The organism is Streptomyces sp. NPDC004051 (assembly GCF_053604275.1).
Genome location: NZ_JBSGHG010000052.1, coordinates 1 through 41,063, shown reverse-complemented (window position 1 = coordinate 41,063; position 41,063 = coordinate 1). Strand labels below are relative to the sequence as shown.

The 41,063-nt window shown below is 73.1% G+C and carries 35 protein-coding genes and 1 pseudogene; 30 read left to right on the top strand and 6 right to left on the bottom strand.

Going from position 1 to position 41,063, the window contains the following annotated elements; translation table 11 throughout:
* From ACWEQO_RS32395 to ACWEQO_RS32315, 17 genes and pseudogenes are all read left to right on the top strand, one after another.
* Positions 1 to 859, top strand: a pseudogene (locus tag ACWEQO_RS32395) (ATP-binding protein); the annotation flags it as partial.
* A complete protein-coding gene (locus tag ACWEQO_RS32390; protein WP_452986179.1) occupies positions 838 to 1,155 on the top strand; it encodes an acetyl-CoA carboxylase biotin carboxyl carrier protein subunit in 318 nt (105 codons plus the stop codon). The pseudogene ACWEQO_RS32395 and the gene ACWEQO_RS32390, both read left to right, overlap by 22 nt.
* A 6-nt stretch (positions 1,156 to 1,161) precedes the next feature.
* Positions 1,162 to 2,124, top strand: a complete 963-nt coding sequence (locus ACWEQO_RS32385; RefSeq protein WP_361460801.1) for a hypothetical protein — start codon at positions 1,162 to 1,164, stop codon at positions 2,122 to 2,124.
* 71 nt (positions 2,125 to 2,195) lie between these two features.
* The gene (locus ACWEQO_RS32380) at positions 2,196 to 3,662 is read left to right on the top strand and encodes an FAD-dependent monooxygenase (protein WP_361460803.1); all 1,467 of its coding nucleotides are present in this window, start codon (positions 2,196 to 2,198) and stop codon (positions 3,660 to 3,662) included.
* 46 nt (positions 3,663 to 3,708) lie between these two features.
* A complete protein-coding gene (locus ACWEQO_RS32375) occupies positions 3,709 to 4,038 on the top strand; it encodes a TcmI family type II polyketide cyclase (protein WP_452986176.1) in 330 nt (109 codons plus the stop codon).
* Positions 4,035 to 5,306 (top strand): beta-ketoacyl-[acyl-carrier-protein] synthase family protein, encoded by a 1,272-nt coding sequence (locus ACWEQO_RS32370; RefSeq protein WP_452986175.1) that lies wholly within the window; start codon positions 4,035 to 4,037, stop codon positions 5,304 to 5,306. The genes ACWEQO_RS32375 and ACWEQO_RS32370 overlap by 4 nt, the downstream gene beginning before the upstream one ends.
* The gene (locus ACWEQO_RS32365; RefSeq protein ID WP_361460808.1) at positions 5,303 to 6,523 is read left to right on the top strand and encodes a ketosynthase chain-length factor; all 1,221 of its coding nucleotides are present in this window, start codon (positions 5,303 to 5,305) and stop codon (positions 6,521 to 6,523) included. The genes ACWEQO_RS32370 and ACWEQO_RS32365 overlap by 4 nt, the downstream gene beginning before the upstream one ends.
* Before the next feature lie 40 nt (positions 6,524 to 6,563).
* The gene (locus ACWEQO_RS32360) at positions 6,564 to 6,833 is read left to right on the top strand and encodes an acyl carrier protein (RefSeq protein ID WP_361460810.1); all 270 of its coding nucleotides are present in this window, start codon (positions 6,564 to 6,566) and stop codon (positions 6,831 to 6,833) included.
* 86 nt (positions 6,834 to 6,919) lie between these two features.
* Complete coding sequence (gene fabG / locus ACWEQO_RS32355; protein ID WP_361460812.1) at positions 6,920 to 7,705, top strand: 3-oxoacyl-ACP reductase FabG; 786 nt, start codon at positions 6,920 to 6,922, stop codon at positions 7,703 to 7,705.
* 44 nt (positions 7,706 to 7,749) lie between these two features.
* Entirely contained in the window at positions 7,750 to 8,694 is a 945-nt protein-coding gene (locus tag ACWEQO_RS32350; protein WP_361460814.1) for an aromatase/cyclase, read from the top strand.
* A gap of 46 nt (positions 8,695 to 8,740) precedes the next feature.
* Entirely contained in the window at positions 8,741 to 11,218 is a 2,478-nt protein-coding gene (locus ACWEQO_RS32345) for an SDR family oxidoreductase (protein ID WP_361460816.1), read from the top strand.
* A gap of 61 nt (positions 11,219 to 11,279) precedes the next feature.
* Positions 11,280 to 12,764: an MFS transporter gene (locus ACWEQO_RS32340; protein ID WP_452986174.1), complete on the top strand. Its 1,485-nt coding sequence runs from the start codon at positions 11,280 to 11,282 to the stop codon at positions 12,762 to 12,764.
* Between the two features lie 542 nt (positions 12,765 to 13,306).
* Positions 13,307 to 13,696 carry a 4'-phosphopantetheinyl transferase superfamily protein gene (locus ACWEQO_RS32335; protein WP_361460820.1) on the top strand — a complete coding sequence of 130 codons (390 nt, stop codon included), beginning with the start codon at positions 13,307 to 13,309 and terminating at the stop codon, positions 13,694 to 13,696.
* Positions 13,697 to 13,805: 109 nt separating this feature from the next.
* Positions 13,806 to 15,347, top strand: coding sequence for an acyl-CoA carboxylase subunit beta (locus ACWEQO_RS32330; protein ID WP_452986178.1), 1,542 nt, complete (start codon positions 13,806 to 13,808; stop codon positions 15,345 to 15,347).
* The gene (locus ACWEQO_RS32325; RefSeq protein WP_361460821.1) at positions 15,344 to 15,574 is read left to right on the top strand and encodes an acyl-CoA carboxylase epsilon subunit; all 231 of its coding nucleotides are present in this window, start codon (positions 15,344 to 15,346) and stop codon (positions 15,572 to 15,574) included. The genes ACWEQO_RS32330 and ACWEQO_RS32325 overlap by 4 nt, the downstream gene beginning before the upstream one ends.
* A gap of 52 nt (positions 15,575 to 15,626) precedes the next feature.
* Positions 15,627 to 16,538, top strand: coding sequence for an alpha/beta hydrolase (locus ACWEQO_RS32320; protein WP_452986173.1), 912 nt, complete (start codon positions 15,627 to 15,629; stop codon positions 16,536 to 16,538).
* Between the two features lie 14 nt (positions 16,539 to 16,552).
* Entirely contained in the window at positions 16,553 to 16,729 is a 177-nt protein-coding gene (locus tag ACWEQO_RS32315; RefSeq protein WP_361460825.1) for a hypothetical protein, read from the top strand.
* Positions 16,730 to 17,031: 302 nt separating this feature from the next.
* On the opposite strand, the gene ACWEQO_RS32310 is transcribed toward ACWEQO_RS32315, so the two are convergent.
* Positions 17,032 to 18,288 (bottom strand): FAD-binding protein, encoded by a 1,257-nt coding sequence (locus ACWEQO_RS32310; RefSeq protein WP_452986172.1) that lies wholly within the window; start codon positions 18,286 to 18,288, stop codon positions 17,032 to 17,034.
* Between the two features lie 189 nt (positions 18,289 to 18,477).
* Between ACWEQO_RS32310 and ACWEQO_RS32305 the strand changes: the two genes are divergently transcribed.
* From ACWEQO_RS32305 to ACWEQO_RS32285, 5 genes are all read left to right on the top strand, one after another.
* Positions 18,478 to 19,803 (top strand): radical SAM protein, encoded by a 1,326-nt coding sequence (locus tag ACWEQO_RS32305; protein ID WP_361460829.1) that lies wholly within the window; start codon positions 18,478 to 18,480, stop codon positions 19,801 to 19,803.
* A gap of 288 nt (positions 19,804 to 20,091) precedes the next feature.
* Positions 20,092 to 21,618 carry a cellulose binding domain-containing protein gene (locus ACWEQO_RS32300; RefSeq protein ID WP_452986171.1) on the top strand — a complete coding sequence of 509 codons (1,527 nt, stop codon included), beginning with the start codon at positions 20,092 to 20,094 and terminating at the stop codon, positions 21,616 to 21,618.
* A gap of 308 nt (positions 21,619 to 21,926) precedes the next feature.
* On the top strand, positions 21,927 to 23,054 hold the full coding sequence (rsgA, locus tag ACWEQO_RS32295) for a ribosome small subunit-dependent GTPase A (RefSeq protein WP_361460833.1): 1,128 nt from the start codon (positions 21,927 to 21,929) through the stop codon (positions 23,052 to 23,054).
* A gap of 80 nt (positions 23,055 to 23,134) precedes the next feature.
* Positions 23,135 to 24,538, top strand: a complete 1,404-nt coding sequence (locus ACWEQO_RS32290; RefSeq protein ID WP_452986177.1) for a DNA-3-methyladenine glycosylase 2 family protein — start codon at positions 23,135 to 23,137, stop codon at positions 24,536 to 24,538.
* Entirely contained in the window at positions 24,535 to 25,125 is a 591-nt protein-coding gene (locus ACWEQO_RS32285) for a methylated-DNA--[protein]-cysteine S-methyltransferase (protein WP_452986170.1), read from the top strand. Before ACWEQO_RS32290 ends, ACWEQO_RS32285 begins: the two co-directional genes overlap by 4 nt.
* A 30-nt stretch (positions 25,126 to 25,155) precedes the next feature.
* On the opposite strand, the gene ACWEQO_RS32280 is transcribed toward ACWEQO_RS32285, so the two are convergent.
* The gene (locus ACWEQO_RS32280) at positions 25,156 to 25,638 is read right to left on the bottom strand and encodes a DUF456 domain-containing protein (RefSeq protein ID WP_452986169.1); all 483 of its coding nucleotides are present in this window, start codon (positions 25,636 to 25,638) and stop codon (positions 25,156 to 25,158) included.
* 130 nt (positions 25,639 to 25,768) lie between these two features.
* On the opposite strand from ACWEQO_RS32280, the gene ACWEQO_RS32275 reads away from it, so the two are divergent.
* The 3 genes from ACWEQO_RS32275 to ACWEQO_RS32265 all read left to right on the top strand — a co-directional run bounded on the left by ACWEQO_RS32275 (position 25,769) and on the right by ACWEQO_RS32265 (position 29,861).
* Positions 25,769 to 26,989: a protein phosphatase 2C domain-containing protein gene (locus ACWEQO_RS32275; protein WP_452986168.1), complete on the top strand. Its 1,221-nt coding sequence runs from the start codon at positions 25,769 to 25,771 to the stop codon at positions 26,987 to 26,989.
* 93 nt (positions 26,990 to 27,082) lie between these two features.
* On the top strand, positions 27,083 to 28,825 hold the full coding sequence (locus tag ACWEQO_RS32270; protein WP_361460841.1) for a pyruvate dehydrogenase: 1,743 nt from the start codon (positions 27,083 to 27,085) through the stop codon (positions 28,823 to 28,825).
* 586 nt (positions 28,826 to 29,411) lie between these two features.
* Complete coding sequence (locus tag ACWEQO_RS32265) at positions 29,412 to 29,861, top strand: ATP-binding protein (protein ID WP_361460843.1); 450 nt, start codon at positions 29,412 to 29,414, stop codon at positions 29,859 to 29,861.
* 14 nt (positions 29,862 to 29,875) lie between these two features.
* On the opposite strand, the gene ACWEQO_RS32260 is transcribed toward ACWEQO_RS32265, so the two are convergent.
* Together ACWEQO_RS32260 and ACWEQO_RS32255 are read right to left on the bottom strand one after the other, a co-directional pair.
* Positions 29,876 to 30,919: a DUF2637 domain-containing protein gene (locus tag ACWEQO_RS32260; RefSeq protein WP_361460845.1), complete on the bottom strand. Its 1,044-nt coding sequence runs from the start codon at positions 30,917 to 30,919 to the stop codon at positions 29,876 to 29,878.
* 248 nt (positions 30,920 to 31,167) lie between these two features.
* Positions 31,168 to 32,022 (bottom strand): (2Fe-2S)-binding protein, encoded by an 855-nt coding sequence (locus ACWEQO_RS32255; RefSeq protein WP_452986167.1) that lies wholly within the window; start codon positions 32,020 to 32,022, stop codon positions 31,168 to 31,170.
* Between the two features lie 191 nt (positions 32,023 to 32,213).
* On the opposite strand from ACWEQO_RS32255, the gene ACWEQO_RS32250 reads away from it, so the two are divergent.
* A complete protein-coding gene (locus tag ACWEQO_RS32250; RefSeq protein WP_452986166.1) occupies positions 32,214 to 33,071 on the top strand; it encodes a GntR family transcriptional regulator in 858 nt (285 codons plus the stop codon).
* Positions 33,072 to 33,087: 16 nt separating this feature from the next.
* On the opposite strand, the gene ACWEQO_RS32245 is transcribed toward ACWEQO_RS32250, so the two are convergent.
* Both ACWEQO_RS32245 and ACWEQO_RS32240 read right to left on the bottom strand, forming a co-directional pair.
* Positions 33,088 to 33,855: a hypothetical protein gene (locus tag ACWEQO_RS32245; protein WP_361460850.1), complete on the bottom strand. Its 768-nt coding sequence runs from the start codon at positions 33,853 to 33,855 to the stop codon at positions 33,088 to 33,090.
* Positions 33,856 to 34,121: 266 nt separating this feature from the next.
* Positions 34,122 to 35,864 (bottom strand): PucR family transcriptional regulator, encoded by a 1,743-nt coding sequence (locus ACWEQO_RS32240; protein ID WP_452986165.1) that lies wholly within the window; start codon positions 35,862 to 35,864, stop codon positions 34,122 to 34,124.
* Between the two features lie 490 nt (positions 35,865 to 36,354).
* Between ACWEQO_RS32240 and ACWEQO_RS32235 the strand changes: the two genes are divergently transcribed.
* The 4 genes from ACWEQO_RS32235 to ACWEQO_RS32220 all read left to right on the top strand — a co-directional run.
* Positions 36,355 to 37,245 carry an FAD binding domain-containing protein gene (locus tag ACWEQO_RS32235; RefSeq protein WP_452986164.1) on the top strand — a complete coding sequence of 297 codons (891 nt, stop codon included), beginning with the start codon at positions 36,355 to 36,357 and terminating at the stop codon, positions 37,243 to 37,245.
* Positions 37,245 to 37,769, top strand: coding sequence for a (2Fe-2S)-binding protein (locus tag ACWEQO_RS32230; RefSeq protein ID WP_452986163.1), 525 nt, complete (start codon positions 37,245 to 37,247; stop codon positions 37,767 to 37,769). The genes ACWEQO_RS32235 and ACWEQO_RS32230 overlap by 1 nt, the downstream gene beginning before the upstream one ends.
* Positions 37,766 to 40,234, top strand: a complete 2,469-nt coding sequence (locus ACWEQO_RS32225) for a xanthine dehydrogenase family protein molybdopterin-binding subunit (RefSeq protein ID WP_452986161.1) — start codon at positions 37,766 to 37,768, stop codon at positions 40,232 to 40,234. Before ACWEQO_RS32230 ends, ACWEQO_RS32225 begins: the two co-directional genes overlap by 4 nt.
* A gap of 72 nt (positions 40,235 to 40,306) precedes the next feature.
* Positions 40,307 to 41,063, top strand: a 757-nt coding sequence (locus tag ACWEQO_RS32220; RefSeq protein WP_452986160.1) for an XdhC family protein, incomplete at its 3' end; no start/stop codon positions are given.

The window sequence follows — 41,063 nt, the reverse complement described above, 5'->3', positions numbered from 1 at the left end:
TACCTGGACCGGCCGCGGCACGTGGAGACCCAGTGCCTGGCCGACACCCACGGCCACGTGGTGGTGGTCTCCACCCGGGACTGCTCGCTGCAGCGGCGCCACCAAAAACTGGTCGAGGAGGCCCCCGCCCCCTTCCTGTCCGAGGCGCAGACCGCGCAGCTGTACGCGGCGTCGAAGGCGATCCTCAAGGAGGCCGGCTACGTCGGCGCCGGCACCGTGGAGTTTTTGGTCGGCGCGGACGGCACCATCTCCTTTTTGGAGGTCAACACCCGGCTGCAGGTCGAGCACCCGGTCACCGAGGAGGTGGCCGGCCTGGACCTGGTGCGCGAGATGTTCCGCATCGCCGACGGCGAGGCGCTGGGCTACGACGACCCGCCGCTGCGCGGGCACTCCTTCGAGTTCCGGATCAACGGCGAGGACCCGGGCCGCAACTTCCTGCCCGCGCCGGGCACCGTCACCGCCTTCGCCCCGCCGTCCGGGCCCGGGGTGCGGCTGGACGCCGGGGTGGAGTCGGGCTCGGTGATCGGCCCGGCCTGGGACTCGCTGCTGGCCAAGCTGATCGTCACCGGCCGCACCCGGGCCGAGGCGCTGCAGCGCGCCGCCCGGGCGCTGGACGAGTTCCAGGTCGAAGGCATGGCCACCGCCATCCCCTTCCACCGCGCCGTCGTCACCGACCCCGCCTTCACTGCCGCCCCCTTCACCGTCCACACCCGCTGGATCGAGACCGGTTTCGCCAACACCATCGAGCCGTTCGTCCCGCCCGCTGAAGGACCCGGCATCGACGCGGAGTCCATTCGCGAACGGGTCGTCGTCGAAGTCGGCAGGCAGCGCCTCGAAGTGGTCCTCCCGTCCTTCCTCGCGCCGGCCCGGACCGCTCCCGCACCGGCCGGCCCCGCCAGGTCCCGCCCGCGCGGCGGAGGAACACGCACGACAGCGGTCTCCGGCGACACGCTCGCCTCCCCGATGCAGGGCACCGTCGTCAAGGCGGCCGTCGAGGAGGGCCAGCGGGTGGAGGAAGGCGACCTGATCGTCGTCCTGGAGGCCATGAAGATGGAACAGCCCCTCAACGCCCACCGCTCCGGCACCGTCAAGGGGCTGCTCGCCACCGGGTCCACCGTGAGCACGGGCGCCACCATCTGCGACATCAAGGACTGATGGCCCGTGGCCCCACTGACCTACACCGATGCCGTGAGCGGAGCGCTGGAGCGGCTGCGCGGAGTCGGCTTCGAGCACGGCCCCCGGTTCGTCAACCACGCGCCGATGGCGGCCGAGGCGTTGGCGTACATGGGATACGCGGACGACGTACCGCGCTGGGTCGACCACAACCTCCGCACGCACACGTACCACGACGTCCCCGAGGCCCGGTGGACGATCGAGGCGGCGGATGCGGATGACTGGCGGTCCGCGCTCGGCGAGTTCAGCCGGGTGGCCGACTGGACCGCGCTCTTCGAGCGTGAACTGGACCTCGCGCCCTGGCCGGAGGTGCTGGCCCGGTGGTGGCCGCGGCTGCTGCCCGGCATGTCGGGTGTCCTCACCCACGGGGTCATCCGGACGGCCCACGCGGTCCGGGCCATCTCCCGGGCGGTCCGGGGCGAGGACGACCGGCTGCTCCGCAACGAGCTCGCCCAGGGCCTGGGTTACTGGGCCGCGCGGTACGCGAGCCACGCGCACGGCATCCGGCCGGGCGACGCGGACCCGCGTACGGGCGACGGAGAAGGGGCGGCCGCCGCGCTCGACGGGCTGGTGGCCGAGTACTCCGGCATCTACGCCTCCGTACCGCAGCGCCACCCGGTCCCGTTGATCCACTCCATCACTGGCCCGGCGGCGGTTCGCCTGGTCGTCGAGCACCTGCCGGCCGACCAGCGCCACGCCTCGTACCTGGTCGCCCGGGACGTCAGCGCCTCGATGCTCGGCTGGTTCTCCGTACCCGCTCCACAGACCTTCGCCGACCACGAAGGGGTCCCGGACCTCGCGGAGGTCTTCGCCACCGCCGCCGCCATCGGTGACGAGCACGCCATCAAGCTGGCCGAGGTGGCCGTACGCCATCAGGAGCTCGCCCCCGATCCCCGTCACGCGGCGGCCGCCCATGCGGCGAACCGGGGGCTGGCCCGCTTCCGCAGGTGAACCGGACACCCCTGCACGCGCACCTCAGGACCCGTTCCCCGCCCATCAGCGGGATTTCACGAGGAGGACCGATGGACGCACAAGTGATCGTCGCGGGCGCGGGACCGGCCGGCATGATGCTGGCCGGTGAACTGCGCCTCGCGGGCGCCGATGTCATCGTGCTGGAGAAGCTGACGGCGCGCACCGGTGAGTCCCGCGGTCTGGGCTTCACCGCCCGGACCATGGAGATCTTCGACCAGCGCGGCCTGCTCTCCCGCTTCGGCGAGATCGAGCTGAGCAACGTGGGCCACTTCGGCGGTCTGCCCGTCGACTTCGGGGTCCTGAAGGGCGCGCACCAGGCGGCCAAGACGATCCCGCAGTCCGCCACCGAGACGGTGCTGGAGGAGTGGGCCACGCAGCTCGGCGCCGACATCCGGCGCAGCCACGAACTCCTCTCCGTCACCGACAAGGAGGACTGTGTCGAGGTCGAGGTGCGCGGTCCGTCGGGTGTCCACACCCTGCGCGCCGACTACCTGGTCGGCTGCGACGGCGGCCGGTCCACCGTGCGCAAGGCGGCCGGGTTCGACTTCCCCGGCACCGCCGCGACCATGGAGATGTTCCTCGCCGACGTCAAGGGCATCACCCTCGAACCGCGCATGATCGGCGAGACCCTGTCCGGCGGCATGGTGATGGTCGGCCCGCTGCCCGGCGGCACGACGCGCCTGATCGTCTGCGAGCGCGGCACCCCGCCGCAGCGCCGTGAGACGCCGCCGAGCTGGCAGGAGGTCGCGGCCGCCTGGCAGCGGCTCACCGGCGACGACATCTCGCACGCCGAGCCGGTCTGGGTCTCCTCGTTCGGCAACGCCACCCGGCACGCCACCGAGTACCGGCGCGGCCGGATCTTCCTCTCCGGCGACTCCGCGCACATCCACCTGCCGGCCGGCGGCCAGGGCATGAACACCAGCATCCAGGACTCGGTGAACCTCGGCTGGAAGCTGGCCGCGGTGGTCCGGGGCCGGGCCCCGGAGTCGCTGCTGGACACCTACCACGCCGAGCGCCACCCGGTCGGTAAGCGGCTGCTCATGAACACCCAGGCCCAGGGGCTGCTGTTCCTCAGCGGTGCGGAGATGCAGCCGCTGCGCGACGTCCTGCACGAGCTGATCCGCTATCCCGAGGTCAGCAAGCACTTCGCGGCCATGGTCGGCGGCCTGGACATCCGCTACGAACTCGACGGCGGCTCACACCCGTTGCTCGGCCTGCGGCTGCCGCACGTGCCGCTCGAAGGGGCCGGTCAGCCGGCGTCGAGCACCGAGGCGCTGCGCGCGGGCCGCGGCGTGCTGCTGGACCTTCAGGACAACGCCGAGCTGCGCCGCCGCGCCGCTCCCTGGACCGATCGCGTCGACCTCTTCACCGCCACCGTCCCCGGCCCCACCGCCGACTGCCTGGGCAACACCAGCGCTCTGCTGCTGCGCCCCGACGGCCATGTGGCGTGGGCCGCGCCGGGCAGCTTCGCCGATCTGCCGATGGCGCTGGACCGCTGGTTCGGCCCGGCACGCTGAACCGTCCATGGCCCTTCCCGGCCGCCCGATACCTTACGGAGACCCCATGCACAGCACGTTGATCGTGGCCCGGATGAACCCCGGCTCCAGCGAGGAGGTCGCCCGGCTCTTCCGTGACTTCGACAAAACCGAGATGCCGCATCTGATGGGCACCCGCCGCCGTCGGCTCTTCTCCTACCGGAACCTCTACTTCCACCTCCAGGACTTCGACACCGACAACGGCGGCGAGCTGATCGAGGCGGCCAAGACCGATCCGCGCTTCCAGCGGATCAGTGACGACCTCAAGCCGTTCATCGAGGCGTACGACCCGGCGACCTGGCGGTCCCCGGCCGACGCCCTCGCCACCCGTTTCTACGACTGGGAGGCCCGGGGATGAGCGCCAGACGCGTCGTCATCACCGGGGTCGGCGTCACTGCCCCCGACGGCATCGGAGCCAAGAACTTCTGGAGCCTGCTGAGCGAGGGCCGCACCGCGACCCGCGGCATCACCTTCTTCGACCCCTCCGCGTTCCGCTCCCGGGTCGCGGCCGAGATCGACTTCGATCCGGAGGCGCACGGGCTGAGCCCGCAGGAGATCCGCCGGATGGACCGGGCCGCGCAGCTGGCGGTCGTCACGGCGCGGGAGGCGGTCGCCGACAGCGGCCTGGACCTGAGCGCGCTGGACCCGTACCGCATGGGCGTCACCATCGGCAGCGCGGTCGGCGCGACGATGGGCCTGGACGAGGAGTACCGAGTGGTCAGCGACGGCGGCCGGCTCTCACACGTGGACCACACCTACGCGGTCCCGCACCTGTACAACTACCTGGTGCCCAGCTCGTTCGCCGCCGAGGTCGCCTGGACGGTCGGGGCGGAGGGCGCCGCCACCGTCGTATCGACCGGCTGCACCTCGGGCATCGACGCGGTGGGCCACGCGGTGGAGCTGATCCGCGAGGGCTCCGCCGATGTGATGGTGGCCGGAGCGACAGACGCGCCGATCTCGCCGATCACGTTGGCCTGCTTCGACGCCATCAAGGCCACTACTCCCCGCAACGACGACGCCGAGCACGCCTCCCGGCCCTTCGACGGCACCCGAAACGGGTTCGTGCTGGGCGAGGGGTCGGCGGTCTTCGTCCTGGAGGAGCTGGAGAGCGCACACAGGCGCGGGGCGCACATCTACGCGGAGATCGCCGGGTACGCCTCGCGCTGCAACGCCTTCCACATGACGGGGCTGCGCGCGGACGGGGCCGAGATGGCCGAGGCGATCACCAACGCGCTGCACGAGGCCCGGCTGAACGCCGAGTCCATCGACTACGTCAACGCGCACGGCTCCGGCACCAAGCAGAACGACCGCCACGAGACCGCCGCGCTGAAGAAGAGCCTCGGCGACCACGCGTACCGCACACCGGTCTCGTCCATCAAGTCGATGGTCGGGCACTCGCTGGGCGCGATCGGCTCGATCGAGATCGCCGCATCGGTCCTCGCCATGGAGCACAACGTGGTGCCTCCGACGGCCAACCTGCACACGCCGGACCCCGAATGCGACCTGGACTATGTGCCCCTGACGGCGCGTGAGCACCGTACGGACACGGTCCTGACCGTCGGCAGCGGCTTCGGCGGCTTCCAGAGCGCCATGGTGCTCGCCCGGCCGGAACGGAGAGAGGCATGAGCGCGACCACCCCGCGCGCGGTGGTGACGGGGATCGGCGTCACCGCCCCCAACGGGCTCGGGAACGACGCCTACTGGGCCGCGACCCGGGCCGGCAAGAGCGGCATCGGCCGGATCACCCGCTTCGACCCCTCGCAGTATCCGGCGCGGCTGGCCGGTGAGGTGCCCGGGTTCACCGCGTCCGAGCATCTGCCGAGCCGGCTGATGGCCCAGACCGACCACATGACCCGCCTCGCTCTCGTCGCCACCGACTGGGCGCTCGCGGACGCCGGGGTCGTGCCGGCCGAACTGCCCGCATACTCCATGGGCGTGGTCACCGCCAGCTCCTCCGGCGGCTTCGAGTTCGGCCAGGGCGAGCTGCAGAAGCTGTGGAGCGAAGGCAGCCAGTACGTCTCCGCGTACCAGTCCTTCGCCTGGTTCTACGCGGTCAACAGCGGCCAGATCTCGATCCGCAACGGCATGAAGGGCCCCAGCGGCGTCGTCGTGTCGGACCAGGCCGGAGGGCTCGACGCACTGGCCCAGGCCCGCCGGCAGATCCGCAAGGGCACCAGGCTGGTCGTCTCCGGTTCGGTGGACGCCTCGATCTGCCCGTGGGGCTGGGTTGCGCAGCTCGCCGGCGGCCGGCTGGCCACCGGCGACGACCCGGGCACCGCGTACGTCCCGTTCGACGCGGCCGCTGCCGGACATGTGCCCGGAGAGGGCGGCGCCATCCTCGTCATGGAGGACGAGGCGGCTGCCGCGGAGCGCGGTGCCGCGGTCTACGGACACATCGCCGGATACGGCTCCACCTTCGACCCCGCACCGGGCGGCGGCCGCCCGCCGGGTCTCCGCAAGGCCATCGAAATCGCGCTGGCCGACGCCGAGCTGAAGCCGGGCGACATCGACGTGGTGTTCGCCGACGCGGCGGCGGTCCCGGAGCTGGACCGGGCCGAGGCACAGGCGCTGAACGTCGTCTTCGGGCCGCGCGGAGTGCCGGTCACCGCGCCGAAGACGATGACCGGGCGCCTCTGCTCGGGTGCCGCTCCCCTCGACGTCGCGACCGCCTTCCTCGCCATGCGGGAGGGCCTCGTCCCGGCCACCGTCAACGTCGACCCGGACCCCGGTCACGATCTGGACCTGGTCACCGGGCAGCCCCGGATGCTCCCGGTCCGCAACGCCCTGGTGCTCGCCCGGGGCCACGGCGGCTTCAACTCGGCGGTCGTCGTCGGTGCGTTGTAGTTCACCTCCCCGCAGCTGAGAGAGAAGGACGGAAGAAGACATGGACACCCAGGCCTTCACCCTGGAGAACCTCAAGCGCATCCTGCGCGAAGGAGCCGGTGCCGACGAGAGCGTCGACTTCGACGGCGACATCCTCGACATGGACTTCGAGGAGCTGGGCTACGAGTCGCTGGCGCTCCTGGAGACGTGCGGCCGGATCGAGCGCGAGTACGGCATCACGCTCGACGACTCGGTGGTCGGCGAGGTGCGCACGCCACGCCGCATGGTCGAGGTCGTCAACGAGCACCTCGGTCAGACGACGCCCGCCTGAGTGCCGCCTCCCACCACCTCTTCGGCATCCGCATCCCGTAACCCGCGAGCCACTCCCGCACCCCTCGTACCTCCGAAGGAGCAGTCATGCCCGGAAACGACCGACCCGTCGCCCTCATCTCCGGCGCCACCAGCGGTATCGGCCTGGCGGTGGCCCGGTTGCTGGCCGCGCAGGGGCACCGCGTCTTCATCGGCGCCCGTGACGCCGAGAACGTCGCCGCCACGATCAAGACCCTGCACGAAGAGGGACTGGAGGCCGACGGCACGGTGCTCGACGTGCGTTCCCCGGACTCCGTCGACGCCTTCGTCCAGGCGGCCGTCGAGCGGTTCGGCACGGTCGACGTCCTCGTCAACAACGCGGGCCGAAGCGGCGGCGGGGTCACGGCCGACCTCGACGACGAGCTGTGGAACGACGTCATGGAAACCAACCTCACCAGCGTCTTCCGCCTCACCCGCGCAGTACTGAACACCGGCGGCATGCGCACCAAGGACCGCGGTCGGATCATCAACATCGCCTCCACGGCAGGGAAGCAGGGTGTGGTGCTCGGAGCGCCCTACTCCGCCTCCAAGCACGGCGTCGTCGGTTTCACCAAGGCCCTCGGCAATGAGCTGGCGCCGACCGGAATCACCGTGAACGCGGTCTGCCCCGGGTACGTCGAGACGCCGATGGCCCAGCGCGTACGGGCCGGCTACGCGGCCGCGTACGACACCTCCGAGGACGCGATCATGCAGAAGTTCACCGCGAAGATCCCGCTCGGCCGCTACTCCACCCCCGAGGAGGTGGCCGGCCTGGTGGGCTACCTCGCCTCCGACACGGCGGCCTCCATCACCGCGCAGGCCCTCAACGTCTGCGGCGGCCTCGGCAACTTCTGAGCCGTGCCCGCTTCCTGAGCTGACGACCCGAGGAGATGAAGAGCATGTCCGACTCCCGACCACGCGAGGTGGAACACGAGATCACGGTCTCGGCCCCGGCCGCGGAGGTGTACCGGCTGATCGCCGAGGTGGAGAACTGGCCGCGGATCTTCCCGCCCACCATCTACGTCGACCACGTCGAGCGCTCCGACGACGAGGAGCTGATCCGGATCTGGGCCACGGCCAACGGCGAGGCGAAGAACTGGACGTCGCGCCGCTTCCTGGACCGCGAGGCGATGCGGATCACCTTCCGCCAGCAGGTCTCGACCCCGCCCGTCGCGACGATGGGCGGCACCTGGATCATCGAGCCGCTCTCGGCCACCGAGTCCCGCATCCGGCTCCGGCACGACTACACCGCCGTCGACGACGACCCGGCCGGGCTCGCCTGGATCGAGGAGGCCGTCGACCGCAACTCGCGCTCCGAGCTGGCCGCGTTGAAGGCCAACGTCGAACTGGTCACCGTCTCCGAGGAGTTGACCTTCTCCTTCGAGGACACCATCGAGATCGAGGGCGCCGTCAAGGACGTCTACGACTTCATCAACGAGGCCGGGCTCTGGTCGGAGCGGCTGCCGCACGTGGCGGTCGTCCGGCTCACCGAGGACAGCCCCGGCCTCCAGACCCTGGAGATGGACACCCGCGCCAAGGACGGCTCCGTGCACACCACGAAGTCGTACCGGGTCTGCCTGAACGGCGAGAGGATCGCGTACAAGCAGACCACCCTGCCGGCCCTGATGGACCTGCACACCGGCCTCTGGACCTTCCGGGAGACCGACACCGGGGTCGCCGCCATCTCGCAGCACACCGTGGTCATCCGCGCCGAGAACATCGGGAAGATCCTCGGGCCGGAGGCGGACGTGGCACAGGCGAAGGAGTACGTGCGGTCGGCGCTCAGCACCAACAGCCGCGCGACTCTCGGCCACGCCAAGGACTACGCCGAAGCCCGGCGCTGACGCCGTGCGGGCCCCCGTCACCACGGATGTCGTCGTGGAAACGGCCATGGACAGGGACGTCGTCGTCGTGGGCGCGGGCCCCGTCGGGCTGATGCTCGCCGGGGAGCTGCGGCTCGGCGGCGCGGACGTGATCGTGCTGGATCGGCTGGACGCGCCGACGACCGAGTCCCGCGCCTCCACCCTGCACGCCCGCACCATGGAGATCCTCGACCAGCGAGGGCTGCTGGACGAGATCGGCACTCCGCCGGACGAGCCCATGGGCCACTTCGGCGGCCTTCCGATGGACCTGCGGCTGCCCGGCCCGTACCCGGGCCAGTGGAAGGTCCCGCAGACCCGCACCGAAGAGGTCCTCGGCGCCCGGGCCGTACGGCTCGGCGCCGAGGTGCGGCGCGGCCACCGGGTCACCGGTCTGGAGCAGCACCCGAACCGGGTCGTGGTCGAGGCGGCGGGGCCCGGCGGTGCTCCGGTACGGGTCACGGCCCTGTACGTCGTCGGATGTGACGGCGAAGAGTCCACCGTGCGCCGCCTCGCCGCCATCGCCTTCCCCGGCACCGACGCCCGACGCGAGCTGATCCGCGCCGACATCGACGGCATCGACATCCGCGGCCGCCGCTTCGAACGGCTGCCGCGCGGACTGGCGATCGCGGCCCGCCGGGCCGACGGCGTCACCCGCGTGATGGTCCACGAGTTCGGCCGGACACCACGTGCCGCACAGGCGTCCTTCGCCGACATCGTGGACGCCTGGCACAACGTCACCGGCGAGGACCTCTCGACCGGAACTCCTTTGTGGGTCAACGCGTTCGGCGATGTCTCCCGGCAGGCCGAGCGCTACCGGCACGGCCGGGTGCTGCTGGCCGGCGACGCCGCCCACGCCCAGATGCCGATCGGCGGCCAGGCCCTCAACCTGGGCCTCCAGGACGCGGTCAACCTGGGCTGGAAGCTGGCGGCGGTGGTCGGCGGCCGGGGCCCGGACCGGCTGCTGGACTCGTACCACGAGGAGCGCCACGAGGTGGGCCGCCAGGTCCTCGCCAACATTCGCGCGCAGGCCCGGTTGCTGCTCGGCGGACCGGAGGTCACGGGGCTGCGGCAGGTGATCGGCGAACTGCTCCCGTACGAGGCGGTGCGGGCCCGGCTGGCGGGGACGGTCAGCGGTCTGGACATCCGGTACGGCGGTACGCCCGCGGACGCGGGCCGTCCGGGCGGCGGGCCGCACGCCCTGGCAGGCCGGAGGTTGCCGCCGGTCTCGCTGGAACTCCGCCCGTCCCGGGGCCGTGCGGTGCTCCGGGGCGGGGCGGCGGGCTCGACGCCGTACGGCGTCGGGGCCGACGGCCCCGACAGCGGCGGTTCCGAGACGGACGGCTCGTCCGTGCGTACGACGGACCTGCTGCGAGGCGCGCGCGGAGTGCTGCTGGTGACGGCGGACGAGGAGGAGCGGCGGCTACTGCTCACGGGGGCCGCCGGGCCGTTCGGCCGGAGCGTGGACGTCGTGACGGTGTTCCGGCCGGTGGACGATCCGGCCGGGGCGCCGCTGGACGGTGCGGATGCTGTCCTGGTCCGGCCGGACGGGTACGTCGCCTGGGCCGGCACGTCGGCCGCGGGCCTCGAAGCGGCGCTCGCCACGTGGTTCGCGCGGGACACCCGGATCGCGCGGGCCTCCCGGGTCACCTCGGCCTCCCCGGCCACCTCGAAGACCGGGCCCACCGAACGACACCCGTCACCCACGGGCCCGTACATCGGTTCACACATCGGCAGGAGAGAGAACATGGGCAAGCTCACCGGAAAGACGGCACTGGTCACCGGCGCGAGCCGGGGCATGGGGCGGGCCACCGCCGAACGGCTGGCGCGGGAAGGGGCGCTCGTCGCCGTCCACTACGCGACCGGCGCGGACGCGGCGACCGAGGTCGTGGAGCGCATCGAGAAGGACGGCGGACGCGGCTTCGCCGTCCAGGCCGAGCTGGGCGCGGCCGGCGGCGTCCACGAACTCTTCCTCGGGCTCGAAGAGGGCCTCAAGGAGCGCACCGGCTCCACGGAGCTGAACATCCTGGTCAACAACGCCGGGGTGATGGGCGGGGTCGCGGCCGAGGACACGACCCCGGAGCAGTTCGACCGCATCTTCGCGGTCAACGCGAAGGCGCCGTTCTTCATCATCCAGCGGGCCCTGGCCAGCATTCCGGACGGCGGCCGGATCGTGAACGTCTCCTCCGGCCTCACGCGCTTCTCCAATCCGGACGAGATCGCCTACGCGATGAGCAAGGGCGCCGTCGAGATGCTCGCCCTGCACTTCGCCAAGCTGCTCGGCCCGCGCAACATCACCATCAACTCCGTCGCGCCCGGCATCACCCGCAACAGCAATCCGGTCTTCGACATCCCGGAAGCCGTCACGTCCATGGCGGGGCTGTCCACCTTCAACCGGGTGGGCGAACCCGAGGACGTCGCCGACGTCATCGCCTTCCTGGTCTCCGACGACGCCCGCTGGGTCACCGGCTCGTTCGTCGACGCGAGCGGCGGCACGCTGCTCGGCTGACCGCCGTCCCCGACGTGAGCGGCGGAGCCCCGCCCTCCCCGACCCGCTGGAGCGCCGGACCATGACCAGTTCCTTCGTACCCCCGCACACCGCACCCGCCCCGGCACACGCACCGTGGAGCCCCCGGATGTGGGGGCTGCTGGTCGTGCTCGCCGGCAACATGCTCATCGACGCGCTCGAAGTGTCCATGGCGCTCGTGGCGCTGCCCACGATCGGCACGGACCTCGGCGCGTCGCTCACCACGACGCAGTGGACGATCACCGGATTCGCCGTCGGCTTCGGCGGCCTGATGCTGTTCGGCGCCCGTGTCGTGGCGCTGCTGGGACGCCGCCGGGTCTACCTCGCCGCCCTCCTCGGCTTCGCCGTCGCCTCGCTGATCGGCGCGCTCGCCGAGGACCCCTCGCTCCTCACCGCCACCCGGGTGGTGAAGGGCTTCTGCGCGGCGCTGACCGCACCCACCGGGCTCGCGATCATCGCCACCACCTTCCCGGAAGGCACGCCGCGGAACCGGGCCCTGTCCGTCTACACCCTCTTCGGTGCCGGAGGATTCACCACCGGGCTGCTGCTCTCCGGCTGGCTGACCGGCTTCAGCTGGCGCCTGACCTTCGCCTTTCCGGCCCCGGCGGTCCTGGTGCTGTTCGTTCTGGGCCTGCGGCTGATCCCGGGCTCGACACAGGGTGGTGCGGAGCGGCCGGGCGGTGGGACGGCACAGCCGCCGTCCGGCGCGGCGCGGCGGCGTTACGGCTTCGCGAGCGCGGTCGCGTTCCTCGTCGCCCTGCTCGCTCTGGTCCAGGGCATCACCTCGGTGCCCGCGCACGGCTGGGTCGACCTCCGCTCCACCGGCCTGCTGGTCCTGACCGGAGTGCTGCTCAGCCTCTTCGTCGTCCTCGAACGCGCCTCGGCGGAGCCACTCGTACGGTTCGCCGCACTCCGCAGCGGCGCGATGATTCGCTCGGCGCTCGGCGCGACCTGTCTCAACGGCTCTTATCTGGGGCTGTTGTTCATCGCCGGTCACCAGCTCCAGAGTCTGGCGGGCTGGTCTCCACTGCGGACCGCGGCCGCCTTCCTGCCGGCCGCGGCTCCGCTGGTGGTGGCCGCGCCGTACTCCGGACGGATCGTCGCCCGCTTCGGCGCACCGCGCCTGATCGCGGCCGGTGCGCTGCTCCCGTTCGCGGGCTACCTGCTGTACCTGCGCACGCCCTGGCCACTGGCGTACGCCACCGGAATCCTGCCGACGATGCTGCTGGTGGGGGCCGGTTTCGTGCTCTCCTTCGCCGCGCTGAACAGCCAGGCGACCTCTCAACTGCCCCCCGCCGAACGGGGAGCGGCCAGCGGCCTCTACCAGACCGGCGTCCAGGTCGGCGCCACACTCTCGGTGGCCCTGGTGGCCGCGCTGCTCACGGCGTGGACTCCACCGGCCGGAGCGGTCCCGGCGGAGATCGCGGCGGCCTGTCGCCCGGCGCTGACCGTGGTGACCGCGATCGGCGGCCTCGGCCTGCTCACCGCACTCACCGGCCTGCGCTTTCGGCGTATGGGACCGCACTGACGGTCCGTGTGTGGCGCGGACGGACCGTCAGTGCGGTGGGTCCGGGCCCCACTGAACGCACCGGACCACAACCCCGGCTCCAGGCCGCAGGCCGGCGCCCCCAGGCCCTGGCCCTCGGTACCGGGTCCCTCGGCCCTCCGGGACGTCCAAGGACACCGCGCACGCCTCCGCCCCCACCCCCACCGGCCCACCGCCCGCGTCCCACCGTCGCCCCGCCCGGGCCACGTGGACGTCCGGCTCGTGCGCCCGCCTCTTCCCGGACTGCCGGACCAGACCGCCGGAAGACTCGGCGCCGAACTCCGGCGCGCGGCCTCCTTCGTGCGTCCCGCCGATTGGGCCGCGTACACCGTGCTGCCGCGGCGGCTGCTCGGCGGCCACCTCGACCGGCCGCCCGTTCGTACGGGAGCCCTGTCCCGGCTGCGCGGAGCCGCACGGCCGGCCCGCCCCGGTCCCCGGCCTGCGGACCGCCGCCGCACATCTCCCTGGCGTACCGCCGGGGCCTGATCGCCGTCGCGGTCGCTCCGCGCGTCATCGGCGTCGACGTGAAACGGCTGCCGTCACCGGTGACCGTGGAGGCGTGCGCCCGCGCACCGCATCCGGGAGAGCAGGCGGAGCCGGAGGCCGCGCCGCCGGGCGAGCGCCGGGCGCGCTTCGGCCGGTCGTGGACCCGTGAGGAGGCGTACCTCAAGGCACTCGGCACCGGCCTCTCCCGCCGGCCGCGCACCGACTCCCCGGGGTCCGACCTGCGGCGCGGGCCGGCCAGTCGGGCAGCCCTGGACCTTCCCGCCGGGCCGGAGCACGCGGCGGCGATCGCGGTGCCCGGCGACCGTCCGGAACGCGGCTCCCTCCGGTGGCTGCCCGAGGAGTCCCCGTACAGCGACGGCGCCCCGGGCCCGAACTCCGGCAGCACGATCACCCGAAGCTCACGTTGAGGAGCGTGCACCCATGTCGACCGACGAGAAGACCACCGCACAAACCACTTCCCGGCTCACGTCACGGGCCACCGTCACCCGGCTCGCCGCGCGCGGCCACTGGACGGCCATGGAGCGCCTGGAGGAACTCGGCCTGATCAAGGAGGAGGCTCACAAGGGGTCCGACCCGCGAGCCACCGAACGCCAGCACGCCAAGGGCAAGCTGACCGCCCGTGAACGAATCGACCTGCTCCTGGACGAGGGCACGTTCACCGAGGTCGAGCCGTTGCGCCGGCACCGGGCCACCGGCTTCGGCCTGGAGGACAAGCGACCGTACACGGACGGGGTCATCACCGGCTGGGGCACGGTCCACGGCCGGACCGTCTTCCTGTACGCGCACGACTTCCGAATCTTCGGAGGGGCGCTGGGCGAGGCGCACGCGGCCAAGATCCACAAGATCATGGACATGGCCCTGTCGGCGGGCGCGCCGCTGGTCTCGCTCAACGACGGCGCGGGCGCCCGCATCCAGGAGGGAGTCTCCGCGCTCGCCGGGTACGGCGGCATCTTCCTCCGCAACACCAAGGCGTCCGGTGTGATCCCGCAGATCTCCGTCATGCTCGGCCCGTGCGCGGGCGGCGCCGCCTACTCACCGGCGCTGACCGACTTCGTCTTCATGGTCCGCGGGATCGCCCAGATGTTCATCACCGGCCCGGACGTCGTGAAGTCCGTGACCGGCGAGGAGATCAGCCAGAACGGACTGGGCGGAGCCGATGTGCACGGCTCGACCTCCGGCGTGGCGCACTTCACGTACGACGACGTCCGCACCTGCATGGAGGACGTCCGCCACCTGCTGTCGCTGCTGCCCGCCAACAACCGGGACCTGCCCCCGGGCGCTCCGGTGACCGACCCGGTGGACCGGCCCACCGACCGGCTGCTGGAGCTGGTGCCCGACGATCCGCAGCGGGTCTACGACATCCGGACCGTGATCGAGGAGATCGTCGACGACGGCGACTACTTCGAGGTGCATCCGGCCTGGGCCACCAACATCGTCTGCGCCCTGTCGCGGATGGGCGGTGAGGTCGTGGGCATCGTCGCCAACCAGCCCGCCTCCTCTGCGGGCGTCCTGGACATCAACGCCTCCGAGAAGGCGGCGCGTTTCGTCCAATTCTGCGACGCCTTCAACATCCCCCTGGTCACGCTGATCGACGTACCGGGCTTCCTGCCGGGCGTGGACCAGGAGCACAACGGCATCATCCGGCGGGGCGCGAAGCTGCTCTACGCGTACTGCAACGCCACCGTCCCGCGGATCTCGCTCGTCCTGCGCAAGGCGTACGGCGGCGCGTACATCGTCATGGACTCCCGCTCCATCGGAACCGACCTCGCGCTCGCCTGGCCCTCGAACGAGATCGCCGTGATGGGTGCGGAGGGCGCGGCCAACATCATCTTCCGCCGCGAGATCAACGAGGCGGAGGACCCGGAGGCGGTGCGGCAGCAGAAGATCAAGGAGTACCAGGTGGAGTTGATGCACCCGTACTACGCGGCCGAACGCGGCCTGGTGGACGATGTGATCGACCCGCGCCAGACCCGGCGGATCATCATCCGGTCGCTGGCGATGCTGCGCCGCAAACACGCCGACCTGCCGTCGCGCAAGCACGGCAACCCGCCGCAGTGACCGCGCCCGGTCGCGAGACCACCACCTTCCGGATCGTCAGCGGACAGCCCACCGCCGCCGACCTCGCGGCCCTGACCGCCGTCCTGCTGAGCCGGCTCGCGGCGACCGGAACCCACGCGGACGACGGCGCCGGGACCCCGCGCACGGCCGGCTGGCGCCGCCCGGAACGAGCGGTCCCGCACCGCGATCCGCGCGACTGGCGCGTGTCGGGGAGCCGTGTGTCCTGAGCGGGCCCGCAGCTTCTGGTCCATCCTTCCGAGCGAAAGGAGTTCCGATCCGATGCCCCAGCTGTCACCCGTCGCCGTCGCGGCACCGCAGGTCCGCGCGACGACCCTGCACGCCGACGGCCTCACCCTGTCCGCGCTGCTCGCCGAGCCGGTGGACGCGGCGCCGCGCGCGGTCCTCGTCGCCCTGCACGGTGGAGGCATGCGCGCCGGCTACTTCGACAACCGTGCCCGCCCCGGCCTCTCCCTCCTCGCGCTGGGAGCCCAGCTCGGCTACACCGTGCTCGCCGTCGACCGGCCCGGTTACGGACTCTCCGCCGCGCGGCTGCCCCGCGGTCTGACCCTGGCGGACTCGGCCCCGGTCCTGCACGCCGCGCTGGCCGACTTCTCGGCGCGGTACGCCACCGGGGCCGGCCTGTTCCTCGTCGCCCACAGCTACGGAGGCAAACTCGCGCTGGCGGCCGCCAGCGCGTTCGGGGACGTACTGATCGGCATGGACATCTCCGGGCTCGGCAACCGCCTCGCCGTCGCCCCGCACCAACTCCCCGGACCCGGCGGCCAGGGCGAGTGGCGCAGGCACTGGGGCGCCCTGCGCCTCTACCCGCCGAACGCCTTCCGGCTCGGGCAGGCGCTCCTCTCGCAGGTCCCGGAGATCGAGGCGGCGCAGGGACGGTCGTGGCCGGAACTGTATCCGGAGCTGGCCGCACGGGTCCGGGCCCCCGTCCGCTTCACGTTCGCCGAGCAGGAGCAGTGGTGGCGGTACGACGAGGAGGCGGTGGCGGACCTGACCCGGCCGTTCGTGTCGGCCCCGGTGCGCGTCGACCACCAGCCCGACGCGGGTCACAACATCAGCCTCGGCTGGGCGGCCCGCACCTACCACCTGCGGGTCTGCGGATTCTTGGAGGAGTGCCTCCTCGCACGCGACGCGGCGGTCCCGCAGCGTCGGCCTGTGGGGGCGGCCCTATGAACGCGGGAGGCACCATGCCGAACCTCATGCTCGACCACGACAACGCCCCGGGCCCGACGGCGTACACGTGCCCGCTCCTGCTCGCGCGCCCGGCCGAACCGCGGCGCCCGTTACGGCCCGTGCGCCCGGCCCTCCTGGCCGGTGAGGAGCCGGACGCCTTCGACCAGCACATATTCCGGGGCACCGACTGAGCCACGCCGACGAGGCGACCCGGACCCGCCGGCCCTCACCGTCGGAGGGGAAGGCCGCCGTCTGGGTGGCCCGCGTCCCGAGCCCCCACCGTGCCCTGACCTGCTGGTGGGTGTGTTCGCGCAGGGCCAGGGGTTTCATCGCCTTCTCGGTGAAGGCGACCGTGGGATCGTCGAACGGTTCGGTGATGGAGCCCCACCGGATGTCGGGCGGGAAGGACATCCACTCCTCGCCGGTGATCTCGGGGTCGGCGGGCGGGGTTCGGAAAGGGGCTTCATGAAGTCGGTTCCAGTCGCTCGGTCGCTCACTCGCCCAGGACGTCCCGGACGAACGTGTTGGTGAACTTCCCTCCGGGGTCCAGGGTCCGGGCCAGGGTCCGGAAGTCGTCCAGCCGCGGGTAGCGGGCGCGCAGGTCGGCCGCTGGCGTGGTGAACACCTTCCCCCAGTGCGGTCGCGCCTCGAAGGGCGCCAGCGCCTCCTCCAGCCGCCGCACCACGGGCAGCACGGCCGGGGTGTCCTCCACCCAGGTGAAGTGGGCGGCCACGGTGTCCCGGCCGTAGCAGGGGCTGAGCCACTGGCTGTCGGCGGCCACCGTCCGCACCTCGCAGGTCTGCAGCACGGGGGCGACGGTCTCCCGGATCCCGTCGATCGCGTGCAGCATGTCGAGGGCGAACCGGCGCGGCAGCAGGTACTCCGACTGCAGTTCCGCCCCGCTGCTCGGGGTGAACTCCGCGCGGAAGTGCGGCAGCCGCTCGTGCCAGGGCCCCGGCACCCCGAACTGCTCCGTGCAGTTGACCGCCGGCATGCCGGGCACGGGGTGCAGTTTCTCGGTCGCGGGCACAGCCCAGGGGAAGTCCGGCAGCAGCTGGTCCGTACGCCGCTTCACCCACACCTGCCGGAAGCCCGGCGCGACCCAGTCGGTGAACAGGCTCACGCTGTACGCGGCCGACATCACTTCCTCGAAGGTGGCGGTGTCCAGCCCGGCCAGCGGGAACTCGGTGAACAGATGCTGCTCGACGTCGTAGGCGGGCGTCAGGTCCAGGGTGAGCGCGGTGACCACACCGAGCGCCCCGAGCGAGGTGACCGCCCCGCCGAACCGGGCCTCGTCCCCGCGGTCGATCCGTACCGTCGAGCCGTCCGCCGTGACCAGCTCCACCGTGCGCACGGACGAGGCGAGCGGGCCGTTGCCGACACCGGAGCCGTGCGTGCCGGTGGCGACCGAGCCGGCCACCGAGATGTGCGGGAGCGACGCCATGTTCGCCAGCGCCAGCCCGTGCCGGTGCACCTGCCGGGCCAGCTCGGCGTACCGCACGCCACCGCCGACCCGGACCGTCCTGGCGGTCGTGTCCACGTCGATCTGCGGGGGCAGCGCGTCCAGGGAGAGCAGGACGCCGTCCGCACCGGCCTCGGCGATCTCGTTGAAGGAGTGCCCGCTGCCCAGGACCCGCACCCGGGAGCCGCCGGCGACCAGCGCGCGCAGCGCGTCCAGGGTGGGCGGGCGGTGCAGTTCCTCGGCGGCGTACGTGATGTTGCCGGCCCAGTTGGTCACGGTCCCGGTCATGCGGCGGCCCCTCCCCGAGTCGTCGAGCGTGTCGGGGACATCACATCACCGCGCCGACCGGCGCCGATGCCGGGGGCCGCCGGTCCGTTCGCCGGACCCGGTTGCACACCCGAGGGGGGCGGGGGCATACCGTGAGGAGTCGTACGTCCGAGCCGGGAGTCGTACGTCCGAGCCGGAAGGAGACACGGGATGGGCAGCGGCAGCCGTACCGCGCTGGTCGAGGATCTGATGGAGCGGTTCCCGCATGTGCCGCGCGAGGCCGTCTTCAAGGAGGACCTGCTCCGGGGCGGTATCGCCTTCGATCCGTCCGCCCTCAGCGACAACGAGAAGGGCGAGGTCAAGCCGAAGTCGTACTTCATCTTCTCCTTCGACCACGGCACGCTGCCCGAGCTGGGCGAGGCCGCGCTGCGGCGCCCGCCCGAGGAGATCATCCTCACCGGCGGCCCCTACGACCTGCGCCGCACGGTCGTCTCCGTCCGGGTGAACCCGGCCTCCCCGTACCGGGTCGCCGCGAACGAGGACGGCGTGCTCGGCCTCTACCTCGACGGGAAGCGCATCGCCGACGTCGGCGTGCCGCCGATGCCCGAGTACTACCGGCACACCCTCTCCAACGGGAAGTCCGTCATGGAGGTGGCCCCGACCATCCAGTGGGGCTACCTGATCTACCTGACCGTCTTCCGGGTCTGCCAGTACTTCGGCGCCAAGGAGGAGTGCCAGTACTGCGACATCAACCACAACTGGCGCCAGCACAAGGCGGCCGGCCGCCCCTACACCGGGGTCAAGGACGTCGAGGAGGTCCTCGAGGCCCTGGAGATCATCGACCGGTACGACACGGCGAAGGCGTCCACCGCCTACACCCTCACCGGCGGCGCGATCACCAAGACGGTCGCCGGCCGTGACGAGGCCGACTTCTACGGGCACTACGCCAAGGCCATCGAGGAGCGCTTCCCCGGCCGCTGGATCGGCAAGGTCGTCGCCCAGGCGCTGCCCAAGGACGACGTGCAGCGCTTCAAGGACTACGGCGTGCAGATCTACCACCCCAACTACGAGGTGTGGGACGAGTACCTGTTCAAGATGTACTGCCCGGGCAAGGAGCGCTACGTCGGCCGCGACGAGTGGCACAAGCGCATCCTGGACTCCGCGGACGTCTTCGGCGCGCGCAACGTCATCCCCAACTTCGTGGCGGGCGTGGAGATGTCCGAGCCGTTCGGCTTCACCACCGTCGACGAGGCCATCGCCTCGACCACCGAGGGCCTGCGCTTCTTCATGTCGCACGGCATCACGCCCCGCTTCACCACCTGGTGCCCCGAGCCGACGACCCCGCTCGGCAAGGCCAACCCGCAGGGAGCGCCGCTGGAGTACCACATCCGGCTGCTCGAGGCGTACCGCGCCACGATGGACGAGTTCGGCCTCGCCTCGCCCCCCGGCTACGGCCCGCCCGGACCCGGCCGCGCGGTGTTCTCCGTCAGCTCCTTCATGGACAGCCTCCCGGAGCAGACGCCCGTCGAGGGGTGAGCCCTTCCGGGCACGAGGACCCCAGGGTCCCTGAGCCCGAGGATCCTCGATCCCGAGGACCTTTTGAGCAAGGCCGAGAGGGCCGGAACCGAGACGGTTCCGGCCCTTCTTGCGTAGGGTGCCCGAGGGGGCGTGCGCGGGCGTGAACGGGCGCCGTGGCGCACTAAGCGGAGACAGCGCTTGTCAGTTGTGGCGGCAGCGTGAAAAGCTCGTCCATCGCCCCCGCGGTTTCCCCCAACTGCTTTGCCAATGTCCCTAGTTGACCTAGTTCGTTGATGCAGGAGAGTCATGCCCGACCTGCCGGCCCCCCAGGACGCCACCGAGGCGGCACTGTTCTCCGAGTGCTGGGACGCGGTGCTCTCCTACGCCGACCTGTGCACGGCCGGCTCCACCGCCGCCGCGCAACTGGCGCGCGAGGCGTTCGCCCAGGGCATACGCGAGGTGCGCGAAGCGGAGGCGACCACCGTACGCGCGGCCGGCCGCCGCTCGTCCAGGCTGCCCCGAATACCCCTGCTGCTGACCGCCGTTCGCACCACCGCGGCGGCCTGGGAGGAGGGCGGACAGGGACACCGGCTCGATCCCGACCTGCGGCTGTGGCTCCACTCCGAGAACGCCGCCCGCTTCACCGGCCCGCCACTGTCGCGCCCGGTCGCCCTGCGCGGACTGCGCGATCTGCAGCAGGCCGACGCCGAACTGCTGTGGCTGGCCGAGGCGGAGTCCCTCCCGCTGCCCCTGGTGGCCCGCCGGCTGGGTCTCGACGCCGCCACCGCCGCCGACGAACTCGCCCAGGTCCGCGGCTTCTTCCGGGACCGGTGCCACCGCAACCACCTGGACTCCCCGATGGACGCGGAGTGCCGCAGCTACGCCCGGCTGCTGGACGCCGTCACCCGCTCACCCGCCGCCGACACCCCCGATGACCTCTCCAAACACCTCGCCACCTGCGTACGCTGCGCCGAGGCCGCGGCCTGCCTCCGGCTGCACGGCGGCGGGCTGCCCGGCGCCCTCACCGGCGGGGTCCTCGGCTGGGGCGGCCTGGCCTACCTGGAGCGCCGCCGCCGCGCGGCCGAGGCGCGGCTCGGCCCCGGCCGCCCCGACGGCCCCGACGCGGGCGGCGACCCGGCCGACGCGACCGGCCGGGCGCGCGCCACCCGCAACGGGCTGCTGGTCGCCGCCGTCCTGGTGTCCGGCCTCGCCCTCGCCGTCTCCCTGATGCCGTTCGGCGGCACGGACGCCGACAGCGCGATCCGCACCGGCACCGACCCCGGACCGGTGGCCGACCCGGGCCCGTACCCGCCCGCGGCCCCCGCTCCCTCCGCCTCCGCTTCCGCCTCTTCCTCCGCCACCGGCTCCGGCCCCGCCCCCTCCGGCACCCTGCAGCCGTCCTCCGAAGGCCCTCAGGACCCGGCGAAGCCCGACCCCGACCCCGAACCCCAGGGCAGCACCACCGCCACCGCCCCCGCCGCCCCCACCGCGCCCCGCACCACCGCGTCCAGTCGGCCGGCCGTCTGTCACGCCGCGTACGACCTGGTCAACCAGTGGCCCGCCGGCTTCCAGGCCACCGTCACCGTCGCCACGACGGAACCCCTCGACTCCTGGCGCGTGGCCTTCACCTTCGAGGACGGCCAGCACGTCACCCAGATGTGGGACGCCGACGTCAGCCAGAACGGTCCCCGCGTCACCGCCACCGCCGCCGACTACAACAAGACCGTCCCCGCCGGCGGGAAGCTCGCCTTCGGCTTCATCGCCTCCTGGAACGGCACGAACTCCCCGCCCTCCGACATCACCCTCAACGGCCACTCCTGCACGACCGGGTGACGCGACCCGGCCCGAAGCCCCGGGTGTCCGGGGCGCCCGTCGAAGGCGCCCGTCAAATAGGTGGCGCCCCGGGCCGGTGGTTCCCTACAGTGAGGGCCGCAGCACACCAGCGGCGCGCGCACGCGCCGCGGTCCGCTGCCGCCGGATCGAGCGAGGGACAGGAGGTGTGACCGATGGCTGTCTTTGCGACGGGCGCCGCCCGCATCCAGGAATCCATCCGTTTCATCTCCGTGGCCACCGGCTGACCTCACCTTTCCGTTCCGCGCGTCCGCGCGGCCGCCGGGGCCACCCTTGCGAAGGGTCACCCCTTGAGCTCCACCTCTTCTTTCACCTCTTCCGCCTCTTCCATCTCCTTCACCTCCCCCGTGCCGGCCGCCTACGGCTGGGACGAGGCGTGGGCCGACGCGTTCACCCCCTACGCGGCCGAAGGACTGGTGGCCGGGCGCGTGGTGCGGGTCGACCGCGGGCAGTGCGACGTGGTCACCGCCGACGGGACCGTCCGGGCCGACACCGCGTTCGTCACCCCGCACGACCCCCTGCGGGTCGTGTGCACCGGGGACTGGGTCGCCGTCGATCCGGAGGGTCACACCCCGCGCTACGTACGGGCGTACCTGCCGCGGCGCACCGCCTTCGTGCGCTCCAGCTCCTCCGAGCGGTCCGAGGGACAGATCCTCGCCGCCAACGTCGACCACGCCGTCGTCGCCGTCTCGCTCGCCGGTGAGCTGGACCTGGCGCGGATCGAACGGTTCCTCGCCCTCGCCTGGGAGTCCGGGGCGCAGCCGGTGGTCGTGCTCACCAAGGCCGACCTGGTGCCGGACGCGGTGACCCGGGCCCATCTGGTCCAGGACGTGGAGACCACCGCGCCCGGCGTCCCGGTGCTCGCCGTCAGCGCCCGAGACGGCGAGGGGGTGGACGTCCTCGCCGCGGTCGTCTCCGGCGGTACGTCGGTACTGATCGGCGTGTCGGGTGCGGGCAAGTCCACCCTGGCCAACGCGCTCCTCGGCGAGGACGTGATGGACGTCCAGGCGGCCCGGGAGGTCGACGGCAAGGGCCGCCACACCACCACCACCCGCAACCTGCTCGCCCTGCCCGGCGGGGGAGTCCTCATCGACACCCCGGGCCTGCGGGGCGTCGGGCTCTGGGACGCCGGCAGCGGCGTCGGCCAGGTGTTCTCCGAGATCGAGGAGCTGGCCGGAGGCTGCCGCTTCCACGACTGCGCGCACGGGAGCGAACCGGGGTGCGCGGTCCTCGAGGCCGTCGAGACGGGCGTCCTGCCGGAACGCCGCCTCGAGAGCTACCGCAAGCTGCTGCGGGAGAACCAGCGCATCGTCGCCAAGACCGACGCACGGCTGCGCGCGGAGATCCGCAAGGAGTGGAAGCGGAAGGGCGCGATGGGCAAGGCGGCGATGGAGGCGAAGCGGGGCCGTCTGCGCTGATTCGTCGGCGCGCCCCCCGCACCTCCCTGTCCGATTTCCGCCAGCCGGGCTGCCCCGGCCGGCGGAGACTGGACGGTGTGATGGACGAGGACAGCAGGTACGAGGCGGTGCGCAGCCGGGACGGACGGTTCGACGGCGCGTTCTTCTTCGCCGTCGGGACGACCGGGATCTACTGCCGTCCCAGCTGCCCCGCCGTCACACCGAAACGACGCAACGTGCGGTTCTTCGCGACCGCCGCCGCCGCGCAGGGCGCCGGATTCCGGGCCTGCCGGCGGTGCCGTCCGGACGCGGTCCCCGGCTCCGCCGAGTGGAACGTGCGCGCCGACGTGGTGGGCCGGGCGATGCGGCTGATCGCCGACGGGGTGGTCGACCGCGAGGGCGTCGCCGGACTGGCCGTCCGGCTCGGGTACAGCGCCCGCCAGGTGCAGCGCCAGCTCACCGGAGAACTGGGCGCCGGGCCCGTCGCCCTCGCCCGCGCGCAGCGCGCGCACACCGCGCGCGTGCTGCTGCAGACCACCGGGCTCCCGATCACCGAGATCGCCTTCGCCGCCGGGTTCGCCAGCGTGCGGCAGTTCAACGACACCGTCCGGTCCGTGTACGCCATGACCCCCACCGCACTGCGCGCCACCGCACCCGGCGGCCGGGCCGCCGCCCGCCGCACGGCCGCCCCCACGGCGGGCATCCCCGTGCGGCTCGCCCACCGCGGCCCGTACCAGGTCCGCCCCGTCTTCGACCTGCTGGAACGCGAGGCCGTCCCGGGCGTCGAGGAGGTCACCGGAACCCCGGGCGCCCGCATCTACCGACGCACCCTGCGCCTCCCGTACGGCATCGGCGTCACCGCCGTCGACGAACGTCCCGGGACCACGCGCACCGGCTCCGCGGCCCGCCCCGGCGGTTGGCTCGACGCCCGCATCCACCTGACCGACCTCCGGGACCTGACCACCGCCGTACAGCGGCTGCGCCGCCTCTTCGACCTGGACGCGGACCCGTACGCCGTGGACGAACGGCTCGGCGCCGACGCGCGGCTCGCCCCGCTGGTCGCCGCCCGGCCCGGACTGCGCTCACCGGGCACCGCCGACCCGGAGGAACCCGCGGTACGGGCCCTGGTGGGCCGCGAGGAGGCCGCCCGGCTGGTCCAGCGGTACGGCAAGAGGCTCGACGCCCCCTGCGACGGCCTCACCCACCTCTTCCCCGAACCGGCCGTCCTCGCCGAGGCCGAACCCGGCGGCGCCCTGGGCGCGCTCACCGCCGCCCTCGCGGACGGCACCGTACGCCTCGACCCCGGCGCCGACCGGGACGACACCGCGGACGCCCTGCGCGCCGTTCCCGGCCTGGACGCCCGTACCATCGCCGAGATCCGCACCCGTGCCCTCGGCGACCCGGACGTGGCTCCGCCCGGCCCGGAGCTGCCCGACAGCTGGCGCCCATGGCGCTCGTACGCACTGAACCACCTGCGCGCGGCAGGGGAGTTGGAGTACCGATGACCACGACGAACACACCGACCACACCGACCACGGCGACCACGCCGACCACGGCGACCACGGCGAACACGCCGACCACGGCGATCGTGACGACGAGCACCCCGCACCCGTACTGGACGAGCGTGCCGAGTCCGCTCGGGCCGTTGCTCCTCACCGCCGGACCGGACGGGCGGCTCACCTCGCTCTCCGTGCCCGGCCAGAAGGGCGGTCGCGGTGTGCCGGAAGACGGGCGGCAGGACCCGGGACCGTTCCGCGCGGCGGAGGAACAGCTCGCCGCGTACTTCGCCGGTGAGCTGAGGGAATTCCGGCTGCCCCTGCACACCGCCGGCACCCCCTTCCGGGAGAAGGTCTGGGCCGCGCTCGACGAGGTCCCCTACGGGTCGACCGTGTCGTACGGCGAGATCGCCGCCCGGATCGGCGCCTCCCGGGCCGCCGTACGGGCCGTGGGCGGCGCGATCGGCGCCAACCCGCTGCTGGTCGTGCGCCCCTGCCACCGGGTGATCGGCGCCGACGGGACGCTGACCGGATACGCGGGCGGCCTGGACCGCAAGGTGCGCCTGCTCACCCACGAAGGAGTGCTCCGTCCGTAGCCGGGGCCCGTCGTGTCCGGGGAGGGGAACTCAGCCCCAGAACACCGCGCCGAGCCAGGCCGCCGTGACCAGCTGGCAGGTGAACAGTTCGGTCAGCAGGCGCCAGCCGCCCGCGCGCATCGCCGTACGCGTCGCCGCGGCCGCGTCGCCGTGGCCGCCCAGGCGGATCCGCTCGCCGGCGTAGATCCCGGCCACGAAGCCCGGGACGGAGCCCAGCACGGGCACCAGGACGAAGCCGAGGAACGACCCCGCGCCAGCGTACGCCCGCACCCGCCCCGCGGTCCCGTCGGCCCGCGGCCGGCGGGGCGGCAGCGTCCAGCGGACCACCTGGGAGAGGAGCAGGGCGGCGGTCGACCCGACGAGCACCCACCACGCCACGGGCCGCGGGTCCTGCAGGGCCCACCAGAGGATCCCGGCCCACACCAGCCACGACCCCGGCACCCCGGGCAGCAGCACTCCGCACAGGCCGAGCAGGATCACCAGTCCGGCCAGCAGGAGGTCCCACGCTCCCATCTGTTCAGGGTGCCGGAGGACGGCAGAAGGCGCAGACCGGGCGCGCCGGACCCGCACCGCGCCCTCCCGCCGGGGACGGATTTCCTGATGCCCCGTTTCCCCCGGGCCCTCGCGGTGGAGAATTGAGGGTATGAGTGAGCAGGGGGGCGGTTCCGCCGGCCACCAGGACGACTGGTGGGGGCAGTTGTACGACGCCGAGGCCGGCGACGACACGGGCTCCGCGCCCGCGGCCGACTCCCTCGACGACCGCTTCGACTCCGCGGCCGGCACGGTGAACGAGAGACCGGCCGAGCCCGCCGCCGAGGCCACGCCCACCCCCGCCGACCCCCGTGCCCCGCATGTCCCGCGGGCCCCGCGTCCCGCCCGCCCCGCCGAAGCGCCGCCGGCACCGCGCGGCCGCGGGGGCCCTCGGCCGCCCGTCCACGACGCCGAACCCACCGCGCTGCCCGCCGCCGACCCCCACGCACTGGACGACCTGGTCCCGGACACCGTGCTGGACGGCGCCCGGTACGGGGCCTGCACCCTGCGGACCGCCTCCGTGCGGGGCGACTTCGCGCGCCACCGGGGCGAACCGCGCCGGGACGCCCTGCTGACCGCCCGGTTCGGCAGCGGGGACCGGGCGCTGGTGCTGGCGGCGGTCGCGACCGGCCTGCGGACCACCCCTGGCGCGCACCGCGCGGCCGCCGAGGCCTGCCGGTGGATGGGCGAGGCGGTGGGCCTCAGCCATTCCCGCCTCGCCGAGGACATCAGGGCCGCCCGGCGCGGCGAACTCAAGTCCGGACTGCACCGCCTCACCGACCGCACCCTCGGCAGACTCCGCGCGGGCGCCGCCGAACAGGGCCTCGAGCCCGAGGCGTACGGGGTCACCCTGCGCTGCCTCCTGCTGCCCGCCGACCCCGAATGCCGTACCCGGGTGTTCTTCGGAGTCGGCGCCGGAGGCCTGTTCCGGCTGCGGGACGGCGCGTGGCAGGACATCGAACCGAAGGCCGCCGAGGCCAGGGGAGGGGCCGTGATGGGCTTCGGCTCGCCGCCCTCCGAGACCCCCGAGGGCGACCGGCTCACCATGGACCTCGGCATCCCGACACCCCCGAGCCCCTACGAGCCCGCCCCCGGACCCCCGCGCGAACCCTTCCGCTTCCGTACCTCCGTAGCCCGGAAGGGTGACACCCTCCTGCTGTGCAGCACGGGCCTCGCCGATCCGCTGCGCGGCGAGCGACAGCTCCGAGCCCACCTGGCCGAGCGGTGGTCCCGCCCCGAACCGCCGGGCCTCGCCGCCTTCCTCACCGACACCCAGGCACGGGTCGAGGGATACGCGGACGACCGTACGGCCGTCGCCGTCTGGGAGGCGTGAGCACGACGGGTGTGAATTCATGGAACCCGGAGGGAGAGCCAGAAGCCCGCACGCCCGAGGGATTCACGGACACCGAAGGGGCACCCGAGAGTCATGGCCAAACAGAACGTCGCGGAACAGTTCGTCGACATCCTGACCCGCGCGGGAGTCAAGCGCCTCTACGGCGTCGTCGGCGACAGCCTCAACCCCGTGGTCGATGCCGTGCGCCGCAACTCCGCCATCGACTGGGTCCACGTCCGGCACGAGGAGACCGCCGCCTTCGCCGCCGGTGCCGAGGCCCAGATCACCGGCCGGCTCACCGCCTGCGCCGGCTCCTGCGGGCCCGGCAACCTCCACCTCATCAACGGGCTCTACGACGCCCACCGGTCCATGGCCCCGGTCCTCGCCCTCGCCTCGCACATCCCGTCCAGCGAGATCGGCCTCGGCTACTTCCAGGAGACCCATCCCGACCAGCTGTTCCGCGAGTGCAGCCACTACAGCGAGATGATCTCCAGCCCCCAGCAGATGCCCCGGCTGCTGCACACCGCCATCCAGAACGCGGTGGGTCGCTCCGGGGTCAGCGTCGTCACCCTGCCCGGCGACATCGCCGACCACGCCGCCCCGGAGAAGGCAGTCGAGACCGCCCTGGTCACCTCCCGGCCCACGGTCCGGCCCGGCGACGCCGAGATCGACCGGCTCGTCGACATGATCGACGCGGCCGGGAAGGTCACCCTCTTCTGCGGCGCCGGAACGCAGGGCGCGCACGCCGAGGTCATGGAGTTCGCCCAGAAGATCAAGTCCCCGGTCGGGCACGCCCTGCGCGGCAAGGAGTGGATCCAGTACGACAACCCGTACGACGTCGGCATGAGCGGGCTGCTCGGGTACGGAGCCGCCTACGAGGCCACCCACGAGTGCGACCTGCTGATCCTGCTCGGCACCGACTTCCCGTACAACGCCTTCCTCCCCGACGACGTGAAGATCGTCCAGGTCGACGTGCGGCCCGAGAACCTCGGCCGCCGCTCGAAACTGGACCTCGCGGTGTGGGGCGACGTACGGGAGACGCTGCGCTGTCTGACCCCGAGGGTCAAGGCCAAGGACGACCGCACGTTCCTCGACCGGATGCTGAAGAAGCACGCGGACGCACTGGAGGGGGTGGTGAGGGCGTACACCCGGAAGGTCGAGAAGCACGTGCCGATCCATCCCGAGTACGTGGCCTCCGTGCTGGACGAACTCGCTGACGACGACGCGGTGTTCACCGTCGACACCGGGATGTGCAACGTCTGGGCGGCCCGCTACATCTCGCCCAACGGCCGCCGCCGGGTCATCGGCTCGTTCTCCCACGGCTCGATGGCGAACGCGCTGCCGATGGCGATCGGGGCGCAGTTCGTCGACCGGGGCCGGCAGGTCGTGTCGATGTCCGGGGACGGCGGATTCACCATGCTCATGGGGGACTTCCTCACCCTCGTCCAGTACGACCTGCCGGTGAAGGTGGTGCTCTTCAACAACTCCTCGCTCAGCATGGTCGAGTTGGAGATGCTGGTCGCCGGACTGCCCTCGCACGGAACCGCCATGAAGAACCCCGACTTCGCCGCCGTCGCCCGTGCCTGCGGCGCGCACGGGGTGCGGGTGGAGAAGCCGAAGGAACTCGCCGATGCCCTCAAGTCGGCGTTCGAGCACAAGGGTCCGGCCCTCGTCGACGTCGTCACCGATCCCAACGCGCTGTCCATCCCGCCGAAGATCAGCGCCGAGATGGTGAGCGGCTTCGCGCTGTCCGCGTCGAAGATGGTGCTGGACGGCGGGGTCGGCCGGATGCTCCAGATGGCGCGTTCCAACCTGCGCAACGTGCCCCGGCCGTGAGGCCTGCCCGCCGGATCGGGCCGCACGGGATCCAGCCCGCCCGGGGTGTCCGGCGGCGGGCTTCGGTCTCGTACGCGTAGCGGGGCGGGCCCTCGATGCCGCTGGTGCGGAACGGACGGCCCCGGTCGTGGATCCGCACGGCGCCGGAGCGGCCGGCCGAGGGCCGGTCCGGCACCAGGCGCCGGCGGCGGTCGCAGTTCACGGTCCGGGCGGTGACCTGCGGTACCTCCGGGTCCGTCGCGGAGACCCGGTGGAGCGTGCGGACCACCGGGACCGGCGCACCGGCGCCGTTCCCGGTGACCGCGCGGGGGAGGGGCCGGGCCACGTCCGGGCCCATGGCGTAGGCGTTGCCCGGGGCGGGGCCGGTGCTGCCGGTCACCCGGACCGGCAGCACCGTGCGGACGCCCCCGAACACGTGGGTGGCCGTTGAAGTTCGGCCAATAACCGGCCTTGACCACGCCGCACGACTCGGCGCACGGGTGGCGGGGCATGGATTCCCATGGACCTGTTCGAGCCGCAGGGGGGAATCGACACCACGACGTGGGCGGGGGCCATGAGAAGGCAGGCACGAGGGGGCGGTCCGGGCATGGCCGGGAGGACCCGGGTGACGACCGTGGAGGAGACGGCCGACGGCGACGGGGAGCGGACCCCGGCGGCACAGCTGAGACGCCGGCTGGGACGCGCGGACCTGCGGGCGGTGCCCGAGTCCCGCCACGACCTGCGAGAACTGCTCAGACACTGGGGCAGCCCCGGACAGTCGGAGACGGCCGAGCTGCTCACCACCGAACTCGTCACCAACGCGCTGGTCCACACCGACCGGGCGGCGGTCCTCACCGCCACCGTCGGACCCCGTGGACTACGGGTCGAGGTGCGGGACTTCGTGGAGCACGAGCCCCGGCCGCGAGTACCGGACGCAGGGGACGGTACGCACGGCCGGGGGCTGGTGCTGGTCGAGTCCCTCGCCGACGCGTGGGGGATCAGGGCGCACGCGGTGGGCAAAGCGGTCTGGTTCGAGCTCGACGCGGACGCCGCCTGACGCGCCGTCGACCGTCAGCCGAACTGCTGCTCCAGGTCCTTGAGCTTGCGCTCCAGGGAGTCCAGGCGCGGCAGTGCCTGGGTGTCGTCCTCCGCGGTGAGGTCGACGGTCACCGGGTCGGAACCGCCGCGCACCGGCTGGAGGGAGGGGCGCGCGCGCATCGGCAGGGCCTCCGGCGCCGGTATGACGGGCTCCGCGGAGGCCATGTCGTCGGCCCGCTCCACCGTCGGGGTCTCCACCGGGTGACCGGCGCCCCGGCCCAGCGCACCGCGGTGGCCGCGGCTGATCGCCTTCAGCCGCGCCCGCTCCACCCGCTCGTGCTCGCGCCTGCGCCGTCGCGTCTCGTCCTTCTGGCGCTGGTCCTCGCGCACCTCCTCGACCGCCTCGTCCAGGCTGCGCACGCCCTCCAGGAGCATCAGCGACCAGGCACGGTACGTCTCACGGGGGGCCCGCAGCCAGCGGACGATACGGATCTGCGGCAACGGGCGTGGCACCAGGCCCTGTTCACGCAGGGCGGCCCGGCGGGTCTGCTTCAGCGCGCGGTCGAACAGCACGGCCGCCGACAGGGACATGCCCGCGAAGAAGTGCGGGGCGCCCGCGTGTCCGATGCCCCGGGGTGCGTGCACCCAGTTGAACCAGGCCGCGGCGAACGCGAACGTCCACACGAGTATGCGGGAGCCGAGCGCCGCGTCACCGTGGCTCGCCTCGCGCACGGCGAGCACCGAGCAGAACATCGCCGCGCCGTCCAGACCGAAGGGGACGAGGTACTGCCAGCCGCCGGACAGGCCGAGGTTCTGCTCACCGAAGCCGACCAGGCCGTGGAAGGAGAGCGCCGCCGCCACCGCCGCACAGCAGAACAGCAGGACGTAGGAGACGGTGCCGTAGACGGCCTCCTTGCGCCTGCGGCGCTCCTCGCTGCGCTCCCACGAGTCGTCCGCACTCGTGTCCTTGACCGAGGAGCGCTTGCCGCGTGCGAGCACCGCCACCGCCGCCAACACGCCCAGAAGCAGCACGGCGCCCGGAAGCAGCCAATTCAGCGATATATCGGTCAGTCTCATCTAGGGGTCCCTTGCATTGGGATAGGGCGTAACGCCCGCCATAGTGGCCCAATCCCACCGTCCCCCAGGGGATTTCGGGGCAAGTGGCGGCCATCGGAACGCGAGGGGGCACCCAGGACGTCGTTCTGCTCGAACTGACGCTTGGATCGCGGGAGTTGGGTTCGACTGAGACTACCCGTACGAGTGGTTCCGTGGAGAGTTCCCGCGACAAGTGGGGGAATTGTGAATGGCCCGTGACCTTCGCGGCGTCAACCGACCTTCGCGAGCTGCCTGGTGGCGGACTTCGCGCCCCCGCAGGTGCGTGGGCAGGTGGCGCAGATCTCCGCGGGGCGCAGGGTGTAGAACATGCAGCAGCTGATCCGGTCCCGGGTGTGCGTGGGCTCGCCCCCGGGCCCGCGCACCCGGCGGAACCCCGCCGCGCCGACGTACGGCCCGGTCGCGCCGGGCAGCAGCAGCTCCAGCTCCCGCAGGGCCCGTTCCTCCTCGCCGAGCAATTGGCCGACGTACCGCAGGCTCTCCACGATCTCGTCGGTCGCCATGCCCCACAGGGCGCGGCCGCGCCGCCGCATCCGGGGACCGAAGCCCGTCAGTACGGGGCCGAGGTGCTCGGCGACGGCGGTCCGCACCTCGGCCCGCAGCGCCTCCTCGTCCGGCACCACGCGGGCGCCGGGCAGTGAGGCCGCCGGGTCGCCGGGAAGGCAGGCGAAGGTGTCCGGTCGTACGGCCATGCGGCCCACGGCGAGTCCGGGGGCGGTGCGGTCGAAGGAGACGTGCGTCACGGGGTAGCGCGGCACGCGGCGGTGCAGGAACCACGGCACGGTGATCAGCAGGCAGGCGGGCCAGGCGTAGCGGTGCAGGCCGAAACTGGCGACCACGTCCGGGCGGGCCCGCTGCTCGTAGTCCCGCAGTATCTGGTTCTCGTCCCAGGCCAGGAAGGCGTCCAGCGCGCTCCCGGCGTCCCCTTCGGCCAGCGCGTCGGCGGCGACCCAGGCGCCGCCCCGGGGGGTCTCCTCGCCGGCGGCGAGTTCGGTGACGTCGAGTGCCGGGAAGACCTCCGCCAGGCGGGCGTACGCGTCCGCGACGGCCGAACCGGGCACTGCCATGGGACCACCCCTGCACGTCACGTCGGGCCGGACCGACGTCCGCCCGACACCGGGTCGATAAAGGTAAGCCTCACCTTACCTAAGAGTGCCGGGATGTGAACCGGGGGCCCCGGTGCCCTTAAGGTTCTTGACGAGCGAGTGACAAGCCGCCGTAATGACCCCAAGTACCGACACATCCGGAGGAGGACCCGGTGAGGCAGGGCGCGAAGGGCTTTGTCGGGGTGGACGACACGGGGACCGGACAGGGCGCCGCGGGCAGGGCCGGGGTGCCCACCCAGCCCGGCGCGGAGGACGTGGGCCGGCCGCGGAACCGGCCGCGGCGCGAGGGGACCGGCGCCGCCGTGCCCGGCAGTACCGGGGCCGACGGCGTACGCGGTGAGCACACGCACGGCGAACCGGCCCTTCCCCTGCCCCGACGGCCCGTCCAGCGGTCCTCCGTGCGCGGGCAGATCCTCGCCGCGCTGCGCACCGCCCTGGTGACGGGTGATCTGCGGCCCGGCGGGGTGTACTCCGCGCCGGTGCTGGCCGAGCGGTTCGGGGTCTCCGCGACACCGGTCCGCGAGGCCATGCAGCAACTCACCCTGGAGGGCGCGGTCGAGGTGGTGCCGAACCGGGGGTTCCGGGTCGTGGAGCGGGGCGACCGGGAACTGGCCGAACTGACCGAGGTCCGGGCGCTGATCGAGATCCCGGTGGTGCTGCGGCTGTCCCGTACGGTGTCCGCCGACCGCTGGGCCGAACTGCGCCCCCTCGCCGAGGCCACGATCCGCGCCGCCTCCTCCGGCTGCCGCGCCACGTACGCCGAGGCCGACCGCGCCTTCCACCGCGCGGTGCTCGCCCTGGCCGGCAACGAGCAGTTGCTCCGGATTGCCGAGGACCTGCACCGCCGTGCCCAGTGGCCCCTGATCGGCTCCGCCCCCGGAGCCCGGGGCGGGGCGGGGCGACTGGTGGCCGACGCCCACGAACACACCGCCCTGCTGGACGCGTTGATCGCGGGCGACGCGGAGGCGGTGCGGTCACTGGTGGAGGACCACTTCACCGGGACGCTCTGAGCACACCGGGACGCCGCTACGCCTGGGCCGCCCCCGGCGCCGGCGGGGCCAGTTGGCGGGACAGCCAGGTGGGGACCCCGCCGAGCAGGCGCAACAGGCGCCGGGCCTCCTCCCGCAGGCGGGACGCCTCCGGGTCGGTCTCCGTCTCGGCGAGGGAGACCAGGGCCGGGGCCGTGCCGACCAGATAGCCCAGCTCCTCGCGGATCCGCAGCGATTCGGCGAAGCCGTGCCGGGCCTCCGCCAACTCGCCCTCCCTCAGGGCGAGTCCGGCGAGGTGACGCCAGGTGCCGGAGAGCAGCAGCGGATCGGCGTGCGCGGTGGCGCCGGCGTGGGCGCGGTGGTACGCGGCGCGCGCCGACTGCGGGGACCGGGTCAGGTTCTCGGCGATCAGCCCGCGCCGGAAGTCCAGCAGCGCCCGCGCCGCGGCCCCCGGCGGGATCAGCGCCGCCGCCCGGCCGAGCGCGGCCCGTGCCTCGTCCGCCCGGTCCCGCACCCCGAACAGGGTGGCGGCGTAGGCCAAGTACCCGCGTTCACAAGCGGCGGCGCCCCGCTCGTCGTCGCTGTCGGCCAAAGCCTCGGCCGTGCGCAGCGCGTCCTCGGCCTCCTCCCACCCCGCCTCGGTGTACAGGCACCGCTCCACCAGGAGCGACGCCCGCTGCAGCGCGGTGGCCGGGGACACCGGAGTGAGCAGGGCGGCGGCGTCGACCCAGCAGGCGCGTGAGCGCAGCCGCCATACCGCGGTCTGGAGGGGATCGTCACCAGCGGTCGTTCCGTTACCAGACATGGCGGTATGCGCCACGTTGCCCTCCCCGAGCACGCCTTCGAGCTGTTGAGTGGTGGCCGCATCTCAGCACGAACAACGGGGCCGGGCCAAGAGGGTGGGTGAAGGATTTCACAAAGTCCTGGACCGGCGGGCGGGAACGGGCAACTCCCCGACGGCGCCCGCGAGTCCCCACCGGCGCGCGGATCCGCCGCACGCCACCCCCGCCCCGCCCCGGGCGGCTCCGGCTCCCTTCGGCGGCCCGCCGTCAGCTCGTCGGCGGCCCGCCGTCAGCTCATGCGGAGGGCCAGGAAGAAGTCCAGCTTGTCCTCCAGGCGGGACAGGTCACGTCCCGTCAGCTGCTCGATGCGGCCCACCCGGTAGCGCAGGGTGTTGACGTGCAGGTGCAGCCGGGAGGCACAGCGGGTCCAGGAGCCGTCGCAGTCCAGGAAGGCTTCCAGGGTGGGGATCAACTCGGCGCGGTGGCGCCGGTCGTACTCCCGCAGCGGGTCCAGGAGGCGGGCGGTGAAGGCCCGGCGTACGTCGTCGGGGACGAAGGGCAGCAGCAGGACGTGCGAGGCCAGCTCGTGGTGGCCGGCCGCGCAGACCCGGCCCGGACGGGCCGCGGCCACGCGCCGCGCGTGCCGCGCCTCCTCCAGTGCCCCGCGCAGCCCCTCCGCCGAGTGCACGGCCGCGCTGACCCCGAGCGTGAGCCGCCCGTCGCCGTCCAGACCGGCCGTCAGCGGGCCCCGTACGGACTCCAGCAGGGTCTCCGCGAGGATCCCGTTCCCGTCGGAGCCCTCGTGCTCGCCCGCCGCGGCCGGCAGCGGGACGAGTGCGATCGCCTCCTCCCCGGTGTGCGCCACCGCGAGCCGGTCGGACTGCTCGGGCCCCGTCGACGCCGGATCGGCCAGGATCTCCTCGAGCAGCGCCTGCGTGGCCGGACCGCCCTCGGCCCCGCCGCCGTCCCGGTCGACCCGGGCCACTACCACCTGCCAGTGCGGTGCGGTCCCGAGCCCGGGCACCAGCACCGGCGCCGCCACCCGCAGCCGGGCCGCGACCTCGGCCGGCGCGGCTCCCGCCTGGACCAGCTCCAGCACCTCGTGCGCGAGCCGACGGCGCACCGTGCGCGCCGCGTCCCGGCGGTCCCGCTCGACCGCGATCAGCTGGGTGACGCCGTGCAGCAGGTCCAGCCGTTCCCCGGCCCAGTCCGCGGCATCCGCCTCGACCGCCAGCAGCCAGTCCGACAGCACCGCGCCCCGGTCGTCCGAGCCGTCCGAGCCGTCCGGGCCGTCCGGGGGTCCGGAGGCGTCCCGCCCGTCGTGCGGGGTCCGCGCGGTCAGCGGGGGGTGCCCGCCGCCGCGCACCGGGAAGAGGCTGTACGTGGTCCGGTCGTCCAGGGTCACCCGGTGCGGTCCGGGCCGGCCGGAGCGCGCGGCCGCCAGGTGCTCCGCCGCGAGCCGTGCGCCCACGCCCGCGGGCAGCCCCGGCCCCGCCGCCTTCGAGCCGGCGATCAGCCGCCCGGTGGGCGAGAGCACCCACGCCCGCAGGTCCAGGTCGGTGCCGAGCAGATCGAGCACCACGTCCGGGCCGCCGCCCGCCGGGCCCGACGTCATCATCCGCCGGTGCCGGTCCACCACGGCCGCGAGGTCCCCGGCCCGCTCGCCGGACACCTTCCGCACGACGTGCTCGGTGACGGTCGCGAAGGCCACCGACTCGTGCACCGCGAACAGCGGCAGCCGGTGCCGCGCACAGGCCGCGATCAGGTCGTCCGGGATGTCGCCCAGCTCGGCCTCACCGGCCGCCAGGGCGGCGATCCCCGCCCGCACCATGCGCCGTACGAACGGTTCCGAGTCGGCGGGGTCCCGGCGCCAGGCCAGGCCCGTGAGCACCAGTTCCCCGCCCGAGAGGTAGCGGCTGGGGTCCTTGAGGTCGGTGGTCATCACCCCGTGCACGGTGCGGTCCAGCTCGTCCTCGCCGCCGAGCAGCCTGAGGCCCAGCGCGTCGGTCTCCAGCAGTGCGCGCAGCCGCATTCTCGTCGCCGCCGTTTCCTTTGTGTCGATGTGTGCGTGGATGTGTGCGTCATGTACGTCGATGCGTCCTCGACGTGTGGGTCGGTGCCTACGATGGGCCGTGGAGGGGGTTCCGCGGTGCGGCGTCCGGCGGTCGGCCGATCGGTCGCGGTCGGCCGGTTACCGGAAGAGCGCTCTCCGTGTCCTCCGGGTCCTCCGGATCCGCTGTTCCTGGAGGAAGACATGAGGATCACCGGGATCGCCGAAGTCGTCGAGACCGCTGAAGCCCTTCGTTCATATGAATCTACAAGATGATTGCGCTGGCCAGCCAACTCCTTCATGGCTTCCGTGACTGACCCGGGTGGAGCAACGGACGGTGTACTGAGGCGCACTCCGAGTGAATCCCCCACGAACGAGCCGGGCCCGCCGGACACGGACCGGTTCGATCCCGTACGACTCACGGGAGGAACAACTCGACGCACCCGACACGAGACGAAGAAGAGAGTCGGTCATGGACTTCCTTCGCCCAGCCGGCTGGGAGGAGGCGCTCGCCGCGAAGGCCGAGCACCCCACCGCCGTACCGATCGCGGGCGGCACCGATGTGATGGTCGAGATCAACTTCGACCACCGCAGACCCGAGTACCTCATGGACCTCAACCGCATCGCCGACCTCGCCGAATGGGAGGTCGGCGCGGACACCGTACGGCTCGGCGCCTCCGTCCCGTACTCGAGGATCATGGAGCACCTGCGGGCCGAGCTGCCGGGTCTCGCCCTCGCCTCCCACACGGTCGCCTCCCCGCAGATCCGCAACCGCGGCGGGGTCGGCGGCAACCTCGGCACCGCCTCCCCGGCGGGCGACGCCCACCCGGCGCTGCTCGCCGCCGGCGCCGAGGTCGAGGCCGAGTCGGTGCGCGGGTCCCGCCGCATCCCGATCGACGCCTTCTACACCGGAGTGAAGCGCAACGCGCTGGCGCCGGACGAACTGATCCGCGCCGTGCACATCAGGAAGGCCGACGGCCCCCAGCAGTTCTCCAAGGTCGGTACCCGCAACGCGATGGTCATCGCCGTGTGCGCGTTCGGCCTGGCCCTGCACCCGGGGACCCGCACGGTCCGCACCGGCATCGGCTCCGCGGCGCCCACCCCCGTACGCGCCACGGCCGCCGAGGAGTTCCTGAACGCGGCGCTCGAGGAGGGCGGCTTCTGGGACAACGGGAAGACCGTCACCCCGTCCGTGGTCCGGCAGTTCGCGGCCCTGTGCGCCGCCGCCTGCAACCCGATCGACGACGTCCGGGGCACCGCGGAGTACCGCCGGCACGCCGTCGGCGTCATGGCCCGCCGCACGCTGACCTGGACCTGGGAGTCGTACCGCGGCGCCCGCCGGAGCACCGAGGGAGCCGCGTGATGCGTATCGACTTCACCGTCAACGGACGGCGCCGGCAGGCCGACGACGTGTGGGAGGGCGAGTCCCTGCTGTACGTGCTGCGCGAGCGGCTCGGCCTGCCCGGCTCCAAGAACGCCTGCGAACAGGGCGAGTGCGGCTCCTGCACGGTGCGCCTGGACGGCGTCTTGGTGTGCTCCTGCCTCGTCGCGGCGGGCCAGGTGGAGGGCCGTGACGTCGTCACGGTCGAGGGGCTGGCGGACCTCGCCCGGCAGCGTTTCGGCGGCGCCGGCGCCGAACACCGGGAAAGCGCCGGACTCGCCCCGGTCCAGCAGGCGTTCATCGACGCCGGCGCCGTCCAGTGCGGCTTCTGCACCCCGGGCCTGCTGGTCGCCGCCGACGAGATGCTGGAGCGCAACCCCAGCCCGAGCGACGCGGACATCCGCGAGGCGCTGTCGGGCAACCTGTGCCGCTGCACGGGCTACGAGAAGATCATGGACGCGGTCCGCCTCGCGGCCGCCCGCCAGTCCGAGGGGACCCGCGGATGACCGCCCACGAGCCCGCAACGGCGCCCGGACCGGCCGCCGTCACCCCCCTCGGTGCGCCCACCGCCCTCACCCAGGGCGCGCGGACCAGGGGCGGCATCGGGGAGTCCACCCTGCGCCCCGACGGCCTCCTCAAGGTCACCGGCGAGTTCGCGTACTCCTCCGACCTGTGGCACGAGGACATGCTCTGGGGCCAGATCCTGCGCTCCACGCTCGCGCACGCCGAGATCGTGTCGATCGACACCTCCGAGGCCCTCGCACTGCCGGGCGTGTACGCGGTCCTGACCCACGACGACCTGCCGACCGAGGTGAAGAACTACGGCCTGGAGATCCGGGACACCCCCGTCCTCGCCCACGGCAAGGTCCGCCACCACGGCGAACCCGTCGCCGTGGTCGCCGCCGACCACCCGGAGACCGCGCGCCGCGCCGCCGCCAGGATCAGGGTCGAGTACCGCGAACTCCCGGTCGTCACCGACGAGGCCTCCGCGCTCGCCCCCGACGCGCCCCTCGTCCACGAGAACCGGCAGGACCTCCCCCAAGGGCCTCCGACGGGCTCCGGCCCAGGGGGGACGCCCATCTCCGCCCACGTCCCCCACCCCAACATCGTCCACCGCCAGCCGATCGTGCGCGGCGACGTGGCACGGGCCCGCGAGCGGGCGGACGTCGTCGTCGAGGGCGAGTACACCTTCGGCATGCAGGACCAGGCCTTCCTCGGACCCGAGTCGGGACTCGCCGTCCCCGAGGAGGACGGGGGCGTCCACCTCTACGTCGCCACCCAGTGGCTCCACTCCGACCTGCGCCAGATCGCGCCCGTCCTCGGCCTGCCCGAGGACAAGGTGCGGATGACCCTGTCCGGCGTCGGCGGCGCGTTCGGGGGCCGCGAGGACCTGTCCATGCAGATCCACGCCTGCCTGCTCGCCCTGCGCACCGGCAAGCCCGTCAAGATCGTCTACAACCGCTTCGAGTCCTTCTTCGGCCACGTCCACCGCCACCCGGCCACACTCCGCTACGAGCACGGCGCCACCCGCGACGGCAGACTGACCCATGTCAAGTGCCGCATCGTGCTCGACGGCGGCGCGTACGCCTCCGCCTCCCCGGCCGTGGTCGGCAACGCCACCTCCCTCGGCGTCGGCCCCTACCGGGTCGACGACGTCGAGATCGAGGGCCTCGCCCTCTACACCAACAACCCGCCCTGCGGCGCCATGCGCGGCTTCGGCGCGGTCCAGGCGTGCTTCGCCTACGAGGCGCAGATGGACAAGCTGGCGCGGGAACTGGGCATGGACCCGGTGGAGTTCAGACAGCTCAACGCGATGGAGCAGGGCACGGTCATGCCCACCGGACAACGGGTCGACTCCCCGGCGCCGGTCGCCGAACTCCTGCGCCGCGTCAAGGCGATGCCGATGCCGCCCGAGCGGCAGTGGGAGAGCAGCGAGGGCGTCGACGTACGCCGGCTGCCGGGCGGCCTGTCCAACACCACCCACGGCGAGGGCGTCGTCCGCGGCGTCGGCTACGCGGTCGGCATCAAGAACGTCGGCTTCTCCGAGGGCTTCGACGACTACTCCACCGCACGCGTGCGGATGGAGGTGGTCGGCGGGCGGCCCGTGGCCACCGTGCACACCGCGATGGCGGAGGTCGGACAGGGCGGTGTCACCGTCCACGCCCAGATCGCCCGCACCGAACTCGGCGTCGTCCAGGTCACCATCCACCCGGCCGACACCCGGGTGGGCTCGGCCGGTTCGACCTCCGCCTCCCGGCAGACCTATGTCACCGGAGGCGCCGTGCGCCACGCCTGCGAACTCGTCCGCGAGCGGGTGCTCGAACTCGGCCGGCGCCGGCTCGGCTCCTACCACCCGGCGTGGGCGACGGCCGAACTCCTGCTGGAGGACGGCAAGGTGGTCACCGACGGCGGCGAAGTCCTCGCCGACCTGGTGGACGTCCTCGGCGACGAGGCCGTCGAGGTGGAGGAGGAGTGGCGGCACCGGCCGACCGAACCCTTCGACCCGCGCACCGGCCAGGGCAACGGACACGTCCAGTACACGTTCGCCGCGCACCGCGCCGTCGTCGAGGTCGACACCGAGCTCGGCCTGGTCAAGGTGATCGAACTGGCCTGCGCGCAGGACGTCGGCAAGGCGCTCAACCCGCTGTCCGTCATCGGCCAGATCCAGGGCGGCACCGCCCAGGGGCTGGGCGTGGCGGTCATGGAGGAGATCCTCGTCGACCCGAGGACCGCGAAGGTCCGCAACCCCTCCTTCACCGACTACCTCATCCCCACCATCCTCGACACGCCGACCATCCCCGTCGACGTGCTCGAACTCGCCGACCACCACGCGCCGTACGGGCTGCGCGGCGTCGGCGAGGCCCCCACACTGTCGTCCACCCCGGCGGTCCTCGCGGCCGTCCGGGACGCGACCGGGCTGGAGCTGAACCGTACGCCGGTACGACCGGAGCACCTGACCGGCACCGCATGACAGACCCTCCGGGCGGCACACGGACGGCCACGGCGCGCGCCACCCGGAGCACCCGGCTCAGGAGGCCGAGAGATGCTGGACATCGCCGAGGAACTGCACCGGTGGGCCGAGCAGGGCCGCGACTTCGCGGTCGCCACCGTCGTGGCGGTCGCCGGCAGCGGGCCCCGCGGGCCCGGCGCCGCGCTGGCGGTGGACACCGACGGCACGGCGGTCGGCTCGGTCTCCGGCGGCTGTGTGGAGGGCGCGGTGTACGCGCTGTGCGAGCAGGCGCTCCGGGACGGCGAGACCGTCCTGGAACGCTTCGGCCCCAGCGACGAGGACGCCTTCGCCGCCGGTCTGACCTGCGGCGGCGTCATCGACGTCCTGATCACACCGGTACGGGCCGCGGACCCCGCCCGCCCGGCGCTCACCGCCGCGCTCGCCGCCGCCGCGCGGGGCGGGGCGGCGGCTGTGGCGCGGACCGTGAGCGGTCCCGCCGGCCTGATGGGCCGCGCGCTCACGGTGCGCCCCGACGGTTCGTACGAGGGCGGCTTCGGCGACCGCCCGGCTCTCGACCGCACCGTGGCGGGGGAGGCGGGCGCGTTCCTGGACGCGGGCCGCACCGGCACCCTGGAGATCGGCGCGGAGGGTTCACGCTGCGGCGCCCCGGTGACCCTGTTCGTGGAGTCGGCGGTCCCGCCGCCCCGGATGATTGTCTTCGGGGCGGTCGACTTCGCGGCGGCCCTGGTCCGGGTCGGCGCGTTCCTGGGCTACCGGGTCACGGTGTGCGACGCGCGTGCCGTCTTCGCCACCCGGGCCCGCTTCCCGGAGGCCGAGGAGATCGTCGTCG

What these genes read in the sequence shown, in the direction of transcription:
- ACWEQO_RS32380 (WP_361460803.1), top strand. Translation starts at nt 2,196, where the DNA reads ATGGACGCACAAGTGATCGTCGCGGGCGCGGGACCGGCCGGCATGATG.
- ACWEQO_RS32375 (WP_452986176.1), top strand. Translation starts at nt 3,709, where the DNA reads ATGCACAGCACGTTGATCGTGGCCCGGATGAACCCCGGCTCCAGCGAG.
- ACWEQO_RS32370 (WP_452986175.1), top strand. Translation starts at nt 4,035, where the DNA reads ATGAGCGCCAGACGCGTCGTCATCACCGGGGTCGGCGTCACTGCCCCC.
- ACWEQO_RS32365 (WP_361460808.1), top strand. Translation starts at nt 5,303, where the DNA reads ATGAGCGCGACCACCCCGCGCGCGGTGGTGACGGGGATCGGCGTCACC.
- ACWEQO_RS32360 (WP_361460810.1), top strand. Translation starts at nt 6,564, where the DNA reads ATGGACACCCAGGCCTTCACCCTGGAGAACCTCAAGCGCATCCTGCGC.
- fabG (WP_361460812.1), top strand. Translation starts at nt 6,920, where the DNA reads ATGCCCGGAAACGACCGACCCGTCGCCCTCATCTCCGGCGCCACCAGC.
- ACWEQO_RS32350 (WP_361460814.1), top strand. Translation starts at nt 7,750, where the DNA reads ATGTCCGACTCCCGACCACGCGAGGTGGAACACGAGATCACGGTCTCG.
- ACWEQO_RS32345 (WP_361460816.1), top strand. Translation starts at nt 8,741, where the DNA reads ATGGACAGGGACGTCGTCGTCGTGGGCGCGGGCCCCGTCGGGCTGATG.
- ACWEQO_RS32340 (WP_452986174.1), top strand. Translation starts at nt 11,280, where the DNA reads ATGACCAGTTCCTTCGTACCCCCGCACACCGCACCCGCCCCGGCACAC.
- ACWEQO_RS32330 (WP_452986178.1), top strand. Translation starts at nt 13,806, where the DNA reads ATGGAGCGCCTGGAGGAACTCGGCCTGATCAAGGAGGAGGCTCACAAG.
- ACWEQO_RS32320 (WP_452986173.1), top strand. Translation starts at nt 15,627, where the DNA reads ATGCCCCAGCTGTCACCCGTCGCCGTCGCGGCACCGCAGGTCCGCGCG.
- ACWEQO_RS32315 (WP_361460825.1), top strand. Translation starts at nt 16,553, where the DNA reads ATGCCGAACCTCATGCTCGACCACGACAACGCCCCGGGCCCGACGGCG.
- ACWEQO_RS32310 (WP_452986172.1), bottom strand. Translation starts at nt 18,288, where the DNA reads ATGACCGGGACCGTGACCAACTGGGCCGGCAACATCACGTACGCCGCC.
- ACWEQO_RS32305 (WP_361460829.1), top strand. Translation starts at nt 18,478, where the DNA reads ATGGGCAGCGGCAGCCGTACCGCGCTGGTCGAGGATCTGATGGAGCGG.
- ACWEQO_RS32300 (WP_452986171.1), top strand. Translation starts at nt 20,092, where the DNA reads ATGCCCGACCTGCCGGCCCCCCAGGACGCCACCGAGGCGGCACTGTTC.
- ACWEQO_RS32290 (WP_452986177.1), top strand. Translation starts at nt 23,135, where the DNA reads ATGGACGAGGACAGCAGGTACGAGGCGGTGCGCAGCCGGGACGGACGG.
- ACWEQO_RS32285 (WP_452986170.1), top strand. Translation starts at nt 24,535, where the DNA reads ATGACCACGACGAACACACCGACCACACCGACCACGGCGACCACGCCG.
- ACWEQO_RS32280 (WP_452986169.1), bottom strand. Translation starts at nt 25,638, where the DNA reads ATGGGAGCGTGGGACCTCCTGCTGGCCGGACTGGTGATCCTGCTCGGC.
- ACWEQO_RS32275 (WP_452986168.1), top strand. Translation starts at nt 25,769, where the DNA reads ATGAGTGAGCAGGGGGGCGGTTCCGCCGGCCACCAGGACGACTGGTGG.
- ACWEQO_RS32270 (WP_361460841.1), top strand. Translation starts at nt 27,083, where the DNA reads ATGGCCAAACAGAACGTCGCGGAACAGTTCGTCGACATCCTGACCCGC.
- ACWEQO_RS32265 (WP_361460843.1), top strand. Translation starts at nt 29,412, where the DNA reads ATGGCCGGGAGGACCCGGGTGACGACCGTGGAGGAGACGGCCGACGGC.
- ACWEQO_RS32260 (WP_361460845.1), bottom strand. Translation starts at nt 30,919, where the DNA reads ATGAGACTGACCGATATATCGCTGAATTGGCTGCTTCCGGGCGCCGTG.
- ACWEQO_RS32255 (WP_452986167.1), bottom strand. Translation starts at nt 32,022, where the DNA reads ATGGCAGTGCCCGGTTCGGCCGTCGCGGACGCGTACGCCCGCCTGGCG.
- ACWEQO_RS32245 (WP_361460850.1), bottom strand. Translation starts at nt 33,855, where the DNA reads ATGTCTGGTAACGGAACGACCGCTGGTGACGATCCCCTCCAGACCGCG.
- ACWEQO_RS32240 (WP_452986165.1), bottom strand. Translation starts at nt 35,864, where the DNA reads ATGCGGCTGCGCGCACTGCTGGAGACCGACGCGCTGGGCCTCAGGCTG.
- ACWEQO_RS32235 (WP_452986164.1), top strand. Translation starts at nt 36,355, where the DNA reads ATGGACTTCCTTCGCCCAGCCGGCTGGGAGGAGGCGCTCGCCGCGAAG.
- ACWEQO_RS32230 (WP_452986163.1), top strand. Translation starts at nt 37,245, where the DNA reads ATGCGTATCGACTTCACCGTCAACGGACGGCGCCGGCAGGCCGACGAC.
- ACWEQO_RS32225 (WP_452986161.1), top strand. Translation starts at nt 37,766, where the DNA reads ATGACCGCCCACGAGCCCGCAACGGCGCCCGGACCGGCCGCCGTCACC.